General features: G+C 63.0%; 31 protein-coding genes and 3 pseudogenes (2 of these 34 cut by a window edge). 12 read left to right on the forward strand and 22 right to left on the reverse strand.

The window, feature by feature from the left end:
• From cyoB to ACIQWO_RS18200, 4 genes are all read right to left on the reverse strand, one after another.
• Nucleotides 1-1,823, reverse strand: partial view of a cytochrome o ubiquinol oxidase subunit I gene (cyoB, locus tag ACIQWO_RS18185; RefSeq protein ID WP_402827011.1) — the 5' portion only. Its footprint begins 184 nt before the window's first position; the window shows 1,823 of its 2,007 coding nt (coding positions 1-1,823); it begins with the start codon at nt 1,821-1,823; its stop codon lies off the left edge, out of view.
• A 3-nt stretch (nt 1,824-1,826) separates the two neighbouring features.
• On the reverse strand, nt 1,827-2,777 hold the full coding sequence (cyoA, locus tag ACIQWO_RS18190; protein WP_402828215.1) for a ubiquinol oxidase subunit II: 951 nt from the start codon (nt 2,775-2,777) through the stop codon (nt 1,827-1,829).
• A 359-nt stretch (nt 2,778-3,136) separates the two neighbouring features.
• Nucleotides 3,137-4,297 (reverse strand): autotransporter outer membrane beta-barrel domain-containing protein, encoded by a 1,161-nt coding sequence (locus tag ACIQWO_RS18195; RefSeq protein ID WP_402827014.1) that lies wholly within the window; start codon nt 4,295-4,297, stop codon nt 3,137-3,139.
• Nucleotides 4,198-6,483: a hypothetical protein gene (locus ACIQWO_RS18200; RefSeq protein WP_402827017.1), complete on the reverse strand. Its 2,286-nt coding sequence runs from the start codon at nt 6,481-6,483 to the stop codon at nt 4,198-4,200. Before ACIQWO_RS18200 ends, ACIQWO_RS18195 begins: the two co-directional genes overlap by 100 nt.
• Before the next feature lie 822 nt (nt 6,484-7,305).
• Here ACIQWO_RS18200 and ACIQWO_RS18205 point away from each other — a divergent pair.
• From ACIQWO_RS18205 to ACIQWO_RS18220, 4 genes are all read left to right on the forward strand, one after another.
• Complete coding sequence (locus ACIQWO_RS18205; protein WP_150665753.1) at nt 7,306-7,908, forward strand: response regulator transcription factor; 603 nt, start codon at nt 7,306-7,308, stop codon at nt 7,906-7,908.
• Nucleotides 7,909-7,955: 47 nt separating this feature from the next.
• Nucleotides 7,956-9,539, forward strand: a complete 1,584-nt coding sequence (locus ACIQWO_RS18210; protein WP_402827021.1) for an ATP-binding protein — start codon at nt 7,956-7,958, stop codon at nt 9,537-9,539.
• Between the two features lie 186 nt (nt 9,540-9,725).
• Nucleotides 9,726-10,928 carry a hypothetical protein gene (locus ACIQWO_RS18215; RefSeq protein WP_402827024.1) on the forward strand — a complete coding sequence of 401 codons (1,203 nt, stop codon included), beginning with the start codon at nt 9,726-9,728 and terminating at the stop codon, nt 10,926-10,928.
• Between the two features lie 107 nt (nt 10,929-11,035).
• Nucleotides 11,036-11,734, forward strand: a complete 699-nt coding sequence (locus ACIQWO_RS18220) for a hypothetical protein (protein ID WP_402827027.1) — start codon at nt 11,036-11,038, stop codon at nt 11,732-11,734.
• Nucleotides 11,735-11,860: 126 nt separating this feature from the next.
• Here the strand turns inward: ACIQWO_RS18220 and ACIQWO_RS18225 are convergent, their stop codons facing one another.
• Nucleotides 11,861-12,499, reverse strand: a complete 639-nt coding sequence (locus tag ACIQWO_RS18225) for a LysE family translocator (RefSeq protein WP_402827030.1) — start codon at nt 12,497-12,499, stop codon at nt 11,861-11,863.
• Nucleotides 12,500-12,595: 96 nt separating this feature from the next.
• Here ACIQWO_RS18225 and ACIQWO_RS18230 point away from each other — a divergent pair, with 96 nt between their 5' ends.
• On the forward strand, nt 12,596-13,153 hold the full coding sequence (locus ACIQWO_RS18230; protein ID WP_402827033.1) for a sugar O-acetyltransferase: 558 nt from the start codon (nt 12,596-12,598) through the stop codon (nt 13,151-13,153).
• Between the two features lie 104 nt (nt 13,154-13,257).
• Nucleotides 13,258-14,919, forward strand: coding sequence for an ABC-F family ATP-binding cassette domain-containing protein (locus ACIQWO_RS18235; protein WP_402827036.1), 1,662 nt, complete (start codon nt 13,258-13,260; stop codon nt 14,917-14,919).
• 58 nt (nt 14,920-14,977) lie between these two features.
• Here the strand turns inward: ACIQWO_RS18235 and ACIQWO_RS18240 are convergent, their stop codons facing one another.
• Both ACIQWO_RS18240 and ACIQWO_RS18245 read right to left on the reverse strand, forming a co-directional pair.
• On the reverse strand, nt 14,978-15,415 hold the full coding sequence (locus ACIQWO_RS18240) for a GNAT family N-acetyltransferase (RefSeq protein ID WP_402827039.1): 438 nt from the start codon (nt 15,413-15,415) through the stop codon (nt 14,978-14,980).
• 80 nt (nt 15,416-15,495) lie between these two features.
• Nucleotides 15,496-16,104 (reverse strand): nucleotidyltransferase domain-containing protein, encoded by a 609-nt coding sequence (locus ACIQWO_RS18245; RefSeq protein ID WP_402827042.1) that lies wholly within the window; start codon nt 16,102-16,104, stop codon nt 15,496-15,498.
• A gap of 194 nt (nt 16,105-16,298) precedes the next feature.
• Between ACIQWO_RS18245 and ACIQWO_RS18250 the strand changes: the two genes are divergently transcribed.
• From ACIQWO_RS18250 to ACIQWO_RS18260, 3 genes are all read left to right on the forward strand, one after another.
• Entirely contained in the window at nt 16,299-17,228 is a 930-nt protein-coding gene (locus ACIQWO_RS18250) for a serine hydrolase domain-containing protein (RefSeq protein WP_402827045.1), read from the forward strand.
• Between the two features lie 108 nt (nt 17,229-17,336).
• Nucleotides 17,337-17,615 carry a hypothetical protein gene (locus tag ACIQWO_RS18255; protein ID WP_402827048.1) on the forward strand — a complete coding sequence of 93 codons (279 nt, stop codon included), beginning with the start codon at nt 17,337-17,339 and terminating at the stop codon, nt 17,613-17,615.
• Between the two features lie 308 nt (nt 17,616-17,923).
• Complete coding sequence (locus ACIQWO_RS18260; protein ID WP_402827051.1) at nt 17,924-18,805, forward strand: hypothetical protein; 882 nt, start codon at nt 17,924-17,926, stop codon at nt 18,803-18,805.
• 283 nt (nt 18,806-19,088) lie between these two features.
• Here the strand turns inward: ACIQWO_RS18260 and ACIQWO_RS18265 are convergent, their stop codons facing one another.
• Nucleotides 19,089-19,655, reverse strand: coding sequence for a YdeI family protein (locus ACIQWO_RS18265; RefSeq protein WP_402827054.1), 567 nt, complete (start codon nt 19,653-19,655; stop codon nt 19,089-19,091).
• Nucleotides 19,656-19,813: 158 nt separating this feature from the next.
• Here ACIQWO_RS18265 and ACIQWO_RS18270 point away from each other — a divergent pair, with 158 nt between their 5' ends.
• Nucleotides 19,814-20,149 carry a hypothetical protein gene (locus ACIQWO_RS18270; RefSeq protein ID WP_402827057.1) on the forward strand — a complete coding sequence of 112 codons (336 nt, stop codon included), beginning with the start codon at nt 19,814-19,816 and terminating at the stop codon, nt 20,147-20,149.
• Nucleotides 20,150-20,347: 198 nt separating this feature from the next.
• Here the strand turns inward: ACIQWO_RS18270 and ACIQWO_RS18275 are convergent, their stop codons facing one another.
• Both ACIQWO_RS18275 and ACIQWO_RS18280 read right to left on the reverse strand, forming a co-directional pair.
• A complete protein-coding gene (locus tag ACIQWO_RS18275; protein ID WP_402827060.1) occupies nt 20,348-20,773 on the reverse strand; it encodes a cupin domain-containing protein in 426 nt (141 codons plus the stop codon).
• A gap of 308 nt (nt 20,774-21,081) precedes the next feature.
• On the reverse strand, nt 21,082-22,383 hold the full coding sequence (locus ACIQWO_RS18280) for an MFS transporter (RefSeq protein WP_402827063.1): 1,302 nt from the start codon (nt 22,381-22,383) through the stop codon (nt 21,082-21,084).
• A 98-nt stretch (nt 22,384-22,481) separates the two neighbouring features.
• Here ACIQWO_RS18280 and ACIQWO_RS18285 point away from each other — a divergent pair, with 98 nt between their 5' ends.
• Entirely contained in the window at nt 22,482-23,411 is a 930-nt protein-coding gene (locus ACIQWO_RS18285; RefSeq protein ID WP_402827066.1) for a LysR family transcriptional regulator, read from the forward strand.
• Between the two features lie 62 nt (nt 23,412-23,473).
• Here the strand turns inward: ACIQWO_RS18285 and ACIQWO_RS18290 are convergent.
• The 6 genes and pseudogenes from ACIQWO_RS18290 to macA form a co-directional block, all read right to left on the reverse strand.
• Nucleotides 23,474-23,668: pseudogene (locus ACIQWO_RS18290) on the reverse strand (cupin domain-containing protein); the annotation flags it as partial.
• Between the two features lie 63 nt (nt 23,669-23,731).
• Nucleotides 23,732-24,559 (reverse strand): AraC family transcriptional regulator, encoded by an 828-nt coding sequence (locus tag ACIQWO_RS18295; RefSeq protein ID WP_402827069.1) that lies wholly within the window; start codon nt 24,557-24,559, stop codon nt 23,732-23,734.
• Nucleotides 24,560-24,623: 64 nt separating this feature from the next.
• Nucleotides 24,624-26,084, reverse strand: a complete 1,461-nt coding sequence (locus ACIQWO_RS18300; RefSeq protein ID WP_402827072.1) for an efflux transporter outer membrane subunit — start codon at nt 26,082-26,084, stop codon at nt 24,624-24,626.
• A 20-nt stretch (nt 26,085-26,104) separates the two neighbouring features.
• Nucleotides 26,105-27,376: pseudogene (locus tag ACIQWO_RS18305) on the reverse strand (ABC transporter permease); the annotation flags it as partial.
• Nucleotides 27,377-27,457: 81 nt separating this feature from the next.
• A pseudogene (locus ACIQWO_RS18310) lies at nt 27,458-28,129 on the reverse strand (ATP-binding cassette domain-containing protein); the annotation flags it as partial.
• A gap of 96 nt (nt 28,130-28,225) precedes the next feature.
• A complete protein-coding gene (macA, locus tag ACIQWO_RS18315; protein ID WP_402827075.1) occupies nt 28,226-29,431 on the reverse strand; it encodes a macrolide transporter subunit MacA in 1,206 nt (401 codons plus the stop codon).
• 355 nt (nt 29,432-29,786) lie between these two features.
• Here macA and ACIQWO_RS18320 point away from each other — a divergent pair, with 355 nt between their 5' ends.
• Complete coding sequence (locus tag ACIQWO_RS18320) at nt 29,787-30,422, forward strand: trimeric intracellular cation channel family protein (protein WP_039399799.1); 636 nt, start codon at nt 29,787-29,789, stop codon at nt 30,420-30,422.
• Nucleotides 30,423-30,513: 91 nt separating this feature from the next.
• Here the strand turns inward: ACIQWO_RS18320 and ACIQWO_RS18325 are convergent, their stop codons facing one another.
• The 6 genes from ACIQWO_RS18325 to ACIQWO_RS18350 all read right to left on the reverse strand — a co-directional run.
• The gene (locus ACIQWO_RS18325) at nt 30,514-42,693 is read right to left on the reverse strand and encodes a filamentous haemagglutinin family protein (protein WP_402827078.1); all 12,180 of its coding nucleotides are present in this window, start codon (nt 42,691-42,693) and stop codon (nt 30,514-30,516) included.
• A 211-nt stretch (nt 42,694-42,904) separates the two neighbouring features.
• Entirely contained in the window at nt 42,905-43,915 is a 1,011-nt protein-coding gene (locus tag ACIQWO_RS18330) for a FecR family protein (protein ID WP_402827081.1), read from the reverse strand.
• An 88-nt stretch (nt 43,916-44,003) separates the two neighbouring features.
• Entirely contained in the window at nt 44,004-44,612 is a 609-nt protein-coding gene (locus ACIQWO_RS18335; protein ID WP_402827084.1) for an RNA polymerase sigma factor, read from the reverse strand.
• A complete protein-coding gene (locus ACIQWO_RS18340) occupies nt 44,585-45,316 on the reverse strand; it encodes an STN domain-containing protein (RefSeq protein WP_402827087.1) in 732 nt (243 codons plus the stop codon). The genes ACIQWO_RS18335 and ACIQWO_RS18340 overlap by 28 nt, the downstream gene beginning before the upstream one ends.
• A gap of 216 nt (nt 45,317-45,532) precedes the next feature.
• Nucleotides 45,533-46,222, reverse strand: a complete 690-nt coding sequence (locus ACIQWO_RS18345) for an RNA polymerase sigma factor (protein ID WP_402827090.1) — start codon at nt 46,220-46,222, stop codon at nt 45,533-45,535.
• Nucleotides 46,223-46,413: 191 nt separating this feature from the next.
• Nucleotides 46,414-57,671 carry the 3' portion of a filamentous haemagglutinin family protein gene (locus ACIQWO_RS18350; RefSeq protein ID WP_402827093.1) on the reverse strand. Its footprint extends 1,024 nt past the window's final position, so only the last 11,258 of its 12,282 coding nucleotides appear in the window; its start codon lies beyond the right edge, outside the window; it ends in the stop codon at nt 46,414-46,416.

Genomic DNA, 57,671 nt, shown 5'->3' on the forward strand with positions numbered 1-57,671 from the left:
CAGATCAGCGCGAAGCACATCACGAAGCTGAACGCCGAGACGATGAACCCGGTGCCGGTGTTACGCGGCATGTGGATGTCTTCGTAGTGCGTGGGCTGCACGTAGGCCAGACCGCGCTCCTTGTCGTCCCAATGCTGCTCCAGCGAGTCGATGTGCGGCACGTGCGCGAAGTTGTAGAACGGCGCGGGCGAAGACGTCGCCCACTCCAGGCTGCGCGCGTCCCACGGATCGCCCGTCAGATCGCGGTTGGCGTTGCGGTCGCGAATGCTCACGACGAGTTGCACGACGAAGGACAGAATGCCCAGACCGATCACCGCAGCACCGACCGCCGCCACGATGAGATACGGCTGCCAGTCGGCCTGCACGTAGTGGTTCATCCGGCGCGTCATGCCCTTGAAGCCGAGCACGTACAAGGGCATGAACGCGAGGTAGAAGCCGATCAGCCAGCAGGCGAACGAGAACTTGCCCCAACGTTCGTTGAGCGTGAAGCCAAAGACCTTCGGGAACCAGAACGTAATGCCCGCGAGGCAGCCGAACACCACACCGCCGATGATCACGTTGTGGAAGTGCGCCACGAGGAACAGCGAGTTGTGCAGCACGAAGTCCGCGCCCGGCACGGCCAGCAGCACGCCAGTCATACCGCCGATGGCGAACGTCACCATGAAGCCGATGGTCCAGAGCGTGGCCGAGTGATAACGGATACGGCCCTGATACATCGTGAACAGCCAGTTGAACAGCTTCACGCCGGTGGGGATCGAGATGATCGTCGTCATGATGCCGAAGAAGGCATTGACGTTCGCGCCCGACCCCATCGTGAAGAAGTGGTGCAGCCAGACGAAGAACGACAGAATGCCGATCGACGACGTGGCGTAGACCATCGACTTGTAGCCGAACAGCGGCTTGCGCGAGAACGTGGCGATGATTTCCGAGAACGCACCGAACGCGGGCAGGATCAGGATGTACACCTCCGGGTGGCCCCAGATCCAGATCAGGTTCACGTACATCATGGCGTTGCCGCCGAGTTCGTTCGTGAAGAAGTGCATGCCGAGGTAACGGTCGGCGGTGAGGAGAGCTAGCGTCGCGGTCAGCACCGGGAACACGGCGACGATCAGGATGTTGGTGATCAGCGCGGTCCACGTGAACACCGGCATCTTCATCAGGTTCATGCCCGGCGCACGCATGCGCAGGATCGTGACGATGAAGTTGATACCCGTGAGCGTAGTGCCCAGCCCTGATATCTGCAGCGACCAGATGTAGTAGTCCACCCCGACTGTCGGGCTATACCCCAGCTCCGAGAGCGGCGGATACGCGACCCAGCCCGTCGCGGCGAAATCGCCGACGAACATCGACATCATGACGAGCACTGCGCCCATCGCCGAGAGCCAGAACGACAGCGAGTTGACGAACGGGAACGCCACGTCGCGCGCGCCGATCTGCAACGGCACGATCACATTCATCAGACCCAGCACCAACGGCGTGGCGACGAAGAAGATCATGATGACGCCGTGCGCCGTGAAGATCTGGTCGTAGTGATGTGGCGGCAGATAGCCCGCTTCGCCACCGGCGGCGATGGCCTGCTGCGCGCGCATCATGATCGCATCGGCAAAGCCGCGCAGCATCATGACGAGCGCGAGGATGATGTACATCACACCAATGCGCTTGTGGTCGACGGAGGTGATCCACTCCGTCCAGAGATAGCCCCACTTCTTGAAGTACGTGATGGCGCCGAGCAGCGCCGCGCCACCCAGCAGCACCACGACGAGCGTGCCCATGATGATGGGCTCGTGCAGTGGGATGGCGTCGAGATCGAGTTTTCCGAACATGACTTACTCCGTGAGCGCGCGCTGCGATGCGGGTTGTGCACCGGCCTCGCGCTCGGGACGCTGCGCGAGGAGCGCGCGGCTGTCCAGTTGGCCGTCCACGCGGCAATTGGCGGCGGCGATGATGTCGTCGATGGCGCTGTTGCCCGAGACACGCATGCCCTGCGCGCCACCGTCCATCGGCCCCATGTACTTGCCGACGACCGCGTCGAACAGACCCGGCATGACGTTGGCGTAGATGGCGACCGGCGCAGCGGTGCCCGGCTGTTCGAGCTTCACGTAGGTCGGTGCGTCGAGCGTGTCGGGCACGGCCTGCGCTTCCTTGACCCACTTGTCGAAGTCACCCTGCGACGTGACGTGCGCCTTGAAGTGCATGTCCGAGAAGCCCGGGCCGCTATAGGCAGACGACATCCCGGCGTAAGTGCCGGTCTCGTTGGCGATCAGGTGCAGCTTGGTCTGCATGCCCGACATCGCGTAGACCATGCTGCCCAGTTGCGGGATGAAGAACGCATTCATCAGCGACTCGGCCGTGATCTTGAATTCCACAGGCGTGTCGACCGGCAGCACCAGCTTGTTGACGGTGGCGACCTTGTAGTCCGGGTAGATGAACAGCCATTTCCAGTTCAGCGCCACGACTTCCACGCGCACCGGCGGCTTGTCGGTGGCGATGGGTTCGATGGGCTGATAGGGATCGAGTTTGTGCGTCGTCTCCCAGATCATCACGGCAAGCGCCACGACGATGATCACGGGAATCGTCCACACGACGACTTCGATCTTGGTGGAGTGGGACCACTTCGGCGAGTAGGTCGCCGCGGTGTTGGTCTCGCGGTAGCGCCAGAAGAACACCAGAGTGAGCACGATGACCGGGATCACGACAAGCAGCATGACGCCCAGCGCGATCAGGATCAGGTGCTTTTCCTGCTCACCGACACTGCCTTTGGGGTCAAACAGCTCCATCGTGCAGCCGCTCATGGGCACCATCGCCATCGCAGCGGCGACGCGCGCGCACCACGTGCGCCAATGCGCGCCGGGTGTCGTGTCTGCCCTTCCTCTGCGGGTGAGCGAGACGTTATGCATGGACATCTTAAGCCTCTATGTATGGATACACTATTTGCGTGACGAATGCTACGCATGCACATATTCCATACATCGCGACATAATGACGCACTCGGGAACTGATGGTTCGCGCATTGAAACCGAGATTGCGTAATGCCATGTCAAATGAAAAAACGCCAGGAAGTGTTAATTCCTGGCGTTCTTCGGTCTTTCTGGTGACGTCTTTGTTTATCGCTCAGACGTAATCATATTTACATACATCAGAACCGCCATGTTGCCGACACCGAACCCGCGATGTCGGCATTTCCAGCCTTATAGACGTTGCTGGATACGGCCGCGCCGAGCACGATCTTGCGGGCCATCCGATACGACACGCCGGCTTGCAGGCCAAGGCTGTCGCGACCGACGACCTCGCTACGTGTCGTGAACGACGCCCCCGGATAGCCCGCGAAGCTGGCCGTCTGGTTGATCGCCCCACCCGTCAGCTCGTGGTTCCACGTCGCTTGCAGACTGGCCGTCAGCGCGTTGCCCGAGACCATCGGCAGGTCGAAGCGCAACTCGCCGCCCACGCGGGTGCGCAGCGAGTTGAACGTCTTGCCGTCGAGATGCAGGCTCGCACCTCCGTCTTCCGTGAGGCTCGGACGATACAGCGCGGTGTAGTCGAGCGCTGCCACCGGGCCTGCGCTCGTGGTGCTGCTCAACTGCCAGCGCCAGCCGCCGCCGATGCTCGCGGATGCCGTCGCGCCGGTCCATGTGCCGCGCGGCGTGGCCGAGTACCCGTTCACGGCGATGGTCCGGTCGACACGACCGTCCTCGACACCGAAACGCGCCAGGGCAAACGCGTGCGGACCCGCGCTCACCGACGGGGCGTAGCGCGCGTGCACACCGACGTCGAACGCCGTCGTCTTGCCCGAGCCGGGCGTCTGCCCATCCAGACGCGTCGACTGGCCACTGACCGCGCCGTGCGCGCCGATGGTCCAGTCGCGCCCTTCTCCCGCCACCTTCTCGACGCCGAACACCACGCCGTACGTATTGCCGCTGGCACCCGCCATGTCACCGCTGCGCCCGCGCCAGTAGCCGCTACCAAACGGCATGGCAAACCCGCGCCAGTTGCCCGTGAGCGCACCATTGCCGGTGTGCTGGCTGCCGTCCGCACCGACGGCGGTGGCCACCATGTCCGTCAACTGACGCTCCCGCAGCAACCCGCCGGTGAACATCGCGCCGTAAGCGGCCGGTGTCAGTTGCGGCAACGCTCGAGCGACGTCGCTGCCGTCGGCGGCCGAGAAGTCGAGTGCTGTGACGAGCGGCTGCAAGTCCTTGCCTACGCTGCCCGCAATACGGTCGAGCGCCGTACCGACACGACGGCTGTTACCGTCGATGCCGTATTGCGAATAGGCGTTGCCTGCACGGGCAACCTGCACCTGGTAAGTGTTCTCGCCGTCGCCAGCAACGTCGGCGATGACAGCAGCGTCGTCACGTTGGCGAACGCACCGCCGATGCTCGACGCGTTCAGCCATTGATCCGACGTCACCGTCATGCCGCTTGCGTACCAACCGCGCTGCGGCGCAATGGCGAGCGTGCCATCGAGCGCCGCATGGCCGGTCACCACCAGCTTGGTGAACGTCCCGTTGTCCGACAGTGAGGCGACGAGACGGCCCGTGCTGGTCTGCGAGTAGTCGCCGCCAATGCTGATGAAGCTGCCCGCCACCGATGGCGCGACCGTGCCTGCGTTCACGAAAGCGCCTGCCGGGTCGAGCACGTAGCGGCTGTTGCCGGTGAGCGTCGCGCCACTGAGCACGGCCACGTCGTGCACCGTGTGGTCGCCGTTGATCTGCGTGGTGCCGCCCGCCATCGTCAGCGCCAGGTTGCTGCCGACGATATTGCCGTCGTAGCGCAGATTGAACGTGGGGTCTGCGGCGGTTGTCGCGAGGCCGTTGGCGTCCGGCGTCAGACCGAAATTCAGTTGCGTAAGACGCAGCGCTCCCGAGGCGTCCCGTTCGGCGTACTTGGAGATGATGTCGCCGTACAGCGCCGCCCCGCGCATGACGTTGATCTCGCCGACATAGCCGTTCTCCGACATGTACAGCGACGCGTACGTGCCCGCGAGACGTCCGGTAATGTCTGCGCGGGTCACGAGCGGGCCGTCGAGTTCGTCGGGCAGCGGCAAGGTCAGCTTGGTGACGGGATCGACTTTCGTCGAGATATAAGACCCACGGTAGTCGCCCGCGTCGCCCAGCGCGTTGTGGCCGAAATCGAAACTCGCCGCAATGCCATTGGCCCCGAGGGCCTGAACGTCGCCACGCTGCACGAACGAATGGTTCTTGCCGTACGTGAACATCACACCGCGCCCATTGCTGCCGTCCGCATAGATGCGTGTGCCCGGCAGCACGGTCACGTTGTTGCCCACTCCGTCCACCCGAATGCCCGCCCCGCCTGCGCCAATGGTCAGGAGGTCGGCGCGCTGCGCGACCGTGTTGCCGCTGCCGTAGATGTGCAGGCCGAGCCCGAGCGTCGCCGTGTTGTACGTGTTCGGGATGTAGGCTGTGCCGTCTGCGTTGCGGCCGAAGAACGGGTTATCGTTGGTCAGCGTCAGGCCGTCGTTGTAGATCGAGCGGCCGAAGAAGTTGCGCCGGTCGATGTCGTAGCCGAGGTCTTGCAGCGCGGCCAGCTCTGCCTCCATGAACGCCGTGTAGTTGCGATACGTCTGGTGGCTCATCAGACTGTTCGTAAGCTCGATGTGCGAGAAGATCGGCGAATCGTACGTATCCTTGTCGAACATCGCCTTCACGGGAATGCCTTTCATCGAATCCCCGAGCACTTCCTTAACGTGATCGCCGGTGAAATACGCCGTGTCCTTGCGAGCGTCGAACGCGTTGGGGTCCACCGCAGTGCCCACGTCTTCCGGCGTGAGAATCATTTGGCCCGCCTTCGCCTGACGACCGTTGTCGTCGTACAGGTGCGCGGACCACGCGTCGAGGACCGTCGCAAACTGGTTCGTATGCTTGCCCGACGGCAACTCGCTCTCGATGATATTCGTCCCAACACCCAGCGCGTGCGCCACTTCGTGCAGCATGACCGCCGGAAGGTCGGCGTTGGTATTGAGTGGGATTTGCGACGCCGCAGGCGCTGCCGTCGAAAACGCCATCTGGCCCAGCGTGATCTCGCCGTTCGCGTTGTGATAGCTGTCGCGCGCGAGCGGGTTGTTCTGCAATGCGGCCTGCACGAGCGTCGGGTTCTGCCCGCCGGTGGCCGTCGGGTCGCCCGCCTCGAACGCGTAAGGGCTATACGCGTGCGCCCCATTCTCGGTGCTCATCCCCACATTGATGATCGCTGGCGAGCGACCGGGCTTTACCTTGATGACCTCTGCCCAGTAGTTCAGGGCGCTGCGAATCTGATCGGTTTGCAACGGCGAGAGCGTGCCCGTCGAAAACTGGTCCTGATTTTTTGGGTCGGTGGCATAAGCGCCGTCCGTCGGGGAAAACAGCCGCGCTTGTATGAACGGCGTGCCGTAGCGGTCGGCAATGTCTATCGTTGTATACGCCTGCGCGGCCGACGTGATTGTGCAAAGCGCCGCAAATGCGACGCAGGTCATGCGAATCGTCCTCATTCAGTACTCCATTGTTCTATTTCGCTTCTGTAAGGCTTTGTAATGCGAAGCGAATGGTACGGAGCACCCTGAACGACGTCACTGCGATTTATACGGGGTTTTGCGGCGAACGCCCGCAAACCCTCATGAAATAAGCACTTTTTCTCTCAGACGATCGCGAATCTCTCCAAAATCGGGCCCGCCTGTATTAATCACAGTTTCGCGACGAGAGGGCGATGACGATACTTCACTCACCGGCTAACGCAACACAGCGACAGCCGCCAAACCCAAAAAACCGACTTAAGGAGAAACACCATGCCCGCACTCATCACCTACGGCTTCGCCTCGATCCTCGGTCTCGTCGGCACCATCGTCTCGGCCCTCGGCTGATCGGTACTGACTCACTTAAATCGCACCCAACACCGGAGAAACCAACATGAGCCTCATCCTCAACCTCGTCGACAGCCTCTTCTACAACGAAACCTGCATCGAAACCGGCATGCAATGCGCCATCCACGTCGGACATGTGTTCGGCTACTAAGCAGCCCCGCCCCATGACATCGCTCACGACGGAGAAGACATCACCATGATCGAGCACTTTCAAAACATGGCACGTATCGGCTTGCGGATCGCTCTTGAAATCATCCCGGCCTGCTTCGCCTGAATCGCGCATGAAGAAGCCGCCCCCTCAGAGGACCGCCCGGCGGTCCTTTTCTTATTGCGTGAGAACAAATGTCCGGATTTCACGAGACGTGTCATGCGCGTGTATTTCGGCGAAATTTCGTCGTCCGGTGATTTTTTAGTACGATTTGTCTATTCCATAAAAAAACCGGGGCCAGCGGGATGTCATCTCCCACCAAAGTTTTCTGCATTGAGGACGACGTAGATTCGGCAGATCTGATTCGAGAAGATCTGACGGATCGCGGTTATGTCGTGAAGGTTGCGCACGATTTTTCGGCCGCGCTGGCGACGCTTGCTGCGTTCATGCCGGACATCATCGTGTGCGACGTCAACGTGCCGGGCATGACCGGCTTCGAGTTTCTGGAAAGCGCCCGGGGCATCATTCAGGGCGAGCGCAAGATCCCGTTCATCTTCCTGACGGGCAACGCCGACAAGGAATCGATCATGCGCGGGCACAGCACCGGTGCGGACGAGTACATGCTCAAGCCGGTCGACTTCGACGTGCTCGACACCGTCATCCGCAAGTACACCGAGCATGACGAGCCTGAAGAAGGCACGCCGCTGCCCTTCGGTCTGTCGAAGCGAGAAGTGGAAGTGCTGCAATGGTCGGCGAAGGGCAAGACGTCGGCCGAAATCGCGATCATTCTCGATCTCGGCAAGCGCACGGTCGACTTCCACATCGACAATGCCCGCGAGAAGCTGAACGTCGCTACGCGCACAGAAGCCGTGGTGCGTGCCGCTTTGCTCAATATCATCCAGCTCTGAGCGCGTCGCCGCGCCGGGCCACACCTGCTGATTACTGCTGACATCGCATGTCGAAAGCGTCTTCCACTCCTTCCAAGTCGCTCCCGATCCGGGGGCGGATGTATCTCCTGCTCGCAGTGTGTCTCTTGGCGATGCTCGCCGTGGGCGTCGCCGTGCACCATCAGGTCGATTCGTCCCAGCAGCGCGCCATCGCGGCCGAGCGCACCCAGATCGAGAATCTGAGCCTGCTCGAAGAGCTGAACGACTACATCTCCGACTTCCGGACGGTGGAGTCCGAGGCCCTCGCACCGATGTCGCCCAAGGCGCTTGCGGACATCCGCACGGCGGCGGGCGAGTTCGACGACAAGATCAAGTCCGCGTCGGATCGTTATCAGAAGGTGCTGGTCCACGACGAATTCCGTCTCGCGTTCGCGAAGTTTCAGTCGCAATGGGCGCAGTACCGTCGCGCGTCGAATCAGGTGTTTCAGCTTGCGCAGACCGGCAAGCTGGCCGATGCCGCCAAGCTCTATCGCGGTGATTCGAACAATAAGTACACGCAAGCGAACAGCACGTTCGGCTCACTGGTGTTTCGCAGCACCGAGTCGCTGATCAAGGAAGTCGAGGTGAAGAACAGTGCGGCGCGCAAGCATCTGCTGCAAATCGATGCGCTGATTGCCGCGATGATCATCGTCACCCTGCTCTGCCTGATTTACGTGGATACCGTGATTCTCAGCCCGCTGACGCGCCTGATCCGGATGGCGGGCAATACCATGTCGGGCAAGGACAAGCTGCGTCTGCCGTGGCTCTCGCGCGGCGACGAAATCGGCACGCTGTCGCGGACGCTGTCGAAAATTCAGGAAAGCACGGCGTCGCTGGTACGTAACCAGAAGCTCGCGACGGCGAAGAACACGATTTTGCAGCGGGCGCTGGCGAATGAGGAGCGTCTGAATAACTTCCAGAAGACATTCCGCTCGATGGCCACGCATGAGTTCCGGACGTTGCTCAGCGTGATCGATGGGCACGCGCAGCGGCTGTTGAACCCGCGTAACGAGGAAGCGGATTCGACGCCGCGTTATACGAAGATTCGCGAGGCGGTGGCGAAGCTGAATAACCTGATTCAGAACTGGCTGGATGCGGCGCAGAGCGCGTCGCTGGACGACCCGAAATTCGGCAAGCGTGCGGAGTTGTCGCTGGTGGCATTGCTCGAGGATGTGCGCGGCGTTGGCTCGGACATGTTCCCGAACGCGACGATCACGGTGCAAGCGCCGTCCAGCATGGACAGCAAGATGATCGGCGATAGCAACGTGCTGTTCCATGCGTTCATCAACCTCATCAGCAACGCGACGAAGTACACGATGGCGCAGCCTGCCATCGATATGAGCGTGACGGATATGGGTGAGGCGTTCCAGGTGGTGCTGCGCGACAACGGCACCGGCATCCCGGCGGACGAGTTGAAGGAGATCTTCCAGATGTCCTTCCGCTCGCGCAGTAATGCGGTGCTGGAAGACGGCTCCGGTGTTGGACTGGCGGTGGTCTACGCCGCGATTGAGTTCCACAAGGGGACTATCGACGTCGCCAGTCAGGTTGGGGTTGGGACGACGTTTACGATTACATTGCCGAAGGCGCCGACGGTGGAAGCGGCGGCGGGTTGATCGGGACGCTTGTACTTAAGGCGTGGTGCCGGAAGAACTATCGAGATGTCGCTTGTGGTGTCAGCGTTTCGCAAACGTCGCATCTAACACTGCAATTCACCCAGCGCTTCCGGACAGATTGCGAACACTAGAACAATAAAGGTTCTGAAAGTGAGACCAGTTAAGGTGTTAGTTGACTCGGGGCAGATGTCGAAGGCCATTATCGAGCAATTCAAAACTTGCAGAAATGTGTGGATTGCGGTGGCTTGGGCGACCGAGAGTGAAGTATTTTCGGAGTTGCTTCGCCAGGAAAATAAGCTGCGATGTGTGGTCATCGGCACCCATGGCTCGCTCACCGCCCCCACCTGTATCAGACGGTTAGCCAATTCGAATTCGGTGCACTTTCGAAGCGCAAAAGGGGCGCTATTCCATCCGAAGCTCTACTTGTTTGAGCATGACAATCGATATGCCGCAATCGTTGGCAGTCACAACATGACTCGCGGTGCATTCGAAAAAAATGTCGAACTCAGCACGCTGTCCGAGTTTGACAAGAACGACGCCAACGTTCGAATTTTCCGAGACTTCATCGAGCGAATGGCACAAGGCCCGTGCATCGTACCGACACAGGCATTCCTCAGTCGCTATGAAGCGAGCTACCGCGCAGCTCAACGTCAACGGCAAACGGTTGATGATCTATATGACGAGCAACCGGACCACACTGACGAAAAACGCCGTCGAGATGCGCCCATCCATATGGATTGGGACGATTGGCTACGCAGGGTTGAGGGAGAGGCACAAAACGGACTCGCGCGTCGGTTGCAAATGCTGGACCAGGTCCAGGAGTTGCTCCAACGGCCTGAAGGCTTCCTGACGTTACCGCCGGACGATCGGCGTCGCGTTGCGGGCACAACCACTGAGCGCCCTCGGAGCGAGAACGACATTGACTGGCACTTCTTCGGTTCAATGCTGAACGCCGTTCGCTTTCGACACACCTATGCCTCTCTAGTAGAGAAGGATCCCCCTCATGAATTGGCCGCAGCTTTGGAAATCATCCCAAATGACACGCCACCTACTCGAGATGATTGGCTCGAATACTGGGGGGCGTTGAAATCCGCCGCAGGCACGGAAGGGGGCATCGGTATCGTTGGAGCAACACGGCTTGCGTGCTTGAAACGTCCCGACTATTTCGTACCGGTTACCAGTACGAACACCGAAAGACTATCGGCGCAACTAGGCGTCCCAGAGGAAGCGCTAAAATCGCCCGACAACTACTGGGACACTGTCATCGAGACGATCATTCTCACACCATGGTGGAGCAGCGAACGCCCCTCAGACCCGCAGGTCGCCAAAATCTGGGATGTCCGAGCTGCAATGCTCGATGCGATCGTGTATGACCGAACTGCCATGTGAGCGCGGGCATTTGAAAACGAGCCTACCGCAAACTGTGTTCCTTCCTCGGCAGAGCTACCTCGCTGCCTCAATGCCTGTCAGAAGTTCGCCGAAAAGCGCCAGTAGACATGAATTACAACAGAATTTGCACGTTCGCACTGTTCGTCCTCACACTTGGGATCGGGAGCGTCGAGGCAGAACCTGAATCACCGAACATTCAAGGTGCGCAGATCAACAATCCCTACCCCGAATCCGCGCCTGTTCATGCGAGCTACGCGAAATTCATCATACGGATGAGGTCTGATCCAACCGCTCAGGCGTTCGCAGCAACCACGACACGCGCTAACGCCTTCCGGAAGGGAACCAATTTGTCATTAAGTGGTTTGAAGCGACTTGACGATACATCGCTCGAAAATCGAATGAGAATTGTGTCCAAGATTCTCGACAACGCAAGCGACTCCGAGTGCGAAGCAATCTTGCAGGGACCGTCTTCAAGACCGGGCCCTAGCGCCATGGATAGCGGCCTCATCAAGTTGAATCAAGCTGACGCTGATCTCTGGTTCACCATGGCAGCCGAAGCCGCGCTTGCCGAAATACGCCAGGATTCCGTTCCTTCGTTGAAACAAGAAGATGTTAACGAAGCGCTATCGAGAATTGAGGCATCACTACCTCCGGAGAAAGCTCCTAAATTCGCTTTTGCACAACAAAACCCGCAGGCGGTCTCTCCTTCCGAAGCTTGTTGGGCAATGAGGACTCTGTACCGGGAAGGCTCATCGCTGCCTGAGCCATATCGCGCGGCGCTTGCCAGGGCAACGGTCACACACTGAATCCGCTCGACCAGCGGAAACCACGAGACCTCTCGCTTGGGAGATAACGCGGTGCTGGAAGACGGCTCTGCATTGGCGCTCCCGGTCATCTACAACGCCGCCGAGTTCCGCAAGGAATCGGCAAAGTCAGATGCCCGCCTTAGATGCGTTAAGAATCAATCGCAGACCAAGCGCGGCAATCGCAGCGGCGGCAACTCTGTCGATCCACTTCTTCGCGCGCAAATACACTTCGCGCGGCCCTTTGCTCGAAAAACACAGGGCGACGATGGTGTACCAACCGAATTCGATGGCAAAGACGAGCGGCGGCAGCACGAAATAGCACCACAGCGGCGGATGCTGCGGCAGCAACGCGGCAAAAATACTGCCGTACCAGATAGCCGTCTTGGGATTGCTCAATTGCGTGCTGAGGCCAATCCAGAACGATTTGCGCACGCTGCCGCAGGACGCCGCCAGCGTGGCATCGACGGTGATCGGATTCCCGGCACCGCGCCATATCTTCGCCGCGACGTAAATCAGGTAAGCGCCGCCTGCGACCTTCAGGCCGATATAGAGCCATTCGACGGTCTGCAAAAGCGTATAAAGTCCGGCAAGCGCAACGCCGCCGAAGAAAATGCCTCCCAAGCCCATGCCGAAAGCGGTCGCCAGCCCATCGCGACGAGACAGACCGATCGCGTTACGCGCGACCAATACGAAGCTGGGCCCGGGAATCATGGCGCCCAACCACAGCGCGACCAGAACGGCGAAAACGGCAGATGTAGCAGTCATCGGACACTCCTCGGCATAGAATTTGCCCCGTAAGTGCGGATTCTCGCACGATCTCCAGTGTGCGGTTGGGGAGTGTAAATCGGAGGAATGTAACGAATGTCGAATGATGATCGGATCAAAATAATTGCCCGAAAAACGCCGGAATCGGCCGCCATGACGGCAAACGTCAAACGAGCGATGGCGATCACCGCGCAGCTGAACCGGTTGACGTTCAACGATGCGGATGAAGTCCGCGCGTTGTTCAGCGAACTGATCGGCAAGAAGGTGGACGACAGCTTTACGCTGGCACCGCCGTTCTACACGGCTTGCGGCGTCGATATCAGCGTCGGACGCAACGTCTTCATCAATCAGAATTGCACCTTCTATGACCTCGGCGGGCTCGACATCGGCGACGATGTGATGATCGGGCCGAACGTGAGTCTCATCACGACCGGCCATCCCCTTTCCCCTTCGCATCGACGCGACGGTGTCATCGCAAAGCCTATCGTGATCGAGAAAAACGTCTGGATCGCAGCGGGCGCGATCGTTATCGGCGGCGTCACGGTCGGCGAGAACTCGGTGGTCGCGGCTGGTGCGGTCGTGACCAAAGACGTCCCGCCGAACTCGCTGGTCGGTGGCAATCCGGCGAAGGTTATTCGGTCGATTTCGGATTAGCAGATCGCCCAACAGACGCCCGCAAGAAGGCTGACGCCAAATGAAAATGACGGCCCTCCGCCTCCGGTCGGCTATCATGCCAGTCTTCTTAGCGGTAGCTCCTTATGATTTCCGTCCGTAATCTCACGCTGCGTCGCGGCGTCAACGTCGTGCTCGACAGCGCGTCCGTCACCTTCACCCCAGGCGAAAAGATTGGTCTTGTCGGCCGCAATGGCGCTGGCAAGTCGTCGTTTTTCGCGCTTCTTAACGGCACGCTGCACGAAGATAGCGGCGAATTCTCGATTCCGGCGGCATGGAAGATGGGCCAGGTCGCGCAGGACATGCCCGAGACCGAGCAGGGAGCGACCGACTTCGTTGTCGAGGGCGACACCGTGCTGATGGCCGCGCATGCGGAAGTCGCAGCGGCCGAAGCCAGCGACGACGGCATGCGCATGGCGCACGCCTACATGAACCTGCACGACGCCGGGGCACACGACGCCCCTGCCCGCGCGCAGGCACTGATTCAGGGTCTCGGCTTCAGTGCCGAACAACTGAATCAGCCGGTCAACAGTTTCTCGGGTGGCTGGCGCATGCGACTGCAGTTGGCGCGCGCGCTAATGTGCCCGTCCGACCTGCTGCTGCTCGACGAACCGACGAACCACTTGGACATCGACGCGCTGGTCTGGCTGGAAGCGTGGCTCAAACGCTATCAGGGAACGCTGGTCGTGATCAGCCACGACCGCGAGTTTCTCGACGCGGTGACGCAGGTCACCGTGCACGTCGACAATGCCAAGCTCGTGCGTTACGGCGGCAACTACAGCAAGTTCGAAGACATGCGCGCCGAGCAGCTCGTCTTGCAACAAGCCGCGATGGCCAAGCAAGTGGAAAAGATGGCCCACTTGCAAAAATTCATCGACCGTTTCAAGGCACAGGCATCGAAGGCGAAGCAGGCACAGAGCCGGGTCAAGGCGCTCGAACGCATGGAGAAGATTGCGCCGGTGCTTGCCGAAGCGGAATTCAACTTCGAGTTCAAGGAGCCGCTCAGCGTTCCGAACCCGCTGTTGTCCATGCTGGACGCGAGTTTCGGCTACCCCGCCCCCGCCGACGCGCCGCCGGACACGCCGCCTACCGTCATCGTGCGGGGCATCAGCCGTTCAGTGCTGGCCGGGCAGCGCATCGGCATTCTCGGTGCGAACGGTCAGGGCAAGTCCACGCTGGTGAAGACGGTCGCGCACGCGCTCGCGCCAATTGATGGCGAGATCAGCGAAGGCAAGGGGCTGAACATCGGCTACTTCGCCCAGCAGGAGCTTGACGTGCTGCGCCCGCTCGACACGCCGATGGAACACATGATCCGCCTCGCCCGGGACACGCCGCCCCAAATGCGCGCGCCCGGCCAGAGCGGCACAGAGCAATCGCTGCGGACGTTCCTGGGGACTTTCAACTTTAGTGGTGACATGGTCCATCAGGCGGTTGGCACAATGAGCGGCGGCGAAAAGGCGCGGCTCGTGTTGTGCATGATCGTGTGGCAGCGTCCTAACCTGCTGCTGCTCGACGAACCGACCAACCACCTCGACTTGGCCACACGTGAGGCGCTGGCTGTGGCGCTCAACGAGTTTGAAGGCACGGTGATGCTGGTGAGCCACGACCGCGCCCTGCTGCGCGCCGTCTGTGACGAGTTCTGGCTGGTCACCAACGGCGGCGTCGAGCCCTTCGACGGCGATCTGGACGACTACCAGCAGTTCCTGCGCGACGAAGCACGTCGGTTGCGCGAGCGGGCCGCGGCCTGAGTGGCTTCCTGACGGTCGGCGTTGCACGTCGACCGTCGTCGGCTTGCCTCGACCGGCCTTAGGTCGACAGGACCTTCTTCATGGACGGCGCGGGGTGCAGCACGAAGCTCTCTCGCTCATAGAACGGGATAGCGTCCGGACGCGCATCAAGAAATATCGCGGTCATGCCGCGAGCATGCGCGTCGGCTTCGGCGTACGCCATCAAGGATCGGCCAACACCTGTCCCCCGACCCGCCGCATCGACCACAAGGTCGTCGATATGAAGGTGCGCCCCGCGCGCCAGGGTGTGGACAGGTCTCATCCCCATCACCCCGATAATCGTTCCGTCGTCGAACGCTGCCACAAGCTCGTAGCCCGAATGCGATTGCCGACGAACCCGCTCCAGGAAGACGGGGGCATCAAGCGACCGCAGTTGAGCGATCACGGGATAGGCCAGCATCCATTCCGGTGGCGACAGTCTTCTAATTTCCAACGTGCTGCTTCGGTGTTCGGTCATGTCTTAAGTCGATAGCACTTTCAGAGCTCCGATTGTTGCACGGAGCGATCAACGTTTCAGCGTGATCTGAGAACAACGCACTACAGCGCTTGCGCCCATTCATTTCCGGGGTGGAGGGCATTCAGGCAGTGCTTCAGCCACGCACGTTCGGCGACTGGCAGGTTGGGCAGCGCTCTCTCGAAATCCTGCTGATCCTTTGGACGCGGATCCCTAGCCTTGAAGAGAAGCACAGCGGACGGGTTCAGATACGGGATGCCGTCAGCGGTTCTCATCACCATTTCGGCGCGCGGGCGCTTGAACGACGGATCTCTCTTGTAGGCCCAGAGTTCGTTCGTTCCCGGCTCGATCATCATGTCGATCCGCCAGCATTCTGCCGCGCGGTCAAAACCCCAAAACTGCATGACATCAGTCGGCGGGTCCATATCTTCGGGAAGGCGTGCGACCACGCCTGCGTGAGCAGTGTAGAAGTCCAAATCACTGAACGCCTGACGAAAGACACTGAAATTCTCTCGCAATATCGCGAATTCCAGATCGCTATGTTCGCGAGTCTGGACCCCGTGCCACAGATCGAGCGCCCATCCACCCGCTACGCACCAAGGCAAACTGATATCGCGCAACCGTTGCGCCAGTTCGACCGGGTGCCACGCCTCCCATGCTTCCTGGTCCGGTATGTCTTGTTGGTTGGTCATCGGATCAAGCCGTCTCGCTTGCTTTGAAGTTTCGGATTCTCTCATCAGCAGCGTTGATTCGTTAGATCCACATCTACGTCACTCACTTCGGAATTCGCGAAGCCACCGCCCATGTGGGAGAAGGTCGATCTGGGGGAGGCAGCCGCACTGGTTGTGGGATATGCTGCTGCCAGTTGTTACCAGTCGAGTCTTCAATGTTGATTTCAACGCTCCTCAACGGTCAATCAGTAGGGCCGTCCCAGCAATCCGAACCCATTGTGCCTTGGTGGAGTTTCACTAAAACGGTGCTAGCTGCGACCGCGCTGACATTGGTACGCGACGGTCGACTCGTTCTGGATACTCAGCTCTCTGAAAAGGCGTTCACGTTGCGTCAGCTCTTGCGCCATGAGGCTGGCCTCGCTGACTATGGCGAGCTTCCCGAGTATCACGCTGCTGTCGCCAATCAAGAGCAGGCATGGCATGCGGACGAAATGATGCGGCGTCTGGATGGTTCCCGGCTCCGTTACACCCCTGGTGCCGCTTGGCGTTACTCGAATGTTGGTTTCATGTTTGTCGCCAGACTAATTGAGCGGACAGCCGATATGCCGCTTGAAGTCGCTATCAAGCAGCGAGTCTTTACGCCGCTTGGCATCTCGACGGTTCGCTTCGCAACAGAACGTTCAGAACTCTGTGGCGAGTATCTCGGCAATGCGTTGAGCTACGACCCTGGCTGGGTGTATCACGGCCTCCTTATCGGCCCAGTTTTTCAAGCAGCTCTTCTGTTGGATCGATTGCTGGCCGGAAAACTTCTGCCATCCAATCTGCTTGATGAAATGCTGGCGACGAAGGTATTAGGTGGCCCGATGATCGGCCGACCGTGGCTCATGCCAGGATATGCGCTGGGTCTTATGCGGGGTACAGTCGAAGACGGTTCAACGCTGGCGGGGCATACCGGATGTGGCCCAGGCAGCGTTGTGGCTGTCTATCGATGTACGGTTGACGGGGCGGCAGCGTGCAGCGCTGTTTTTTCAATGGGTGCTGATGAGGGCGGTGTAGAGGCATTGGCCGTAAAAGCAATACGCGAGGCACTCGGAACAACGATTTCTTCACTCTGTTGCGTCGACCGGTTGAATCCACAGTCGTAAGCAGTCCGTCGCTACCGGTGGAAATAGACCAGAAACGGCCAGACGATTATTAATCCGTTGCGCCCAATTCCGCACATAATTGACACTTTCTGCGCGCAGGTCCGAGCGATGACCGATTTCTCTGATTTATTGCGGCAAGGCGCAAACGAGGTTCGCCAATATATGTTAGCTGTAGCCAACGAACAGGCGTTCCCGCTGAGATTGTTGGAGTCGTTGGCGGCGAGAATGGAACGAGCCAGCACTAGCCATAACCAGCGAGATGTTGAACATGAGATTGACTCGATCGCGCGCTCCATTATCGACTCCGGTCCAATCGAGGTAGATATTTCGCCTTCGTTTTCTCGTGCGCTTGACTCGCTCCAATGCAAACGAAAGAGGGAAATTTGACTTGCGAATTGCTGCCCCTCAAGTGTTTTTTTGGGTCAAAAACGTCAGTAGTCGGCCATGAAGCGTAATTCTTCTCGGCTGCCAGATGGACGTTCGTGCGGTCGCGTCCTCCCATCCACAGTCCTTCGACCTAGCGATCTCAGGCATGTCGTCGGCCTCAGCGTACATTCGCGCAATCGCGGCGCCGCCTGACGAGCGGTAATATACTTCAAGCCGCTTGACCAATTGGGATGCCCCCACACCACCAAGAGAAATAGAATAAAAAATTAATTTAATACAAATAATAAATAACTCAAACGGAATACCAGATGATTAAAGAAGAAATTTCTCATAAAAAGGAAAAAACCGTATCAATTAGCGTAGTAATCATACTACTACTGACCGAGTTCATAGTTCAGCATTCAATTTATCAGGCAACATATAACTGGGCAAATGTAAGAAGTGCTGTTGATGGGATTGGGCTCGCGGGGACGCTTATTTCAATTGTTCTCGGCATTGTTGCAATCGTATATGCTTTCATGCAAGGTGAAAGTCAGAATCGAACAAATCAACAATTATCCGTTCAATTGGGCAGAATGGATCGGACGCACAATGATTTGGAAAGCACATCGGCCGGACTGCGATCGAACCTAGAACTGACACAGTCAATTGTCAAGACTTTGCCCGAGCTTAAATCAGACATGCTTGCCGTTCGAGACGATTTGCGTACCTACGCCACGGCAAAAGAGGCCGCTGCGGCTCCAGCGGGGAATCGCGGAGGAACGATTTCAGCAACGGAAGACGTTGGAAAAACGGTGTCAATTTTTGATATTCTGGCCGAACAGACTACGGACGATCTAATTGCAATCAATTATTTCCTGACACGCAAACCAGATTCTCCGTTTCGCGAAACGCGCGAGCATATTGGATACGTATTTTTCGCGGCAGAAGGCCAGGAGATGCCCAAAAGAGACACTTTTGTGGTCGGCATGACCTGGAGCTCTTTCTATGCAGCCAAGAATATTCTGGATGCATGGAAGATCGTTTCATATGATCGGGATAGTGATTTTAAAGGGGCCATTGATAAACGACCGGTTCGATATTTCATTCCAGAAAATAAGCTTAACGAAGCCAAATTTATCTCGGATAGCATTGGCCAAATGGGCGAAGAGCAATTAGAGGCGCTGGAATATTTTAGGAGTATTGACTGACGTGTTTGCGCGCGTCCTTATGTGTCTCTGGCCAAACCTCGGCGTCTCCACCTGCTCCACGAATATTGCAAGTTGATCCGATGTTGGCCTTCGCTAAACAGAAGAGCGGGGGGCGTTGCCTAGGCATCCTCAAAATCCGCAGGCGGATTCATAGACGTGGTTGCTCCCCCCCCGGCTACCTAGCGTTGGAACCGCGACGACTCGATAGTTGGCCTTGGGTCGAAAACAGTCGTTCCCTTTTCGCAATCCCCGACTTCATCCGCATTCCCGGATTATTCGCTTTTTAGTGAAGAGTCTCCCCACGACTCAACATCCCCACAAACTCCTCGATCTTCCTCGCCCGCGTCTCGGCTTTTCTAACGTTCTGAATCCGAAACAAGATGGCGTAGCGATTGCGGCTGTTCAGCGTCGAAAAGAACTCTTTGGCGTTGGGATTCGCGTCTAACGCAACTTGCAGGTCGTCGGGGACTACTGAGTTTTTAGGGGAATCGTAAGCCGCTTGCCACCGTCCATCCGCTTTGGCTTTTTCGATTTCCCGCATCCCTGACGGGTGCATTCTGCCTGCGGCGATCAGGGCTTCTGCTCGCTCTGTATTCAGCTTGGCCCAGATGCTTTTCGCCGTGCGGGGTGTGAAGCGCTGCAACCAGTGTTCATCGCTTTCCTTCTTCTTGTGCCCGTCGATCCAGCCGTGGCACAGCGCGGTCTCCACCGCCTGTGCGTAGCTCAGCGTCGGCTGCACCGCCCCCTTCTTCGCCAGACGCAGCCATACCCCGGCGGATGTTCCACTGTTTTGCGTCAACCAGCTTTCCCATTCATTCTGGTCGGGGAATGTCAGACACGGCTCTGTCATAGCGTGATTTAAATCGTTATATTCGGGGATCGGCGCTTTTCCGCCGAAACGATGTCGGCGATTATCCTAACGCGTTATGCGCTTCCTGGTACGTTAGCTTCGCAAGGGGAGACGTTTCAATGGAAATATGCAGTTTCCCCTACCGGCCGAGACTCTGGATGGCGGCCAGCGCGTTGATCGTCTTCAGTTGGGGGACGTTGTTCATGGGACGCGACGCCTTGTCGAATGACCGTGGCCTCGTCCTCAGGATCCTCCCCTTAAGAATTCACCTCGATCCCCTAGAAGCCACTGTCTTTCTTTGGTACGTGACGGCGGTTTGCGTACTCTTCGTGTTTCTCTGCCTCAGAGGGCTCTATCTCCGCTTCTTTTTTTCGACGCGACGCGTCACGCTTACGGACACCGAGATCACCGCGCCCCGGTCCATGTATTCCCGCACCTCAGTCGTCGTCAAACTTTCGGACGTGCGTTCCATCAGCGTCAGCACGATCCGCTAGGCCTCCTTCCTCACGATTCGACACGCCAACGGGAAGCTCGTCATTCCCTCATCGCAACTGCCCAATCAAAACGCCTTCAATACACTGCTTGGCTCCCTCAACAGGCGCCTTCCGACCCAGCAGCACTGGACCTACCCCGCCGACCGACGGTGACATCTCAGCGCTGCGCAAAAGCGGAGGCCGTGCCTCCGCACCCCATCAAATCCACTGATCGTTCGCCACCGTGCGATCCCCCGCCTCGCCGTCCCCCGTATTCACCACGCCTCGCGGCTCGATGAGAAGCAGCTTGGCTTCTGTCTCAGCGAACGGCTTGTGTTCGATGCCCTTCGGCACCACGGCCATTTCACCGGCGCGCAGCGCAATGAAACCGTCGCCGGTCGTCGCATCGCGGAAATCGATCCGCAATTCGCCTTCCAGTACGATGAACGTTTCGTCGGTATCTGCATGCTGATGCCATTGGAACTCGCCGATGACCTTGACGACCTTGAACTGGTAGTCGTTCATCTCGGCGACGACGCGGGGTTGCCAGTGACCGTCGATCAGCGCGATCTTGCGGATCGGGTCGATGGCCTTGCACTGGCCGCGATCGGCCGGGGCGTTGGGATGAGTCGGGAATTGGGACATCGTTCTCTCCGTTTTTTGGGGGGTAATGCGTCGAGGATACGCATGCCCCTTCACGGCCGTATTGAACGATTGTGCGTGGCTGTTCTAGCCCGGCAGAATACCGCTAGCGACCTGAAGCCAGCGGCCGGGTGCCAGTCCGAAGGTCTTCGAGAACATTGTTCTTTGAGAAAAAGCCGCCTACTGCCATGTCTCGTTCAACTCGAATGCTCGGCGACGCCGTTCCGTATTGATGTCGTGAAATTTCGCGGATGTAGTATTGAATTCCCATTCCATCAACGCGACTGAGATGTAGAACATCGCGCCGGAGTTCAGGCATTCCGAGATCGCTTGCTTGACTGCGCGGCACGGTCGAAGCAGCCGAACATGAACACAGCAACCACGAACCCCAGTGTGACGACGCACACGCCATTCCACCCCGCCCATGCCCATGCCGCGCCTGACAGCGCAGCACCAATTGCGCCGCCGACGAAAAAGATGCCGACAAAGAGCGCGTTCAATCGGCCACGAGCCGCCGGATTGATCAGGTTGATCGCGCGTCGACCGAGCGTTTGATCGGCGATCACACCGGCGTCGAGCGCCGCCGCCCCGACTACCAGCAATGCGACAGCAAGGACGGGGTGCGTGGCCGCGGAGAACCCGCCCCAGCCCGCCCCGGCAACCGCGAGCACGAGTACCGCCGCGATCATGACCAGATGCGCGGTGATTTGTGTCGCGCGCCCCGCCCCGCAATCGCCGAGGTAGCCCGCGAGCGGCGTCACCATCGCTCCCGTTGCGCCCGCCAGCGCGAAGGCAGCAATGCCTTGTGTACCCAGCGAAAACGGCGGCTGAGCAAGAAGCAGTGCGATGGCGGTCCAGAACGCGCTGAACGCACCGAGTGCGAGCGCGGCAAGCGTCGCGCGACGCTGTAAGACGGGTTCGGTGCGCAGCAAGGTCCACAGCGAACGCAGCAAGTCCAAGTAGCGAGCAGCCGTCTGCGGCGTGTGACTCGGCAACCGCGTCAGCAGCACGACAGCAAGCAGCGAGTCGGCCAATGCCGCGATGCCATAGAACGCACGCCAGCCAAACGCTCCGCCAATCAGGCTCGCGAGCGGTCGTGACAACAAAATGCCCAGCATCAGGCCGCTCATCACGTTGCCGACTGCGCGTCCGCGCCGGCTTTCAGGCGCCATCGACGCCGCAATCGGCACGAGCATCTGGATCACGCTCGATGTCGCCCCTGCCATGAACACCGATGCCAGAAACAGCCAGCCCGATCGCGCGAGCGACGCGAATCCGAGGAACATCGCGCAGCAGGCAAGCGTCCAGACGATCAGGCGGCGATTTTCGAGAAGGTCGCATAGCGGTACGAGCAATAGCAGACCCGCAGCGTAGCCGAGTTGCGGGAGCATTGCGATTACGCCGGCAAGCTCGGGCGGCAGCGTCAATGCTCGGCTGACAGGCCCCGTCAGAGGTTGCGCTGCGGTCAGGTTCACGACGATCACGCCGACGGCGGCGGCAAAAAATATCGTCAATGGCGTGGTCAGGCCACCGCCTGGGGCGGCATCCGCTTGCAGTGAGGGCAGCGAAGCGGAGGGCAGTTTGCGCGCGCAGGTGTCAGCAGGTTGACTCATGGGTTTGGCTTCCGGGTGTACGAGTGTGGCTTATCCTAAGGACGAGAACGTTATGCGACAATTGAATTATCTTGATAATGTTTATGCGAGATTGTTTTATGAACACGCGAGACTTGCAGGCTTTCGTGGCTGTGGTCGAAAGCGGCTCAATGGTGCGGGCCGCAGAGAGACTGTTTTTGACTCAGCCGGGACTCACGCGCCGTGTCCAGAATCTGGAAGCGATGCTCGGCATCGAGTTGCTCGACCGGCAGAGCAAACCGCTCAAGCCGACGGCGGCTGGAAGCGACGTCTATGGCCTTGCGCGCGTAGTGCTACGCGCGGTCGACGACCTGCTGGCCGTCGCATCGCCCGATAACGAGCCGGCAGGCGAGTTTAGGATCGGGGTACCGCCGTTTTTGTCTGAGATGGCGTTGGAGCAACCCATTGACCGTCTGCGTGCCGCCTTTCCGAATCTGACTCTGCGCGTGACAGCGGGCTGGTCGCCGGGACTGCTGGAGGGCATAGTGAAGGCGAAGGCGGACGCGGTCGTCGTGCTTTTGCCTGAAGGTGTGCCATTGCCGGCAGGCCTGACGTCGACACTTCTCGCCTATAAGCCCACGGTCGTCGTCGCGCCGCGCTCGTTCAGTCTGCCCGACAAACCCGTCTCACTCGCCGACCTGGCGGCTTATCCCTGGGTTCTGAATCAGGACGGTTGCGGAATGCGTTCAGCACTGAGTCGCGCCATGTCTGCGGCGGGTTTACCGTTCAACGTCGCTGTCGAAGCGTTCGGTTCGGAACTGCAGTTGTCGCTGGTCGCGCGCGCTTTGGGGGTCGGGCTCGCGGCGCCTGAAGTGCTGGCGCGCAGCCCGCATCGCAATGCGCTGCAGATCGTCGATGTGCCTGAGTTCAATAGCGGGCTGAACGTGTGGCTCGTGCATGCCGTGCTGCCTGGCCGTCTTGTGCGCCCCGTCGCGGTGATGCGCGACGCACTGATCGAAACGCTGGAAAGGGATGCGGTATGTTTGCCTCTCACCGATTCCGCCGCATAAGTCCGAGCGCTTGAGACGCTCCGGCGAATACCCACGTCAAATCCACTGATCGTTCGCCACCGTTCGATGCCCTTCGGCACCACGACCATTTCACCGGCACGCAACGCGATGGAACCGTCGCCGGCCGTCGCATCGCGGAAATCGATTCGCAATTCGCCTTCCAGGACGATGAACGTCTTGCGGATCGGATCGATGGCCTTGCACTGGCCGCGATCTGTCGGGGCGTTGGAATGAGTGGGGAATTGGGACATCGTTCTCTCCGTCTGTGGGGGTAATGCGTCGAGCCCCTTCACGGCCGTATTGAACGATTGTGCGTGCCTTTAGCCCGGCAGAATCCCGCTCGCGACCTGAAGCCAGCGGCCCGGCGTCAGCCCGAAGGTCTTCGAGAAATGGCGCGTCATATGGCTCTGATCGGCGAAACCTGCCGTAGCGGCCGCATCCACGAGAGATGTGCCCGCAAGCAACTGGTGACGAACGTCATCGAGACGCCGCATCGTCAAATACCGGTACGGACTCGTGCCATAGAACGTGCGGAAGTCGCGCGACAGACTCCAGCGATCCCGCCCTGTCGCCGCTTCGAGTTCGTCCAGTGTGACGACCCGTGCGCTGTGCGTATGCAGATAATCACGTGCACGTCGCGCCGCCTGATAGTCGCCCTTCGTCTTCCGCGCAGGCGCGCCGGAGACGGCCGCAAGCGCATGGGCCAGTTCTGTCAGCGCGTCGCTCTGTTCGAGCGGTTCCAGCGTGTGGCTGACGTGTTGCAGCAACGTCTCGGTCGCCGCCGCCAGACGCGGATCCGTCGTCACGCCCCCTTCGACGAAGGGCAGCGCCTGCCCGCCAAGCACGTCCTGAAACAACGACGGATGCACGTAAATCATGCGATACCGGAAGCCTTCGTCCGTGCCCGCCTGACCGTCGTGCGGTTCGTCGGGATGCAGCACCATCGTGTTGCCGGGCAGACTGTTTCGCTGCCCCCGCCGATAACTGAAGCTCTGAACACCCGCGAGCGTGCGGCCAATCGCGTAGGTGTCGTGGCGATGCATCGAATAGGCGTTTCCGCGAAACCACGCCTCGAAGCGCTCCACGCCCTCGATCGGCTGTGCATGCTTCACCCAGTCGGGTGTTAAAGCGGATGTCCGTCGATTCATGATGTACGGCCTCGGATGACCTCACGCGTCACTTTGCAATTCGCTATCGCTATACAACACGCTCTCAAGCAGGCGGATTCACATCCGACGCATTGCCTGCCCCACCCAGCGCCTTGTACAGCACCATCCGGTTGTTCAGGCGGTTCAAGCGCACTTGCGCGTCGGCCGTTTGCGCATTGCGCAGCAACTGCAACTGCTCCAGCCACTGCTGCACCCCGATAGCGCCCGCCTGATAGCGCGAACGCAGCACGGTCTCGGCACGCTGCGCCTGCACCAGCGACAGCGCACGTTGCTCGCCCTCGCGCGTCAGTTGCTCACGCGCCGAGAGTGCGTTTTCGACTTCGCTCAGCGCCGTAAAGAGGCTCTTGCGGAAATTCACTACCGCTTCCTCATACTGCGTCTGCGACACCTTGATCTGCAACTGCATCGTATTCCACTGGATGAACGGCAACGCCAGTCCCACCCCCAGCGAACCGAGTGGGTTCTGCAACACGCGCTCCAGCGACGTGCTCGTCGTCCCCACCTGCCCCGTCAGCGTGAACGTCGGGTAGAAGCTCGTGCGGGTAATGTCGACGTTAGCGAGTGTCCCACGCAAACGCAACTCCGCCGCGCGCAAGTCCGGGCGACGGCCCAGCAACTCCGCAGGCAAGCCCGCCGGTACGACCGGCAACGCCTGCGTCGGCAACGTCGACGGCTCGGCCGCTGCCTGTTCCGGCGGACGGTCGAACAGAATCGCCAGCGCATTGCGGTTTTCCGTGCGCTGCTGCAACAACTGCGTGAGCGCCGCGCGCTGATCGGCCAGATTGCCCTCCGTCTGCGCCACATCCAACCCCGACACCGCCCCCGCCGCATAGCGCGAGCGCACCAGCGCCAGAATCCGTTCGCTGTAGGCGATGTTGCCTTCGGTGTTGGCAATCTGCTGATTCAGGAAGCCAATCGTCCAGTACAACTGCGCCGTCGTACCGATGATCGCCAGACGCGCGGATTCGCGGTCGGCGTCGGTCGCCTCGTACTCCCAGCGCGCCGCATCGCGTTGCGCGGCCAGCTTGCCCCACAGATCCAACTCGTACGATGCCGACGCGCTCAGGTTGCTCTTGCGTCCCATCACATGCGTATCGAGCGTGCGTTGTACGGAGGCGTTGCCACCAATCGTCACGGAAGGCGTGAGATTCGTATCAGCCAACCCCGCCTGCAATTGCGCGCGATAAACGCGAATCCCCGCCGCCGCCAGGTCGTTGTTGACGGCCAGCACATCGGTGATCAGACGGTCCAGCACCGGATCGCCGAACGCACGCCAGAAGTCAGGCGCGATGACGGCCGTCGATGTCCCGGATACCCCTGACGTTCCCGTCGCCCCCGCCCACTGCGCGGGCACCGGCACCGCTGGCAACGGATCGTGACGCACCCCGGCGCAGCCCGTGAGCAGCACTGCGGCGCTGGCCAGCGCGAGGACCGTACGATGCAGCACCGTCGACGTGGCGAACAGCTCAGCCGTAGCGAACGAGTGGCAAGTAGTAGATTTCATTCTGGTCATCTGGCAATACCTCAATCGCGTGCAAGCGCTTCGACCGGATCCAGCCGCGCGGCATTGCGCGCTGGCATGAACCCGAACACCACGCCGATGAGCGTCGAACACAGGAAAGCCGTGACGACCGAGCCCATCGAAAACACCATCTTCCACTTCTCGACGAACAACGAGAACAGGAAGCTCGCCCCGAACGAGAGCGCAATCCCGATCGCGCCGCCCATCAGACACACCATGACGGCCTCCACCAGGAACTGCTGCATGATGTCGCTCTGACGCGCCCCGACCGCCATGCGGATGCCGATCTCCCGCGTACGCTCCGTCACCGACACGATCATGATGTTCATCACGCCGATGCCGCCCACGACCAGCGAAATCACCGCGATCAGCGACAGCAGCAGCGTGAGCGACTGACTCGTCTTCTCGACTGTCTTCACCACGCTGTCCATGTTGTACGTGAAGAAGTCCTTGCGGCCGTGACGCTGCGTCATGAGCGTCTCCAGACTCTTCTCGGCGGCCTTGCTCGGCTGACCGTCACGCACACGCACCGTGATGCTGTCGACATTGCGCTGACCGAACAGACGCCCCGCCGCCGTCGTGTAAGGCACCCAGATGTTCAGGCTCTTCGTGTCGCCGAACGCGCTCTTCTTCTCCACCGTCACACCGATCACCACGCACGGCAGATTGCCCACGAAGATCACTTCGCCCAGCGGATTCGGATTCGCGCCGAACAGCTTGCGACGCGTGTTCTGGTCGATCACGGCGACCTGCGCCTGACGCCGCACTTCGTCGGCACCGAACGCAATACCCTGCCCGATCTTCATGCCGCGCACCTGGAAGAAGTGCTCGCCCACGCCCGTCACCATCGCGCTCGCGTCGACATTGCGATAACGCAGCAGCAGACTGCGAGCCGTCTCGGGCGTCGCGCTGTCCACGTAAATCTGCTCGGAAAGCGCATGCACGTCCTCGGGCACGAGCGTCTGAATCGCCGTCGCGCGGTTGTCGCCCCAGTCCTTGCCCGGATAGATGTTGATCGTGTTCGTGCCGATGCTGCCGATCTCGGCCAGCATGTAGCGCTTCGCCCCTTCGCCAATGGCGACGATGGAGACGACCGACGTAATACCGATGATGATCCCGAGCATCGTCAGGAACGTGCGCAGCCGGTGCGAGATCAGCGCGATCCACGCCATGCGGAACGCCTCGGCAAAGCGATCGATGCCCCCCGTCCAGCGACGCGGCGGAATCGCACCGCCATGACTGGCGTTCACCGAAGCGGGATCTGCGGCCGGGGCCGACGACGTCATTGAAGCAACCACGGCTTCCTCCGCGGCCTCTTCCGGCGACGGGACATCCGGCTCGATCTCCACCGGCGTGTTCTCACGGTCGGCCACGATCTCGCCGTCGCGAATCTCGATGATGCGGCGCGCGTGTGCGGCGACCTTCTCGTCGTGGGTCACGATGATGACCGTGTGCCCCAGCGCGTTGAGCTCCTTGAGAATGCGGATGACCTCACGGCCGCTGCGCGTATCGAGTGCGCCGGTCGGCTCGTCGGCCAGAATCACGTCGCCGCCGTTCATCAGCGCGCGCGCAATACTCACGCGCTGCTGCTGACCGCCCGACAACTGGCTCGGACGATGTTCCGTGCGGTCGGCCAACCCGAGCCGCTCCAGCAGCATCACCGAGCGCGCACGACGCGCCGCATGTGGCGTGCCGGTGTACACCGACGGCATCTCCACGTTCGACGCCGCGTCGAGGTGCGGCAACAGGTGGTAGCGCTGGAAGATGAAGCCGAAGTGCTCGCGACGCAATTGCGCGAGCGCGTCCGCATCGAGATCGCGCGTCTCGCGCCCCGCAACGCGGTAGCTGCCTTCGCTCGGATGGTCGAGACAGCCGAGGATGTTCATCAGCGTCGACTTGCCCGAGCCGGACGCCCCCATGATCGCGACGATCTCGCCTTCTTCGATGGTGAGATTGACGTCACGCAACACGGTCACATCACGCTCACCGGCCGGAAAGCGCCGGGTGATGCCCGTGAGCTCCAGCATCGGGTGCGGACGGACGTCGGAAGCCTGCACAGCGGCTTGCGACGCTTGTGACACAGAAGACGTACCGGCAGCTTGAGTCATCGCGCTCGTCTCCCCTTATTGGGACGCACCGGACGAGGTGTCCGTCGAGGCCTGCGTGCTGTCGCCCGCCTCGCCGATCACGACGCGATCGTCGGCCGTAAGACCTTCTTTCACCTCGACCCGCACGTTGTTATTCAGTCCGGTGACGATCTGACGCGTCACCGCCTTGCCATCGGCCTTGCCCTCCGCAGGCAGAACGCGCACTTCGTAACGGTCCGGGCCGACCTTCTTGCCCAGCGCCGCCACCGGCACGCTGAGCGCCTGCTTGGCCGTGCCGAGCAGCACGTTGACCTGCGCCGTCATCGAAATGCGCAGACGATGGTCGGGGTTCGGCACTTCGAACAGCGCGTTGTAGAACACGGCCGTGTTGTTGCGCGTCGCGCCACCGCCCAGCGTGCTTTGTGTGTCGAGGAAGTTCTGCGGGGCCGGTTCGATGGCGCGCAGCTTGCCGTAGTAACGCTTGTCCGGGTCGCCCAGGATCGTGAAGTACGCAGTCTGTCCCGACGAGATACGGATGACGTCGGCTTCCGAGACCTGCGCCTTCACGGTAATGGTGTCCAGATCCGCCAGCTTAAGAATCACCGGCGCTTGCTGCTGCGCGATCACGGTCTGGCCTTCCTGCGTGACGATGGCGACGACCTGACCGTCGATGGGTGCGTCGATGCGCGTATAGCCCACGTTCGCTTTCGCCGATTCGATGGCTACGCTCGCCTTGCGGATCTGGGCGTCGAGGCCGTTCAGCGTGGCGCGCTGCACGTCCAGATTGGCTTGCGCCGACTCGAAGTCCTGACGGGACGTTGCGTCATCCGGCAGCATCTGACGCTGACGAGCAAAGGCCAGTTCGGCCTGCTTGAGTTGCGCCGCTGTCGAGCGCTTTTGCGCCTGAAGGTTCTGCTCGTCGGCCTCAGCCTGACGCAGGCCGTTCTGTGCGAGCACCGGATCGATTTGCGCGAGCCACTGCCCCTTCGTCACCTTATCGCCCAGCTTGACCTTGAGTGACTTCAACTGCCCGCTGACCTGTGCGCCGACGTCCACCTGCTGGAACGCACCTAGCGTGCCCGTGGCGAGCACCGTGTTTTCGAGGTCGGTGCGCTCCACCTTGGCGCTGAGGTACTGCGGCACCTTCGGGGTCGCGAGACTGCGCAGACCGAGTGCCACGAGAACGATAAGCACAACGAGGCTGGTAACGAGATAGGGCCGACGGCGAATGAACTGGATCATGGAACGAAGTTGGCGATCAAAAAGACACGTCCGGGACACGTCAAAAGGGCTTCACTCGTAGCGCATTCGGGCCGGTGGGCCGGTCGGTCTGTCGTCCGGAAGATCGGTCGATCTACCGGTCAGTGCCGTCCCGGTCGCGTCGGGCACGCTTCGGAGCACAAAAGGATGAGATTTTAAGGGGTTTGCATGACGGGTGGGGCGGCTTTCCCGCGTCTGTCGTTTCGTTGCAGGCAGTGTCGCACCCGCGACAGACGCTGAATACTTGTACAAATCACAGTTTCAGGCCCACCCAAGAGGCAAAAAACGGGAAAAAGCACCTGAAGTGATATATTCGCCCGGCATTGCAAGGGACATCATGAAAACAGAAATCTTCTACGCCCTGTACCTCATCGCCATCGTCACGGAAGCGATGTCGGGGGCCATCATGGGGATGCAGCGCGGCATGGACCGCTTCGGGCTCGCCTTCGTCGGCATGGTGACGGCGCTCGGCGGCGGGACCATTCGCGACGTGCTGTTCGGTCGCCATCCGCTCGTCTGGATCGCGCATCCGGAGTACCTGCTGCTCACCCTCGGCGCGGCGACGCTCGCGTCCATCGTCGCGCGCCACATTCACCGGCTGCGCATGACGTTCATTACGGTCGACGCCATCGGCCTTGCCGCCTTCACGATTCTGGGGTGCGATATCGGTATGACCGTGAGCACGAGCCCGGTCATCGTGGTGCTCGCCGGGGTGCTGACTGGGATTGGCGGCGGTATGCTGCGCGACTTGCTCTGCGGACAGGTGCCGCTGGTACTGCGCCGCGAGATGTACGCGAGCGTGGCGTGCATCGCGGGTGCGATGTACGTGGCCATGCTGCATTTTGGCGTGCCGAACGGCGTGGCGACGGGCGTCGGCTTCGTCGCGGGCTTCGTCATCCGCATGCTGGCCGTGTGGTTCGGCTGGCGCTTTCGCACATTCGAGGACGAAGCGCCGTCCGAGCCGTTGCACTGATCCTGACCGACTGACGCACTGACGGGACCGGCCATCGCCGGTCCCCTCCGCACTTCCTCACATTCGCCGTCCGTCGACGGCGTCCAAGGTCTTACCGGTCTGCGCGCAACTGCGCCCGCTCGGCCGCTGTTAGCAACGACGTGGCACGCGGGCTGAGATCGTCGCCGTGGCCGACGATCTGCACACGACTGCGTCGGTCGTAGGTCCCGGTCTGCGCCGCCCCCTGCACACTGCCGTCGTCCTGCGCCCCGCCCGGCGACGCGCCGCGATCCCCCGTCCCGCTCACCGTACTCAGCATCCGCACGGTGAAGATCGACGATTGGTTCTGACGCTGCGACACCCGCTCGCGCGCCATCGCGTCCTGTGCCGCCGAGGCCGCCTGCGCAGCGGTAGCGCTCGCGTTCGTGAGCGCCCCGACGTTGACCGCCGCGATCACCGGCAAGCCCGTCGACTTGCCCTGCACCTGCACGTTGGCCGCATTGACCACCGCCAGCGCCGCGAAGTTGACGTTGCCCGACACGCGAATCCCGGCTTCCCCCGCGTCGATGGTCCCCAGCGGCGCGACCAGATCGACGTCGCCCGGCTTCACTTCGGGAATCGGATTGAGCGTAGCAATCCCCGCCCCGGCACTGGGGACGTTTGGCGACAAGGTCACGTTGCCCCACGCGTCGTACACGCGCTTGGGCGGGGTGTAGAGCACCGTCGTCTTCGAGCCGCGTCCCGCGTTGATGTCCCCTTCGGCCGACCAGCCCTGAATCGCCCCGCCAAACGTCGTCATCACGCGTGACAGACCCAGCAGAATGCTGCCCTGACTGAAGATGCGAATCGCACCCTCGCCCTGCGTCAGCAGCCCGGCGGGGACCGTCGTCGCCACAGTGGATGGTGTCACGCCCTCCACGCCGAGCGTCGTCTGTCCGGCAGGCACGAGCAGGTCGATGTCGCCGCCCGCAACCGTGCGGATGCCACCGTTCGATGCCGTGCCCTGGAACATCGTGAGACCGCCCTGGCGCGCAATGGGCTGTCCGTTCGCGTCCGTCTGCGGAAACAGCGTGGCGATGGCTTCGCGACCGCGCAGATAGCTGCCGAAACGTTTGCCCGACGCATCGTTGTACTCACGCCCGGACGCCAGCAACTCGGCGTAGTACACGTCGCGCGCGAAGACCCGCTGCTGTGCGGCGGGCAACGTCAGGAACCATGCCAGCGCGCTCGCACCGCCGGTGCCCGTGTAACCGAAGCGCGTGCGCAGCCAGTCGAGCAACTCGGTGTCGTACGTCTTAACCACCTTGCCAGGCTGACTGGCGAGCGGCTGCGACGGGTCGGCAAGGTTCGCAGCATCGAAATATCGCCGCGCAAACGCCGCCACATCCGTCTGCCCCACCCCGGGCACACCTGCGCCCAGCCCGGCTTGCACGACCACGTTCGCGCCCGGCCGGTTATCGCCCGGCACCAGCGAGCCGAGGCTCGTGAAGTTCGCCACGTTGCCGAGGTAGACATCGCCGCCCGCCGAGACTTCCAGCGTGCCGGGGCCAGTCACGGTGAAGCCGTTGTTGAAGGTCCCGCTGTAGAAGATGTTGCCGCCCGCCGCGAGCATCGAGATGTCGGACGGAAGCGTCTGATTGATCAGACCGCTGCTGTTGACGATGTCCCGGCCCGCGATCATCTGCACCGGCTTCGACGCCCAGTAGTAGGTGACGTTGCCCGCAGGCGTGTAAATCGTGCGCATCTGCCCGATGTTGACGCTCTGAATGTCGCCATTCAACGCGTAGACACGGGAGATCGCGCTGTCGCCGTCCGCACTCGTGTCAGTCAGCGTGTTGGGGCCGAACAGAAAGAGCCCCCCGCCCGTGCCAGCGTACCGGTTGGAACTCGGGTTGTAGGTGGAAGCGTAGATGGTCTGATAAGTGATGCTGTCGTACCCGCTCCCACCGTTCCAGTTGTTCGATGTCGTGGGGGTCTGCCAGCCCGGCTGGAACGGCGTCACCATCGTCGAGAGCGACGTGCCGAGCGTGCCGAACGGCGCAGACGAGTTGCTGACGTTGTTCCGGCTGACCCCCGACACATTCCCGTTCGCCAGCAACTGGAAGCGGCTGTCCGGCGACGGCATCAGGTAGTCGACGAACTGTCGCGGCGCAAGGTACACGCTGCCCCCGGCCGACGTCACGTCGAGAATCGGCGGCAGATATTCGGTACTGCTGAACTCCGAGGTCGTGTTGCCCAGCGGCGACGCATTGCCACCCGCCGAGAACAGCGACAGCGCCGTGTCGTTATGCCACAACGTGAACCAACTCGCCGCGTTGGTGCTCACGCCGTTCAGGGTCGCCTGCGTCTGCACACGCTCTTCCGCGCGCCCCGGATCGACCACGCGGCCCATCACGAGATCGCCCAGTGCAGGCAAAGTCACCGATCCATCGCCCGGTGCCACGCTCGCGCCCCCGCGACTGAGGGCCGAATACGCCTGATGGCTGCTCAGCCCACGCGGATCGTCCGACAACGCCACGCCGTAGTCGCGCAGCAACATCGCACCGATGTTGCCGTCGGCCGTCACACGCGTATCGCCACGAATATCGCTGTACAAACCGCCGAAGATGTTGCCGCCCGCCGCCACGTTCAGCGCGCCGCCGCCGGTCTGGACGACGCCGCCACCTGTCACGCGGCCAGAGCCACCCACCGCCACGACGATATTGCGCTTGGACGTCGAGTCGTCCGTACCGATGTTGCCGCCCGCGCTCACATTGACCGTGCCGCCCCCCAGCGCCCCCATCCCGGAGAACGCGGCCAACCCCAGCGTCGAGCCGTTATCCAGCGCATAAGTGCCGAAGTTGATGGCCCACGCCGTCGGTTGATTCAACGCCGCGCCGCCCTGGCGCAGCACCCAGTTGCCGACCATCTCCGTGTTCGGCTCCTGCCAGCCAAGGATGTTGCCGCCAGCGGAGAGCGTGAAGTTGCCGCCGTCCTGCGTGTACCACATGCGCTGCGCGTTGAGCGTGGCTTCGTACGCCGCGCGCGCGGACACCTTGTTGCTCAGATAGGTGCCGTCTGCGGCGAGCGCGCGCGGGGCGTTCCACGCCGTGCCAGAGCCTGTGCCTTCCACGGATGTACCGGCCGTGTACACACCGAACGGCGAGAGTTGCTGATAGTCGCCCGCCGCATAGAGATCGAGATTGCCCGTCCCCGTCCGCACAACGCTGATGCCCGGTCCGGGCAGGCCTGCCCCTTTGCCCAGCACGTTGATGGTGAACGGGTCGTTGAGCACGATGTCTCCACCCTGTACGCCTCCCTTCACCGCACGCGAGTCCGCGCTCGCAAGATCGCTGCCGCCGACCATGCGCATCGACCACGACTGCATGCCGGGGTCGAGCATCGGGGCGATGGCCCAGATCGGGCGGCTGCCGACCTGCGCGTCCCCCGTCGACACGTACATGCCGGTCGGCAGCACACTGCCCTGCGCCACTTCCAGCGGTGTGGTCAGCGCGTAGTTCTTGATCGGGGCAATGGACACGTTGGCGGGCCACGTCATGGCCGCAACCTTCATGACGTAAGCGCCGGTGTCCGCGAACTGGATAGCGTTCATGCCCGCCTTGAGGATCGTACCGGGCGGCAGCGTCAGATTGCTCGCCGTCGTCCCCACGATGCCCACGAGCGCCGTTGTGTTCGTCCCTGCCGCAATGCGATACCCGCCCGCACCGACCATCGTGCCGTTCTTCATCGTGTAGCCCTGCGGCAGGATGATGTCGGCCGTCGTCACCACACCGCTCTTGATACGGTTGCCCGAAATCGAGTTCCCGCCGAGTACCACGTCGATGGGCAATCCCACCGTATTGGACAAAGACAACGGCGTGTTCGCGACGATGTTCAGCGCGAAGTTCAGCGTGCCGGTGGCGGGCAGCTTCGTGCCAACGCCCAGCGTCATGCCGCCAGCCGCCACCGTATAGGGACCGGTGAGCGTAACCGCAGAGAGCACCGTCTGATAGATCGCGCCATCCGGCGACGACACCGGCACGCCAAAACCGTCGGTTACGCTGCCGTTGATCTTGAGATCGCCGCCCGCGCGCAGGACGAGTACACCCGGCTCGCCCGAGCCGCGCACGCCGCTTACGACACCCGGGCCGTAGCGATAGCCCGACAGATCGAGGTCGCCCTTGGTGTTGATATCCCCTGCGCTCGAAATCTCGACGCCGGGCCGCAGATGGAACGCGCCGCCGTAGGTCGCAAGACCTGCGAGGCGCGACTGCAACGCCGCATTGCGCGCCGCGTTGTCCATGAACTGACGGCTGCGTGCGTCGATCTGCGCGAGGCCTACGACGCCATCCGCCCCCACCGGTGCACCCGACGCGTCGCCATTGTCCTGCGTTACCGTACCGTTGGCGTCCGTGGGCGAGTATTTCCAGAAGCCGTTCACCGCGATGCTGCGTGCGCCACGAATGTCAGGCTGCGCCGACGCATCGATGCGAATATCCCCGCCGGTCTCATCAGTGCGTGGTGCGTTGATGTCGATCTGACCACGCGCCACGCCATCGGGTGAGCGCATGTCGAAACGCGCTCCGTTGCTCAGCCGCACGGTGCCGCTCGTTGCCGTGAGCGCAATGCTGCCGCGATTGGAGGCGTCGACACTCGCACCATAGCTGTCGGTCACCAGCGTGCTGGCACGCGTGTCGAGGACCGCCGTACCGGCCAGCGTCAGGTCACCCAGCGCCGAGAGGATGATCGTGCCGGGCGTCGCGCCTGTGGCATCGATGGTGCCGGTAACGGCCAGATTTCCGCCATCGGTCGAAATGCTGACACTGCCTGCGCGAACGCCATCGCCCACCGTCAGATCGCCGTGCCGCAGACGGAAGCTGCGCGCGGCGAAGAATCCGCCGTCGGTGAGTCGTTGATTGAGTGCGCCGAAGCGCTCGCCACTCATGCTGCCGACGTCGAGCGAGAACTGACCGCTAGGCTGCCCCTGTGCCGACGTCCCCAGCAAACTGCCGTCGACGACCACTTGCCCATTGGCCGCACTCAGACTCACCGAGCCACCCGCCGCGTGCTTTGCCGAGACGTCGATCACCGAACCGCTTTGCAACTGGACGTCGCCGTTCGCGCTCGCGAAAAGCACCTTTCCGCCCCAGCTCGGTTGTGTCACATCGAAGAACGTCGTATCGCGCCCCGCCAGATCGAGACGCGCGTCCGTGCCGAGCGTGAGTGCGCCGTCTGCATCGACGGAAAGCTTGCCGCTCGGCAGCGCCACCGCTGTGTCGATGGACACGCTACTACCCTTGAGCGCGAGCGATGCCCCGAGATCGTGGATCGCCGATGTGTCAGACGGCTGCACGCCCGGGAGCGTCGCCAGCGTGATTGCACCGCCCGCGTTGTAACGCATCGACGATCCCGCCTTGCCCGTGACGAGCGGCGTGACGATGTTCAGGTCGCCCCCGCTGCGCGCGCCGTTGGTGGCCTGTGTGCCACCTACCGTCAGCGTGCCAAGATGATTGGCCGTCACCTGATCGGACGCCTGCAACGTCACCCCGGAGAAGCCCAGCGCCAACCGGTCGAGTGCCGTCTGACTCTGCAGCTGCGTGAGGTCGTCATAGCCGAACTCGATGGTCTTCGCATCGATGAGCAGCTTGCCCGTGCCTGTGCCGGGGCCACCGGCGATCACGCTCGCGGGCGCTTGTGACGCGAACGGGTTGTCCGAAGTCCCCGCGCCCGTAGCGATGCCATTCCAGAGGAAATGCGCGGTGGACAGACGCACCACATCGGTACTGCTGCCCAGTCCGTAGAACGCTGGCGAGTTGAACGCCATCTGCACGGGCGAATCGCCAGTATCCAGCGTCGACGTGCCGAAGAAGTTGAAGGCCCCGCCAGCGGTCAGCGTCAGACGTTCGAGCGGCGGCAGGCCGGACGCCGTCGTCGGCCGCAGCAGTTTGTCGAGCACGCTCTGCGTCAACTGCCAGCCTGCCGGAAGCACACCCGCGTTGCGCGCCGCCGCCATGGCCGCCGTATCGCCGATGTTGATCTGGTTTTGCGAGACGGTGAGGTAACGCGCTCCGAGATTCACATCGCCTAGCGTCAGACCGCCCGGTGCCGCGAACGCTATAGTGCCGGGCGTGAGCAGCGAGACGCCGTCGCCTACGCTGACAGTGCCCATGCCGTCCGACGGCAGGAAGTCGAGCCACCCGTTACCCACCGCCAGCAGGCCCGGGTGATAAATCAGGTTCTGTCCTGCAAGCAGTCCCGTCGCGTAGACGTAGCCATAGCGCGAGTCGATGACGTTGTCGCCGAAGCCACGCGTGTCGAGGCTCGCGCCGCTTTCGACGTTGATCGCATTGCCCACGAGGAACAACTGCCCGGCGTGCACGTTGGCACCACTGCGCACGGTCACGCCGTTGTGGCTCAGGCCATCGTTACCGAAGTACAGACGCGCACTGTCGCCCTCCGAGCTGGTGCCCGCGAAGTACGTCCAGAAGCCGCCCAGACCGAGCGACGGCGCGGCAAAGGCGTTCAAGTCGCGGTCGACGAGCGAGACCATGCCCGCCGTGGGCGTAGTCCCTGGCGCGCGCACTTCCAGCACCGACGTGCCCGACATCACGACCATCGCTCCGTCCACGCCCGTCACGTCCGAGGTGCGCGCACCGTCAAAGCGCACGGTGCTGTCGAAACTCAGCGTTTCGCCCGGTGTCGTGGCAGGCGCGAGCGACAAGTTGAGCAGCTTGGCGTCTTCCGGTAGACGCGAGCGCACCGTGCCGAACTGCTTCGCCTGTGCGAGCAGGAACTCGCTGAACGACGTCTCGTTGAATTGCGAGACCTTACGCACCGTCGCGCCCGGCGTCACGATAAGGCGCGTGAGCTGATTGTCGTACTGCCCCGTGCCCGCCGTGCGCTGCACTCCGCTCGTGGTCCAGGAGCCATCGCCCGTCGCCATGACAGGCAGCGTGCCCTGACGCAACGCGACATTGCCCGCCAGCTCCACGCGGAAGGCACCGGGCATCAGCGCAAAGCTCGACGGCATCAGTGTGTAAGTCCCGGCGGGCAGCCCGGGCACGCCGTCGCCGATGGTGATCTGCTTGCCAAGCGCCGGATCGCCCGCCCCTTTGTCGAGGATCACCGGCGCGTATTGCCCGCGATAGCTCGGCACGATGGCGTAGACCTGATCGCCGGACTTGCTGTAGACGTTGGCCGCCGGATTCGCGTTGACGAGCGGCGTGTTCAGGACGTTGACGGAACCGCCGCGCCCCGAAACGAAGCCTTCTCCGTGCAACGTCCCACCGCCCGAGAGGTCGAGCACGGCCCCCGATTCGCCGATGAGATGCGACGCGCCGATGTTGATGCCCGTCACCAGCATGAGTCGGTCGGGCGACTTCACACCGCTGGTGTCGCCCCGCGTGACGAACGTGTCGGCGAGGTTGAAGGACGTCGCATAGCGTCCGCCGACGTTCAGACCGTTGTACGTCACGCCGTCGGTGGTGCCGCCGTAGGGGATTTCGAGCCCTGCGCCGCTGACCGACGTCAGGCTACCGTTGCGCAGAATCACGACAGGGTCGGTTTGCAAACCGCTCTGCGGGCCGACCTGCGAGAGCATGAGGACTTGTTGCCAATCGGTGCCGAGATTCCCACCGGTCGTGTTCAACGAGAGCGTGCCGAGCGGCGCACGCACGACACCGCCCTGATCGACCGTCCCGCCGATCAGAATCAGTTGCCCGAACACGGAGTACGGCACGTCGGGCACCGGCGACCCGTTCGAGCGAATCGTCAGGCGGCTGTCCTGCGCAATGCCATTAGTGCGATTGCCTGCAACGACCGCCGCGTAGGCCGACGACACCGGGTAAATCTGCGCGGCCGTGAGGTTGATGTTGCCTGCTGCATTCAGGCCGCCGTTCAGCCGGATGTCGCCTGCGCTCACGAGCGACAGATTGGCGAAGCCATCCTGTGCGACGTTCGTCTGCGGGGCCGTGACACCGCCCACGCTACCGATGCCTTCCCATGCGGTCGCGCCCGAGACGACACGTCCTGCTACGTCGATGAGATTCCCCGAGAACGTCAGCGCGCTATGTCCCGTCGGCGCTTGTCCGGGCGCAACGTTGTAGATCCCGGGCGCGTACGTCGTGAGATCGATGATCGACGGCGCATCCCACGAGCCGCCGTCCAGTCGGATATAAGGCGCGGCGATGCGCACTTGTGCGTCCGGCGTCAGCTTCGACACCGTCAGCAGACCGCCCTTGAGATTGACGCTGCCCGCCAGCGACAGGTCGAGATCGCCCTGAAACACGAATCGGTCGTGCGTGGAGAGCACCAGATTGTCGAAGCCGCCGTCGTGCAACTTATTCACGCCGATGACCGCCTTGCCGAATTGCAGCGGACTGATCGACGGGTCCGCCTGCGGGGCATTCTGCACCAGCGTGATGTCGCGCGGATTCGCTAACGCAGCAGGTAGCAGGTTCGCACCGGTGTACGCCCGGCTATCGAAATAGACGCCGAGCGTCCCGCCCGTGGCACCCGCACCAGAGGTGCCTGCGGCAGCGAGCAATGCGCCGTCGAGTGCGAAGCCATTGTTCGAATGCAACGTGATGCTGCCGCCGTCGCCAGCGAGCGTCGTCAGGGCGGAAGCGCCCAGCGCCGCTGTACCGGCCGTGCCGTCCACGCGGGCGGCAGCACCGGAGACGTCCACCACCGCGCCCGGACGAATGACGACGTACGCGTCGCTCTGGTTCACCGTGACGCTACCGCCGTCGGGTGCGATGCCGTACGTGCGGCCCAGCGTGTCGTAGGCGACGTAGGCGCGCCCAGCAGCGTCGAGTCGCGCGTCGTCGCCGATCCAGACGACGCGCATGGGATCGTTGACGTAGCCCTTGGCGGCGTTCTGCCCCGTCGCCGCGAGCGTGATGCTTCCACCCCAGGCGTTGAGCGTACCGTCGATGCTCAGCGAGCCTTCGCTGCTCAGACTGATCGCCTGCTTCGGATCGACGTTGATCGTCGCGCCGTGACCGACGCTCAGCGGCGCGGTCACGTTCGAGCCGTCGTAGCCTGCCACCAGCGAGAGGCTCGCGCCGCCACGCGGCGTCAGCGTAGCCGTCAGCGGGTTTTCGGTGTAGACCGGCGGCGTCCAGACGGAAAGCACTGTCGATGGATTACCACCGGTGCCGACGCTGCGCGCCTGATCGGGGTCTGCGCGCAGAATCGGCATCGCTACGTCGACGGTCGTGTTGTCGGCGACCGTCAGGCCGTCATGCCCGTTCACCACGTAGTTGGAGAAGCCCCGCTGGAACATCGCAGGATCGAGCGTCACCTGCGGCAACGCTGCACCTGTCGCTGCATTGGCTTGCGGACCTATGCCGACGGTGCCTGCCGTGGCAATTCGGAACGTCCCACCGCCCGTCATTCCGTAGCCGCGCACGTCGCCCAGCCACGTCAGACGCCCCGTCGTCGCGCCCCCGCTCACGCTGTGCCCGGCGTCGAGCGCGACGTCACCGCCTGCGCCACCGTCGACCGTGCCGTTCGCCCGCATGACCGCGCCCGACGACACGTCGAACAGTGCCCCGGTGCCGACAGCGACATCGCCGGAACTGACCAGCGAGACGTCACCGCCGCCAATGAACGGCAGCGCCGACGTGTTGTTTCCGTCGAGTGCGAGATTGCTCCACAGGCCCGAGGTGTCGAAGCGAACGCCCGCGGCGACCGACAGATTCGGGCCGGATGTTGTCGAGGCACTGTTCAACACGTTCTCGTACCGCACGCCGTTGTCGGTGATACTGCCGACGACGTTGCCCAACGTCATCGCACCGCCGTGCGCCGTGAGCGACGCACCGATGTCCACATGCGGCGCATACAGCGCAATCGTGCCGCCGGGCGCCACGCTCAGTGCACCGTCCACACGCAACGAATCGCTGGCTGCCGCCCGGATTGCCCCGAGGCCGAACAAGCTCACATAACGGCTGTCGACGGCAATCGTGGTAGCGGCCTGACTCGTGCCGCTCGCAGCAGGTGCATCTCCGGTGAAGACGATCGTGCTCGCCACCGGCGTCAGGTTGTAGAACACGCCCGTCAGACCGTTCGACGGGGTCCAGTTCGCGACCGACAGATAGTTGCCGAACACCAGCTCCGCCCCGCGTGCGACGGCCTGCTGCGCTTGCGCGTAGCCATCCGCCACGGTGGCATCCGCGCCCTTGACCTGCGACGGTCCCTGATAGGTTGCGGTGACGAGATCCCCGGCCAGCGATGCTGTCGGCGTGGAGACGATCAGACGCCCCGCATCGCGCCCGACGGTGTAGCCGTTTTGCAGCACCTGCGTCGGCGCGATCAGTGGACTCGCATACGATTCCGTGGCCGTCGATCCCCATCGCGGATGCAGCACTTCAAAGCCCGAGTACACACCGCTGTAGGCCATGCCTGCGGGAGCCGAATTGGCGTTGTAGAGCTGACCGTCCGCGCCTCTGAGCCACGTCTGATTCAGGTAGCCCGTCTGCACGTTGAGCGAGCCGCCGGAGACGTTGATGACCGAGCCAGCCTCCGTCACCGCATTGCCGCCGCCCAACGTGACCGTGCCACCCTGCGCCGCCCACTCCCCGATGCCGTGGCCGAGGTTGTCGAGATAGCCGCCGACTTCCAGCAACCCACCCGCCGTGTAGTAACGGTCCTTGTCGTAGCCGCCGACGCCTGCCGCCGTGTGCAACAGCCGACGCCGATCGATCCAGATATTCGCGTTGTTCAGCGCGCCCTGATCGCGGTTGGTCGGGGCATCGCGCTGCTCGTTACCCTGAACGTTGACCTTGACGTTGTTGCTGTCCATCGAGAGCGACACGCCGACAGCGCCCGACACATCGAGCTGCGCACGATTGGCGACGAGGCTGCGGCCCGTCGCGCTCACCGCGATCTGACCGCCCGTGGCGAGCGTGAGCGAGTCGCCCTGAAACTCGACGTTGCCACCGCTGACGATCTCCACGCGCGACTGATCGCGACGGTCGTCCAGACGCGAGAGATTGTCGAAGAGTCCCGCCGGATTCTGGCGACGGATGAAGTCCTGCGCCGCCGAGTCCTTCATCAGCGACTGACGCTGACTGTCGAGTGCAGTCGCCCCGTTATCGCTGATGAGGATCGACGTCAGCGCGCCGTTGCCCAACGTCACTTTGCCCAGCGTGTCGCTGGCGGAGTTCAGCAAGTGGATCGTGCCGCGCGTGTTGACGGTCGTCGTCGACACCGCCGTACCGAGTTGCTGCACGTCGCGTCCTGCCAGCGTGATGTCGCCTTCCGGGGCCATCAACAAGCCCGAGTTGACGACCTTTCCGGCGACGCTTTGCGCGACGAACTGCGGCGCAATCTCATTGCCCCGCGTGGTCGACGCAGTGTTGGCGTCGCTGGCCACGCCCTTGCGGATCACGAAGCTGTCGCCAGCGGCGAGTGCAACCTGCCCTTGCGGCGTGACGATGGTGCCCGCATTGCTCACCTCACGGCCCACCAGCATGACGTAGCCGCCGCCCTGCGTGACCGATGTCGGCGTGCGCGTCACGATGTTGGCACCGGCCTGCACTTCGACTTTGCCCAGCGCGTCGGTGAACGTCGGTGCCGTGCCGTTCGCACCGTAGAGGCCGCCCGTCTGGAATTGCGCGTCCGTCATCTTCGCTGCTGCGACGACCAGATTACGCGTGTCGATCTGACTCGTGCCACCGAAGATCACGCCGTTGCGGTTCAGGATCAGCACAGTGCCGTCGCCGTGAATCTGGCCTTGAATCTGGCTCGGACGTGCGCTCGGATCGTTCACGCGATTGAGCACCGCCCAATCGCTCTGCTGCGCGAAATTGACCGACGTGTTGCGTCCGACGTTAAACGTCTCCCAGTTCAGAATCGCCTTGTCGGCTGTCTGCTGGATGTTGACGTTGGTCTTGCCGTTGGATGCCGATTGCGTCGGCGCGTTGGCGTTGATCCAGCCCGTCGTCAGGCTGTTCGTGTCGACTTTGAGGCCGCCCTCAGCGAGGCCGTCGGGGATCGTGGCATCGGTGTTGGCTGCCGCTGCGCGCGCATTTGCCTGCGTTGCCTGCATCGCTGCGATGTTCTGCGCCGCCGAACTCAGGTTCGCGATCGAGCGTTGCAGTTGCGCGTTGGCCTGTTGCTGCTGTGCCGACGGATCCATCAGCGTCGTCACCGGCATGCCGTTCGGCAGACGGCCCGTTTGCGTTGCCGTCGCCTGCGCTGCGCCGCGTGCGGCGAACCACGCATTGCTGAATGCCTGTTGTGCGTGCGCCGTTCCCCACAGGCCACCGCTAGCCAGTACCACGGCGACGGCCTGCGTGATCGGTGTCACGGTGCAGGCGCGCCACCGCGCCGGAAGCGTCTGACGGTGTCGACGTGTCGTTGCTGTGCCCTGGTGCCCGCGTGTGCTCATCTGGAATTCAGCCTGTGGTGGATGCGTCCTCCTAAAGACACGCGCACTGCACAAAATCCACCAACTTTTTTGAAACCGTGAGAACCCAACTTCGCTACGCACCCCGCCCGACGGGCGTCGCAGCCGAACTTCAACTGAGGATCAGCAACCCGCCGGGCAAGGTGCGCGACGTCAGACCGAACGAGCGCTCGATCTGCAACAGCGCTTCGTTCAGGATAGCGATGGAAAAGCGCCCGCTCACCGGCTCGCTGCGACGCGCGTCGGCAAGCAACACCACGCGCCCGGGCCGGTAGCGATTGATTTCTTCGATGACTTTGACGAGCGGCGTCTGCCGGAACACCAGTTCGCCGCGACGCCATGCCGACACCGACGCCGGTTCGATACCTGCGACACCCCCGATGGCGTCGTCGCGATACACCGTCTGCTCGCGTGCCACGAGGCGTCGCTCGCCAGCGGGATGCTGCACGCGCACCGTGCCCTCAAGGCAGCTCACGCAAACCCGCCCGTCGAGATTGCGCACTTCGAAGCGTCCCGCATCGGAAACGCTGCGCCCTGCCCCGGCCACCACCGTGAACGGCTCGCGTGACGACGCCAGATCGACGGCCACTTCGCCCGTGATCAGGTTAAGCCCTTCGGTGCGACGACTGACGCTCGTCTGCGTGTTGAGGACGACATTGGCGCGACCGGCCAGTGCGATATCACGCTGCTCGCCGGTCGCAGTGCGGTAATCGGCCGTCCATGTGCCTGCCGACGGCCACAGCCCGAACGGCGGATAGACCGCCGCGACACCGGCCAGCGCCGCTGCGCTCAGTCCCGCGCCCAAGAATGCACGCCTTCCGGCGAACACCGGTGCACGCTGAGCGACATCAGCATCGCCATGCATCAGACGTCGATGCCGTGCAGCGATCCCTGCGTCCGTCGACAGCAGTTCGCCGATAGCCGGACGCATGGCGTGCCACTGGCGCTTCGCGTCGTTGAACGCTTCGGCGTGCGCGGCGCTCGTCCCTTGCCAATGCCGGAACGCATGCACGTCTGCCTGCCGCACGTCGCCGCCCGTCAGACGGGCGAGCCAGATCCGCGCTTCCTGACGGAGCGCTTCATGGCGGTCTGCCTGCGTCGCGGTGGGTCGTGGTGTGCTCATGATCGCGTGTGTACCCGTGATGCAACGCCGCCACAGTCGGCGACGCGTCGCGTCACGTTTTTTTGGGTCTTCATAGAGATGACATGTTTCATGGCGTATTTCCGCCAACTTTTTTTGCGGACGTCGGCCGTCTTGTCGCGCGGGCGTCCGTATCCTGTCCCGGGCCTTCGCGGCGCGCCATCTGCTCGGCGCAGAAGTCCTGCGCGCGGCGCAGCTCATGCTCCACCACGCTCACCGTCACCCCCAGCCGCGCCGCCACTTCCTTTTGCGACAGGCCCTCCCAGCGCACGAGCAACAGAACGTCGCGACGACGCTCCGGCAAGCGCTGAATCACGCGCATGAGCGCTTCCATCTCCGCACGTGCCTGCGCCGTCTGTTCGGGGCCAGGCGTCGGGTCCGGCATCTCCAGAATCTCGTCGATCTCACCCGCACTCGCGTGTGGGCTGTGGCTGCGCAGATGGTTGATCGCGATGTTGGTGGCCATGCGCAGCAAGAAGCCATGCGGGTTGAGCACGGTCTCCTGATCTTCGAGCCGCGTGAGGCGCAGCCAGGTGTCGTGCAATGCGTCTTCGGCGAGTTCGGGACTGCGCAACGAGCGCACGAGATGGCGCTTCAGATCGCCATAGCGCTTCGACAGATAGGCCATCAAGGCCAGCCGGACTTCTTCGGTCACGATGGCCCCACGCCAGCGCGGCACGACGCACCGCCGCGCGACTCCGGCAGAATCAGCATGGCAAAGGGTTGGGGCATATCCGGCGACGGCGGCTGGGAGATGTGCACGTGCGACAGCGCGTCCACCAGCGCGCGCCCGACAGGCGTTTCGCCGGTCTCCGAGAGCACGCGCACGTCGACCACCCGCGCATCGGCCGTCACACGGAACCGCAACAGCGCACGGTAGCGGGTCTTCGACGTGCGCGCGTCCGCGCAGATGGCACGCCACACCTCCGACTGGACGAGGGCGTCATAGCCTGCGAGACGGGATGCTGTTTCGTTTTCAGAGGCCTCGCCCGCCGATGTCGGCGTTGTCGCAGGGACCAGCACGAAGGTCGTCGCGTCGGCGCTGCTGGCCGCTTCCACCGCCAGCCCGGTGCCGTCCACCAGACGCCGCAACGCCTCCAGCGCCGTGTAGCTGCCGGAGACTGGCGATGCGGTGCGACCGGCGACGAGCGCGCTGCTGAACAGCGCCGAGCGTCCCGAGACGGTGGAAAACCTTTCCAGTGCCATATCGAGCGGTTGTGCGGGGATGTCGAACGTGAACCGTCTGTCGTCGGCTCTCACGGTGAACGACTCCTGCGCTGCTGGCGTCTGCGCGCGACCCGCATCGCACACGCTCAGGAAAGACAGGCCGCACGCGATGCTTGCCAGCAAGCGTGCGCCAGCCAATGGCGGATGGCCTGTCATTTCGATGGGACGATCGTCGGAGTACGAAGAAGAGGTGGAGCCGTTGTCTCGCCTGCAATGTCGTTGAATATTGTGAACTTTCAGTGACAATCGACATTGTTGCGGGACGCCAGCCGTCTATACGACAGCCGGACCCGGCTTTACGGTGCGACGCCCCGCCATGCGCGCGTCCACACGGTGGAGAAGCGCTGCGAGAGATGCGCGACGCCTTGGGTCTCAGGCGTCGGCTTGCGAGCAGGGCGACGGTGCCGCAACAGCGGTCGCGACGGGGGCAGCCGTCTCGTCGGCAGCCCCCACTCGCCGCGCCGGACGACGCGACTCTGTGATCCCGCCAGCGGACTGACGGCCGGTCTGCTCGGCGCAGTAGTCGAGCGTCTGGCGAAGCAGCGTGTCTACCTTGCGCAGCGACAGGCCATGACGGGCGGCGACTTCCTCGCGCGTCAGATCGTCGATGCGCAACTCGACCAGCACCCGGCGATGGTGCCCCGACATCTCGCCAAGGGCACGGGCGAGCGCCGCCAGCTCCGAGCGTGCGCCCGCTACCGCCTCGGGTCCGGGGCCGTGGTCGGGCAGCACGTCGAACACCTCGTTCTCGTCCGCCAGCGACTCCCACATCCGGCGTCCCCGCATCTGATCGACGGCGAGGTTGTAAGCCATCCGAAATACATACGTCTCGCCCTTGTGCACGGCCTCGGGCAACGTGGCGCTGCCCAGACGCACCCACGCTTCGTGCAGGCTGTCGCTGGCCGTATCGTGACAGCCGATGCTGCGCGACAGACGCCGCAGCAAGCGGTCGTAGTTCGCCTCCAGACATTCCCGCAACACCTGCGTGGCCGTGCCCACGCTGCTTTCCTGCGCCTGCGCGGCACGCACCGCAGCTTCGACGCTGACATTGGTCAGATCCACGTCGCCGCTCCCGGTGCCTTGTCGCACTCGCCGTCCCTGCTTTCCCCGTAATGCCACTGCGCGAACATTGTGTGCCCCCCGATACCCATGAACGCTTGCGTCGGCCGTCGCTTTAATCGCGGGCCTCATTGACATGACGGATGTCGAAGGGCAAATCCGCAGACTATTTTTTTGTAACGGGCCGACGCGTGTCACAGATGTGCCTTTTCCTCCCGCGTGAGCTGCATCTTCTGCGCTTCGGTCAACTCACCGTTTCCCACCAGCTGGAAAGCGCTGGACGGGTCGTAGCTGATCTTCGCAGGCGAGGCACCGCCCGCCGCAGCGCCCTTCTGATCGGCCGCCGGGCCGCTCCCGTCACCGGCGCTCAGCATCCGCACCGAGAAGATCGACGGGGCGTTCTGACGCTGCGAGACGCGCTCGCGCGCCATCGCGTCCTGCGCGGCGTTCGCCGCCTGTGACGCCGTGGCGCTCGCATTCGTGAGTGCGCCTACGTTGACCGCCGCAATCACCGGCAGGCCCGTCGACTTGCCCTGCACCTGAACGTTGGCCGCATTGACCACCGCCAGCGCCGCGAAGTTGACGTTGCCGGACACCCGCACCCCGGCCTCGCCCGCATCGATCGTGCCCAGCGGCGCGACCAGATCGACGTCGCCCGGCGGCACTTCCGGCAGCGGGGCGAGCGTGGCGATACCGGCACCGTTCGACGGGGCCGCAGGCGAAAGCGTCACATCACCGACGTTGTCGTACACACGCTTGGGCGGCGTGTAGAGCACCGTGGTTTTGGAACCGCGCCCCGCGTTGATGTCGCCCTGCGCCGACCAAGCCTGAATGCTGCCGCCGAAGGTCGTCATGATGCGTGAGAGGCCCAGCAGGATGCTGTCGCGGCTGTAGAGCGCGATATCGCCCTCGCCCTGCGTGACGACACCGGCCGTCGCGCCCGGCGTCACGCCTTCGACGCCGACCAGCGTGCGGCCGCCCGGGTTCAGCATCTGGATGCTGCCGCCGAAATTGGTACGCACCCCGGCGTCGGCCGTAATCGGGATGTTCACGCCGTTCACGTTGTTCATCCCCGTCACGCTGCTGAACATCGTGATCGCCCCGGTGTAGTCGATGGGCTGCCCCTGCGCATTGAGCGACGGGAACAGTGTCGCGATGGCGTCGCGTCCGCGCAGATAGCTGCCGTAGCGCGGGCTGCCTGCGTCGTTGTATTCACGCCCACCGGCGAGCAGCTCCTTGAAATACACCTGCCGCACGAACGCGCCTTGCTGCGGTGACGGTAGCGCCAGGAAGTACGCCAGTGCGTCGCTCGCCGTGCCGGTATAGCCGAAGCGATCGGTCAGCCACTGAACCAGTTCGTCCCCGTAGGCGTGGGCCACCTTGCCGCTGCCCGCCAACGTCGCCCCGGCAGACAACTGATTCGCCGGGTCGAAGTACAGCTTGGCGAAGCTCACATAGTCGGGGCCGTTTGCGCCCACACCGGCGAGCACGGAAATGTCCGCGCCCCCTGCCGTGTTCGATGGATGAATCACGTCGCCCACGCTCGTTAGCATGCCGTAGTAGCCCTGATACAGATTGCGTCCCGCCTGCATCTGCAACAGCCCCGGGCCGACGATGTTCGCCGACTGGAAGAGGATGTCGCGCCCGGCCTGCACCCGGCTGATGTCGCTACCCGCCAGGTTCATGAACGTGTCCGGCGTTGCGCCCACGCCGACGATATCGCGCCCGGCCATCACCTCGAACGGCTTGGCGGCGGTGTACCACGTGCTATGCGTCGGTATGAAACCTGCCACAGGATCGTTGAACACCTTCGTCGTCACACCCAGGCTCAGATCGTCGATATCGATCCCCGCATAGACGCGCGCCGCAACGCCGTCCCGCGCATGCAACGGCGACGTGACGGTGTCTTCGCCATAAGCGAGCGGGTTGTTGTTGGTCCGCAGAATGGCGGCGTCCACCGAGGCGCTGTTCAGACTCGACACCTTGAGCGCCTGGAAGAACGGATGCTGCGGCGTAGCGAGGCTCGCCATATCTGCCCCGGACATCGCGACCGTCGCCCCCTGCCCGTAGATCGAACCGGCAGCGAGCATGTCGAGCTGGCCGACCGGCGACGAGATCAACTCGATGTTGCCGCGCGCGTCGTTCGGCGAAAGCGCCGTATTGAAGCGGATGTCGCCATTGGCGGCCACCACGCTCAGGCTGCCCGGAAGATACGTAGTGCCGTTGCTGGAACTGTTCCCATCCGCGCCGACGCCCCCATCGAGCGGCACCACATCGCCCCCCGCCGTGAACAGACGAATAGCCGTCTCCGGACGATAGAGCGTGAAACGCGTGTTGCCGCCCTTGCTCACCGTGCCGTTCGCGCTCGTGTAGTACGTTCCGTCCACGTCCGTGCTGAGCGTCATGCCCGCGTCGCCAACGCCGCCGAGCACGAGATCGCCGCGCGAGCTCACGTTCACCGAACCGTCGCCGGGCACGACCATCGGCCCCCGCGTGACGGTCACACCCTTGATCGTCGTGACGGGCTGCGCGCGCGGATCATACGACTTCCAGTACGCGCCGTTGCCGTAAGGTGCGGTCGCACCGATCGAGCCTGCGTCGATGGTCGTATCGCCCCGCAACGCCGTCACCGACCCGAAGTAATCGCCCGGACGGTCCGACTGTCCCACCGACGGACGCCCGTTTAGCGTGCCGCCGACCTTCACGGACAGATCGCCGCCGCCCGTCTGCACCAGGGTGCCATCGGCCAGCACACGGCCGGTCGAGGCGACCGCCAGATCGAGGCCCGTCGACTGGGTCACACTGTTCGACGCCATCACCCCGGCGTTGCGCCCGGCAATCAGCGTCAGATTGCCACCGCCGAGCGTGCCGATGCCCTGGAAGCCGACGATGCCCGGCGTCGTGTTGTACGGGTTCACCTTCACCATCGCACCGAAGTTGATGCCCCATGCGGTCGGATCGGTCGTCAGACCCGCCCCGCCTTGTCGCCACAACCAGTTCGACGTGATGTTGCTGTCGACGTAACGCGACGCGTTGTCGTTCATCTGGATGTTGCCGGTCACGTCCTGCTGCGCCGAGATCAGCACATCGCCGCCATGCTCCGGATACCAGACATTCACCCCGCCAGCCGACGACGTGTTCGGCAAGTTGTACGGATCGGTGCCGTTCGCAGCGAGTATCGGGGCAGACGTCGTCCCCGCCGTGTACACGCCGAACGGCGTGGCTTCGCTGAAGCTGCCACCGGCGAGGATGTCCAGATTGCCGGTGCCGGTGCGCAGCAGACTGAACGTCGTGGCGCGCTGACCGTTGTTGTATGACGCGTCGCTTAGCGTGACGTTGCCTTGTCCGGCCAGTGCGCGCGTCGTCTGCAGCGCGCGCTGGTCGGATGATGCGAGGTCCGCCCCGCCGACCAGACGCAGCGACGTCGAGAGCGAGCCTGCCGCCAGCATCGCAGCGCCCGGTGACGTGGCCGGGCTGGGGGCGACGGCCGGACTGGTCAGTGCGGAGAGCACCGGCATGTTGCCTACCTCGAAGCCGAAGCCGTAGCTGTTGCTCGCGCTAAGCGTGGTACCTGCCGGAATCGTGTCGCCGGGGTTGTACGAGTTGCCGTGGTTGTCGACGTACGGTCCCCACCAATTGATCGTCCACCAGTTGTAGAACGGATTGTTCGGCACCGTCCACGCGTTCGCCAGGTAGAGATCGTTGTTTTCGTCGAACCAGTAGGTATAGGTGTTGCCGCCGACCACGTTGGTCTGCTTCTTGAAGTACGGCGCGGTCGTCACATCGATGGGCGAGAACTGCGCGGGTGCACCAGCCGATGCACGGAAGCCGTCCGAGACGCTGCCGCCGATGGTGAGGTTGCCGCCCGAGCGCACCACGAGCGCCATCGGCTCGCCCGCCCCGTACGACGCCGAGTTGGGATCGCGATTCGCGTTCGGACCGTAACGATATTTGGCGAGATCGATGTTGCCGATCGTCGACAGATCGCCGACGGAGGCAATCTGCACGCCCGGACGCAGGTGGTACGCGCTGCCAAGTGCAGACAAGCCCGCTGTGCGCGTCGCCAGCGCGCCGTTACCCGCCGCTGCGTTCATGAAGGCGGTGCTGGCGGCGTCGTACCCGTCGAGCGTCGCCTGTGAAATCACGCTGCCCGCAGGCAGGTTGTACGTCCAGAAGCCATTGAGTGCCACACTGTTCGCGCCGCGAATGTTAAGCGGCCCCGACGCATTGACGGCGATGTCGCCCGACGTTTCGGCCGTGCGCACGGCGTTCAGGATGACCTCGCCGTAATTCGTGCCGCCCGGCGTGCTCAGGTCGAGTGTCGCGCCCGGCGAGAGCGTCATCGTGCCGCCGGAGGCGGTCAACTCTATGTGACCGCGATTCTTCGCTTCGATGGGCGCACCGTAGCTGTCGACTTGCAGCTTCGTGCCGTGCGCATCGAGCACGGACCCGCTGCCCAGCGTCAGACCGTTGGCCGCCGACAGCCGAATCGTGCCCGGCGCGCTGCCTGACGCGTCGATGGTCCCGTCGACCGTCAGACTGCCGCCGTCGACCGAGATGTTGACGGTGTGCGCCTTGACGTCATTGCCAACGCTCAGGTCGCCATGCTTCTGCACGAAGCTGCGTGCGTCGAAGAAGCCTCCCGTCGTGAGCGACGCGTTGAGGCCTGCAAAGTCCGTGAAGCTTCCTGCCGATGCACCGAAGTCGCCGCTGAGATAGCCCGCATTAGCCGCGCCGCGCAACTGCCCGTTCAGCGCCACGGTGCCGTTACCCGCATCGATGACGATGCCGCCTGCGTTGTTGTTCTGCGCCGAGACATCCATCACCGATCCAGACGATTGCGTGACGTTGCCCTGCGCGCTCGTCAGCAGCAACGTGCCGCCGAAGCCGTACACGGTCGCATCCTGAATGGACGACTTCTGTCCGCTCAGATCGATGCGGCTGCCGTCGGTCAGCACGATGTCGTTCGTGGCGTTCACAGCGAGCTTGCCGCTCGGCAGCAGCACCGTGCTGCCGAGTCGCACGCTGTCGCCCGTGAGATCGATCTCCGCGCCTGCGATGGTCGAAGTAGCGGCGCTAGGTGTCGTGCCCGACGGTGCCACAACGTTCAACGCGCCGCCCGTCACATAACCGGTGACGGACTTCTGCGTGCCGGTCAGCAGCGGCGTCGCGAGCGTGAGGTTACCGCCCGTGCCGCTCTGGCCGAACACCGCACCGCTCTGCGTGCTGGGTGCTTGATAGACGAAGAGCGTGCTGTGGCCTGCCGAGACGATGCGGTTGCTGGCCGTCAGATCGACGTTGCCGAAGCCGTAAATCGTGCGCGTGACGTTGGTCGTGTCCGTCGACGAGAACTGGCCGAGGTCGATTTCCTTTGCAACCAGGCTCAGCGTGCCAGACCCTGTGCCCGGACCACCTGCCGCGATGGCCGGTGCCGACGTACCTGCCACGCCATTCCACGTCAACCGGTCGGCGGCCACAGTCGCGTGATCGGCGCTGCCACCGTAGCCATAGATGGCCGGGGCTTTGAGCATGACTTCCACGCCGGAGCCACGCGTGTCGAGGCTGCTGCTGCCGAACACGTTGATCGCATTCGCAGCGCCCAGCGTGATCTTTTCCAGCGCCGGTGCGCCACTCGTCGGATCACCCTGCATCAGCGTCGAGAGCATCGCTTGATTGAACAGCATGCCCGCTGGGTTGCCCGCTGCTGCGACCTGCGATGCGTCGCCGACGTTGAGCGATCCCACGGCCAGCGAGATGTTCCGTGCACCGAAGCGCGCCGTCGGGTCGAGCTTCGACGCGCCGTTCGTCGAGAACGCCAGCGTGCCCTCGGAGAACAGGCCCGATCCGGCCCCGATGGTGATGGTGCCGTTACTGCCCTGCTGCCCGGAAAATTCGATGTCACCGTTCGACAGCGCCAGCACCGTGTTGGAGGAAGACGAGTACGGCAGGCCGGTCGTCGCCGTATCGAACGGTGCCGGTCCCTTGCCAATCGTGGTCAACGTGACGTTATTGCCGAGCGTGATGTTCGTGCCGACCAGATAGATCTCCCCGGCGGACAGCGTGACACCGTCGCGCAGGAAAAGGTCCGGGCTACCGCGCCCGATGAACGTGTACTGCTGTCCCAGAGTGACCGCGGCCGTCCCGTTGATGCTCAGTCGCGGCGCGTCGATGGCACTCAAGGCATCGGCCGAGACCGATACGCCCGTGAAGCCTGCCGTACGATTTCCTGTCGTGATTTCACCGATGCGCTCCACGGCGGCCTGCCCGGCGATGCCGCCCGGTGCGGCCTGAAAGCGCGCCGTGCCGTCGAACGTGAAGACCGGCGTTGTCGGCACTTGCGACGGTGTATCGAACTGGATGTCGAGCGCCTTGCCGTCGCGCGGCAACAGCGGGGCGATATTGCCGAATTGCGCCGCCTGGCTCGTGAGGAAATCGGTGTAGCTCTGCTCGTTGAACTGCGAGTACCTGCGCACGGCGTCGGCCGACGTCACGAGCACGGTGGACGGCAACTGACTGCGCCCCGACGTGTTGGCAATGCTCGTGTAGCCCGACGTCAGATAGGTGCCGTTGCCCGCCGCCGTCGCGGTGGCAGGAAGGTTCTGGCCCGTACCGCCGATTTCCACCCGGAACGCACCCGGCAGCAGCGCATAGTTCGACGGCAGCAATGTGTATGTGCCTGCGGGCAGGCCCGGCACGCCCGCGCCGATGGTGATGCGTTGCCCGATGGCCGGATCACCTGCGCCATTCTCCGGCGAGACCGGTGCGTAGTCCGACGCGTAGCCCGGCACAATCGCGTAGACCTTGTTGCCTGCCTTGCTGAGCGTCATGGTCGGGTTCGCATTGACGAGCGGCGTCGTCAGCACATTGACCGAACCGCCTCGACCCGTCACGAAGCCCGCGCCGGTGAGCGAGCCGCCGCCCGAGAGATCGAGCACCGCACCGCTGTCCACGGCAACCGACTCTCCTTCCAGGCGAATCCCCGAGCTGATGCTGGTCCCGCCCATCGTGAAACCGCCCGCACCCAGCGCGGCGATGCTCGCGCCGTTGTAGTTGTATGTCACGCCATCGAACGTACCGCCGTACGGCATCGTCAGGCCGTTCATCGACACGGAGGTCACGCTGCCCGGGAGCAATTCAACACGCTTAACACCGGGCACCGGCCCCGGGACATTATTGGTCTGCCCGAAGATCAACACGCCGAAGGGCGCGCGCAGCACACCGCCCTGCATGATGTTCGGTGCGGCGGCATACAGCGTGCCAAATACCGACATCGGGACATCCGGGACGTCAGCGGTCGTGCGGCCGAACGTGAGCGTTGCGTCGTAACTGAGATTGCCCGACCCGGCGACGATCTGGGCCGTCGCCCCCGTCGTCGGGTAGATCTGTGCGCCCAGGAAGGCCATATCCCAGCCGGAGATGACGGACGTGCCGCCCTGCAACGCTGGCGTCGGCAGAAAGCGAATGTCGCCCTGACTCACAAAGCGTACCGTCTTGAACCCTTGCGAAGGCGTGTAGACGCTCTGGAAGATCGTGTTGTCCCAATACGAAGTGTTCGCGCCGAAGCTGATCGGCCCCTGAATGTCGATGAGATTGGCGTCGACTTCGAACGTCGCCTTGGTCGGCACGCTGTTCGGGAACGCATTGCCGATCGCACCGGAACGATAGCCGTCGCGATACACCGACGGGGTAGCAGAGAAACTCACATAGGGGGCAGACAGACGGACCATGTTGGTCGTTGGCGTCTGCGCTCCGGCCATCGGCGTGCCAGACGTGATGGCGTTGGCCATGATCGAGAGACGCTTGTCGAGCGCGAGCGACACGTCGCCCTTGAAGGTCAGAAAGTCCGTCGACGACAGCGAAGCCGATGCGAAGCCGCCCTCGCGGATCTGATCTGCGCTCACGGCCGCAAAGCCGAACGTCAGCGACGACACATCTGCCGGTCCCACCAGCACGACCGGCGTGCCCCGCGCCTGCGTCACGGTGAACTGCGACGGCGGCAACACATTGCCCGGAATCTTGCCTGCCGGATCCTGAAACTGTGCGGAGACCAACGAGAGCGACAGATCGCCGCCCAGCGTCCCCGCGCCCCCGGCGAACGCGTGCGCGTTGCCGTCGAGCATCAAACCGCTGGTCGTACTCAACGAGATCGCACCGCCATTGGAGGCGAGCGTCGTGCGGCCGGTCGCGTTCGACGGTTGCCCTGACATCGTCGCGGTATCGACGACGATGGCCGCACCGTCGGCATTCAGCTCGGCCCCGGGGCGCACGATCACGAACGACGGGCCGCCGCTCAGCGTAATGCTGCCCGCATCGGAGACCTTGCCGTACGTACGGCCGGAAGCGTCGATGGCGGTGTAGCCGAATCCCGAAACGTCGAGGCTGGCCGTCGGGCCAAGCCAGATCGACATGCCGAGGTTCTTGCCGTCGGCGTCGAAGTTGCGCGCGCTGGGCAAGACGTTGTCCGCCTCGGAGATGAGCGCAATCTTCCCGCCGCGCGCTGTGAGCGAACCGTCCACCGTTATCTGGCCGAACGAGTCGAGCGTGATGTTCTGCCCCGGGTCCACGACGACCGACGCACCGCGCCCGATCGACACGTCGCCGCCGGTCTTGTTGCCCTGATAGTCCTTCGTGCTCGAGCGCAGCGCAATGCTCGCACCGGCACGTTGCGTCAGCGTGCCGGTCTGTGCGTTCTCGGCAAAGAGCATCGGCAGAACCAGTTCCATTGCACTCGCGGGATCCGTACCGGTCGGCGCAGTGAAGCTGTTCGTGCCAAAGCGATATACGGGCATCACCGGAGCGAGTGCTACACCGTTGTCGACGCGCACGCCCTGACCGCCCGTGATGTCGTAGTTGGCGAAGCCCGCGGCGAAGAATGGCGTGTTGCTGCCCGAGTCGCCCGCGTTGAACATCGGCACCGGGGCGACGGCCACGTCACGGGAGAACTTCGTGCCTGCAGGGACCACCGACCCGGTCGGATAAGTCACGTCCACGGTGTTGACGGTGCCCGCCGTGTACACCACGCGGTACGGCTGAATCGCGAAGCCTTGGGGAAAGACGCTGGACGGGATCACCGTACCTGCGGGAATGCCGTTGTTATTGTTGTAGCCGGTGACGGTGAAGACGCGCGTGCCCTGTGGCACCGTCTGCCCCGGGTTGTAGTAGGTGTAGCCGAAGCCACCGTCCGTCTTGTACGCCAGCACCTGCGTGCCAGTCGGCACGACCCACGGCGCGGCGGTGGGCAGCGTCGGGCCCGTGTCGACCGTAACATTGACGGGCAGCGGCACATCCATCACCAGCTTCGTGTGCGCGTCGACCGACGAGAACGGCAACGACGTGCCCGCCGGTACGGTGTACGGCTCGGAGAGCTTGACCGCGACGTTGGACGTCGTGCCCGCCGAAAGCACACCTCCGGCCAGTTCCGCGTTAGCGCCGATCATGATGGCGTCCGGCGTCGAGACGGTGAGCTTGCCGCCACCGTTCACGCCATACGCCACGATCTTGCCGTTCAGGATGAGTGTGCCCGCACTGATGTTGACGTTCGACGCCGTATCGCCAGCGATCAACGTGACGTTGCCGCCCGTGCCGCCCTTCGTCTTGCCGTTCGCGAGCACCGCACCGCCCGAAGACACGTCAATCGTGCTGCCCTCGCTGATCGTCACGTCGCGCGTGGAATCGAACGTGACGTTGCCGCCGTTCAGAAACGCCGTCTTCGAGAGCGAATCGGGATCGGTGCTGCCATTGACCCAGAGGCCGCGCACGTCGATCTTCGCGCCCGGTTCGAGCGTCAGCGACGCGGTGCCGTCCGGCTTCGAGAGCGCAATCGGATACGTATCGGTCGCGCGCAGGTACATGTTGGCGATGGTGACCGTGCCCGACGGCACGGTGATCGTCCCGCTCACGTCCACGTCAGGGGCCACAAGGCTCAGCCTGCCGTCGTTATCGAGCGTCAGGTCGCGCTTGACCGCGATATTGCCCGCAGAGACGAGATCGAGTTCGCCTAAGCCCGTGCGGTTCAGGCGCGCTGCATCGAGCCAGAGGGTGTTCGCACGCGCGGCATCGAGGGCGTCCGTCACGCCCATCCGCGAGGTGATGTCGTCGAACGCGCCGATCTCGACGTCGGTCGTGAACGCACCGGTGCGCCCCGCCCCCCCGTACTGCCCCAGCGTGAGCGAACCGGCGCGGGCGACAGCGAACTGGCTCAGTGCATAGCCGTCCGTCAGAGTACTCGGGCGAGCTTGCGTCTGTACCGGACCGGTGTAAACGTTCGCGATCACGTCGCCCTCAAGCACGGCAGTCGGCGCGGAAATGTTCAGACGGCCAGCGTCGCGGCCCACGGTGTAGCCGTTTTGCAGCACCTTCGTCGGCGCGATCAGCGGACTGGCGTAGGACTCGGTCGCGCTCGTGCCCCAACGCGGATGCGTCACCTCGAAGCCGTTGTAGACACCGGTATAGAGGACGTTCGTCGGCGCTGTGTTGACGTTGTAGAGCTGACCGTCCGCACCACGCAGCCACGACTGATTGAGATATCCGGTTTGCACGTTGTACGTGCCGCCCGAAAGGTTGATGGCCGCGCCGCTCTGCGTTACGACCTCGTTGCCGCCGAGCGTAATCGTGCCGCCCTGCGCCGCCCATTCGCCGATGCTGTGCGCCTGATTGGCGAGATAGCCACCGACTTCGAGCAGGCCACCCGGCGTGTACCAGCGTTCGTTCGCGTAGCCACCGACGCTCGCGGGCACGTAGACCAGACGACGACGGTCGACGTAGACGTTCGCATTGTTGAGCGCGGCGTTATCGCGATTGCCCGGGCCGTCGCGTTGCTCGTTGCCTTGAACGTTGACCTTGACGTTGTTGCTGTCCATCGAGAGCGACACACCTACTGCGCCCGACACATCGAGCTGCGCACCGTTCGTGACGAAGCTTCGACCGGTCGCGCTCACGGCCAACTGGCCGCCCGTGGCGAGCGTGAGCGAGTTGCCCTGAAACTCGACGTTGCCACCACTGACGATCTCCACGCGCGACTGATCGCGGCGGTCCGAGAGCTTTGAGAGGTTGTCGAACAGACCGGAGGACGTGCCCGCACGCAGCAGGTTTTGCGCCACCGAGTCCTGCATCAGTGACGTGCGCTGGCTATCGAGCGCCGTCGCACCGTTGTCGCTGATCAGAACGGACGTCAGCGCGCCGTTGCCCAGCGTCACCTTGCCCAGCACGTCGCTGGCGGAGTTCAGCAAGTGAATCGTGCCGCGCGTGTTGACGGTCGTCGTCGACACCGCCGTGCCGAGTTGCTGTACGTCGCGTCCTGCCAGCGTGATGTCGCCTTCGGGCGCCATCAGCAAGCCCGTGTTGACGACCTTCCCGGCGACGCTCTGCGCGACGAACTGCGGCGCGATCTCGTTGCCTCGCGTGGTCGACGGCGTGTTGGCATCGGTCCCCACACCCTTGCGAATGACGAAGC

The sequence above is a fragment of the Pandoraea sp. NPDC090278 genome (genome assembly GCF_044772185.1).
Classification (GTDB): Bacteria; Pseudomonadota; Gammaproteobacteria; order Burkholderiales; family Burkholderiaceae; genus Pandoraea.

What these genes read in the sequence shown, in the direction of transcription:
- cyoA (WP_402828215.1), bottom strand. Translation starts at nt 2,777, where the DNA reads ATGGAGCTGTTTGACCCCAAAGGCAGTGTCGGTGAGCAGGAAAAGCAC.
- ACIQWO_RS18200 (WP_402827017.1), bottom strand. Translation starts at nt 6,483, where the DNA reads ATGAGGACGATTCGCATGACCTGCGTCGCATTTGCGGCGCTTTGCACA.
- ACIQWO_RS18205 (WP_150665753.1), top strand. Translation starts at nt 7,306, where the DNA reads ATGTCATCTCCCACCAAAGTTTTCTGCATTGAGGACGACGTAGATTCG.
- ACIQWO_RS18210 (WP_402827021.1), top strand. Translation starts at nt 7,956, where the DNA reads ATGTCGAAAGCGTCTTCCACTCCTTCCAAGTCGCTCCCGATCCGGGGG.
- ACIQWO_RS18215 (WP_402827024.1), top strand. Translation starts at nt 9,726, where the DNA reads ATGTCGAAGGCCATTATCGAGCAATTCAAAACTTGCAGAAATGTGTGG.
- ACIQWO_RS18220 (WP_402827027.1), top strand. Translation starts at nt 11,036, where the DNA reads ATGAATTACAACAGAATTTGCACGTTCGCACTGTTCGTCCTCACACTT.
- ACIQWO_RS18225 (WP_402827030.1), bottom strand. Translation starts at nt 12,499, where the DNA reads ATGACTGCTACATCTGCCGTTTTCGCCGTTCTGGTCGCGCTGTGGTTG.
- ACIQWO_RS18230 (WP_402827033.1), top strand. Translation starts at nt 12,596, where the DNA reads ATGTCGAATGATGATCGGATCAAAATAATTGCCCGAAAAACGCCGGAA.
- ACIQWO_RS18235 (WP_402827036.1), top strand. Translation starts at nt 13,258, where the DNA reads ATGATTTCCGTCCGTAATCTCACGCTGCGTCGCGGCGTCAACGTCGTG.
- ACIQWO_RS18240 (WP_402827039.1), bottom strand. Translation starts at nt 15,415, where the DNA reads ATGACCGAACACCGAAGCAGCACGTTGGAAATTAGAAGACTGTCGCCA.
- ACIQWO_RS18245 (WP_402827042.1), bottom strand. Translation starts at nt 16,104, where the DNA reads ATGACCAACCAACAAGACATACCGGACCAGGAAGCATGGGAGGCGTGG.
- ACIQWO_RS18250 (WP_402827045.1), top strand. Translation starts at nt 16,299, where the DNA reads ATGTTGATTTCAACGCTCCTCAACGGTCAATCAGTAGGGCCGTCCCAG.
- ACIQWO_RS18255 (WP_402827048.1), top strand. Translation starts at nt 17,337, where the DNA reads ATGACCGATTTCTCTGATTTATTGCGGCAAGGCGCAAACGAGGTTCGC.
- ACIQWO_RS18260 (WP_402827051.1), top strand. Translation starts at nt 17,924, where the DNA reads ATGATTAAAGAAGAAATTTCTCATAAAAAGGAAAAAACCGTATCAATT.
- ACIQWO_RS18265 (WP_402827054.1), bottom strand. Translation starts at nt 19,655, where the DNA reads ATGACAGAGCCGTGTCTGACATTCCCCGACCAGAATGAATGGGAAAGC.
- ACIQWO_RS18270 (WP_402827057.1), top strand. Translation starts at nt 19,814, where the DNA reads ATGGCGGCCAGCGCGTTGATCGTCTTCAGTTGGGGGACGTTGTTCATG.
- ACIQWO_RS18275 (WP_402827060.1), bottom strand. Translation starts at nt 20,773, where the DNA reads ATGTCCCAATTCCCGACTCATCCCAACGCCCCGGCCGATCGCGGCCAG.
- ACIQWO_RS18280 (WP_402827063.1), bottom strand. Translation starts at nt 22,383, where the DNA reads ATGAGTCAACCTGCTGACACCTGCGCGCGCAAACTGCCCTCCGCTTCG.
- ACIQWO_RS18285 (WP_402827066.1), top strand. Translation starts at nt 22,482, where the DNA reads ATGAACACGCGAGACTTGCAGGCTTTCGTGGCTGTGGTCGAAAGCGGC.
- ACIQWO_RS18295 (WP_402827069.1), bottom strand. Translation starts at nt 24,559, where the DNA reads ATGAATCGACGGACATCCGCTTTAACACCCGACTGGGTGAAGCATGCA.
- ACIQWO_RS18300 (WP_402827072.1), bottom strand. Translation starts at nt 26,084, where the DNA reads ATGAAATCTACTACTTGCCACTCGTTCGCTACGGCTGAGCTGTTCGCC.
- macA (WP_402827075.1), bottom strand. Translation starts at nt 29,431, where the DNA reads ATGATCCAGTTCATTCGCCGTCGGCCCTATCTCGTTACCAGCCTCGTT.
- ACIQWO_RS18320 (WP_039399799.1), top strand. Translation starts at nt 29,787, where the DNA reads ATGAAAACAGAAATCTTCTACGCCCTGTACCTCATCGCCATCGTCACG.
- ACIQWO_RS18330 (WP_402827081.1), bottom strand. Translation starts at nt 43,915, where the DNA reads ATGAGCACACCACGACCCACCGCGACGCAGGCAGACCGCCATGAAGCG.
- ACIQWO_RS18340 (WP_402827087.1), bottom strand. Translation starts at nt 45,316, where the DNA reads ATGACAGGCCATCCGCCATTGGCTGGCGCACGCTTGCTGGCAAGCATC.